We start from the raw sequence: 57,671 nt of genomic DNA on the forward strand, positions 1-57,671 counted from the left end.
GCGGGCATCCGCCGTTGCGGAGTTGCCCTGCCCCGGGGAACGCGGCCGTCTCATCCGGCCGACGGTGGACCCTGTTCGGGATCGTAGGCGGCGCAGATCACATCCGGTAGCCGTGATCGATCGAGGGGCGCGAGGGAGCCACCGCCCGGATACCGGTGGGTATATCCGAAGTAAAACGCTGCAATGGGGAGAAAACGCTCCGAGGGTTTCTCGCAAGGAGAGAAAGCCCCCGGGGATTTCTCGTGAGGCGCGGACGGGGAGCCCGCAAATGGCCGTAGGGTTGGCGCGAAATCATCGCGTTTCGGCGGGCGGTCGAACACCCTGCCTACCCTGTGCGGGCACCACACGTGAGAACCAGAGGGAGATTCGTGCGCGCGATCGTGATGCGAGAATTCGGCGGCCCGGACGTGCTGCGGCCTGAGGACGTTCCCGAGCCAGAGCCCCGCGCCGCCCACGCACTGGTCGATGTGACCCTGGCCGGTATCAACTACGCGGATGTGCACGTACGGGGGGACTCCTATCTCGCGCCCGTGGAGCTGCCGTACATACCCGGCAACGAGGTCGTCGGGACCGTGGGCGGCGGACGCCGCGTCGTCGGGCTGACCCGCGGCGGCGGCTATGCCGAGCGGGCGCTGCTGCACCGCAAGGTCACCTGGGACGTGCCCGACGGCATCAGCGACGAACAGGCCGTAGCGCTGGCGCTCCAGGGCAACAGCGCCTGGCATCTGCTGTTCACGTCGCTGCGTGTCTCCGCGGGCGAGACCGTCGTCGTCCCGGCCGCGGCCGGTGGCCTCGGCTCGCTGGCCGTCCAGCTCGCCGCGCGCGCCGGGGCGAAGGTCATCGGCCTCGCCGGCTCCGCCGAAAAGCGCAAGCTGGCCGAGGAGTTGGGTGCCCACGCGGTGGTCGACTCGACTGCGGAGGACCTCACCGAGCGCATCGTGGAGGCGGCCGGCGGCCCCGTCCAGGCGGCGCTGGAGATGACCGGCGGCGTCACCTTCGAGCGGACCCTCGCAGCCGTCGCACCGCGCGGCCGGCTGGCGGTGTACGGTTTCGCCGGCGGCGAGATGGCGAGTGTGCCGACCCGGGACCTGATGGAGCGGTCCATCACCGTCTCGGGCTTCTGGCTGCCCCAGCTCTACGCGGACCGTACGGCGCTGCCGACCTCCATGCGGGCCCTGTTCGACGCGGTCGCCGACGGCTCGCTCAAGCCGCTGACCGGCGCCGTCTACGCCCTCGGTGAGGCGGCCCGCGCGCACCACGACCTGGCCGCCCGCACCCCGACCGGGAAACTCGCCCTCGACGTCGCCCGGTGACGCAAGGGGCCGTAAGGGTACCGCGGTTCCGGGGGGCACGCTCCGGGGCCGTCCACCGGCCGGCGCCGGGGAAGCCGCGGGCGACGGGTACGTCGGTCCGCACCGGAATTGCCGTGCGCCTTCGGGCGCGGATCACTGCCAGGGGAGAGAGCACACGATGGGCAACAGCACCACAGCGTCGGGATCCTCGGCTCCGGCCGCCGCTTCGGGCACCACCGGCACGGTGCGGAGGGCCACGGGCCGTTCCAAGACGGCGCGTCAGGCACCCAGGAGCGCGTCGGCCGCGGGCTCCCGGGCGTCGGGATCCGGCCATGCCGAACGGGTCTTCCTCGTCCAGACGGCGTTCGCCGAACTCGGCGGATCTGCCCACGGACCTGGTGAGATAGCTGAATTCACCGGCCTGGACGACTCCGTCGTCTACCGGATCCTGCAGTCCGGTATCTACCAGCGCATCTTCGAACGCGTGGACCGCGGCCTCTACCGCCTGCGGACCTCGGCGGCCCAGCTCGCCTTCACCGCGCTCGACCACCGCCTCGACGGCGCGACCTCGCAGACGGTGCTCCGCGAACTGCGGATGGCCACCGACGGCGGGCTGGCCTTCCTCTACATGGTGGCGCCGTTCTCCGGCGCACAACGGCAGTGCGTCGACATGGCCGTCGGCGACTCCGACCTGGCGGAGCTGGGGATGACGCCCCGCGATGTGCTGTCCGTGACGCGCTCCCTGCGGACCGGTGCTTCCGGGCGGACGATCCTCGCCTATCTGCCCGACGTGCTCCAGCAACGGGTGCTGGCCGAGCCCGTACCCGAGCAGGCCGGACCGGGCGTCTTCCGGGACAACGACGCCCTGCTCAGATCCCTTGAGGAGGTCCGCGACCTGGGCCATGCCCTGGGCTACGAGGAGTGCATGGCCGGATGGAACTCCTGCGCGGCGCCCATCATGTGGGACGGCGCCATCATGGGCGCGGTCCTGCTCCTCAAGCTCAAGTCCGAGATGCCGGTGGTACCGGACGGCGTCATCGAGGCGGCGAAGGAGGCGGCGGCCGAATTCAGCCGCTACGGAGCGGCCCGGCCGGCCGCGGACCAGCCCTGAGCCGCGGCGGCCGGACTCCCGCCTGGTCATCCATCGGCCCGCTGGGACGAAGCGGCGATCGCAGGCGACCTGGAGGTCTCCCGCGCGATCTGGCGACGGCCCAGGAGGAGGGCGACGAGGACGGGTGACGGGGTGACCGCCGCATGGCCGCTGTGGCCGCGTCGTCTGCTCGGCCAGGACCCGGCCGCTGCGGCCGAACTGCGGGCCCTGCTGGACGAACTGGCGCCGGAGAGCGGCCGGGGACGGGTGGGCGAGGTGCACAACACCATCAGCGGTGGAGCGCAGCACGGCCCGGTGATCCAGTCTGTGTGATCTCCGGTTGCACGTACACCGCACACCGGGCGGGCCACTTCCCGGCCGACCCCCTCCGCGCCGTACGCCGCGCGGCGGGGCAGAATGGCGGGGTGCGGCTCGAAGCGATCACCTGGGAACGGCTGGCCGACGCGCTCGCCGAGCACATTGCCGCGATGACGGCGAAGGACGGGAGCCCGTGGCTGCGGGTGGCCGTCGACGGGGCTCCCGCCGCCGCCCCCGACGCCCTGGCGGAGCGGCTCGCCGAGGCGCTGCGGATGCGGGGGCGGGCGGTGCACAAGGCCCGCGCGTACGGCTTTCTGCGCCCCGCCTCCCTGCGGCTGGAATACGGCCGCCGGGATCCGGACGCCTTCCACGACGAGTGGTTCGACCGGCGGGCCCTGTGGCGCGAGGTGTTCCAGCCGCTGGATCCGGGCGGCTCCGGGCGGGTGCTCCCGGATCTGTGGGATCCGGTGGCGGACCGGGCGACGCGCAGCCCATACGTGGAACTGCCCCCCGGCGGCGTGCTGTTGCTGCACGGTCCCCTGCTGCTCGGTCATGGGTTTCCCTTCGATCTCTCCGTTCACCTGAAGCTGTCGTCGGCCGCTCTCGCCCGCCGTACCCCGGAGGACGAGCGCTGGACGCTGCCCGCCTTCGCGCGCTACGAGGACGAGACGCGGCCGGAGGAGGCCGCGGATGTCGTCGTACGGGCCGATGATCCCCGCCGCCCGGCATGGAGCGGACCGGACTGAAAGCCCGCACCGGACGGGCCCTGCGGCCCGCGACCCCCGCTGCGAGCCGCGAAGAGGCGAGCTTGCGCTGCGTTCTCACAAGCGGCGGAGGCGATAACCAAGCCGACGACGCCACGCCCCAGGACATTGGGGTGTCAGGACGTGGAGCCCTAGCCGTGGGGCAGGCTGTGAAGCGTCAACCCCCACCGTGCCGCACTCCGGCACGGATGGGACTTTGCCCCTCGCAAGGGGCAGAGGTTGTCAAGAGGAGAACGACGGCCGTGGCAAGGACCCGCCGGTGCTGGTGCCGCGCCCGGCCACGGCCGGCGCGGGCCCAGGCCCGCCGGGCCGTCAGGTGTCCGCCTGGGCCAGGAGCTTGGTGACGGTGTTCCAGTTGCGGCCGGTGGCCGTCACCCCGAGCGGGGCGCGGCTCACCGCGTCGGCGAGCTTGGAACGGCCGATGCCGTTGGGGTACCACAGATACAGCTCACGGCCGATCAGCCGAAACCGGTATCCGGTGCGAACGCGGCGGGATCGAGCGCGTCCAGCCCGGCGGTGTCGGCCGGCACCGCCGACAGGAACGTGACATGCAGGCTCCTGGGCTCCGGTGCGGCCTGCGGAAAGGGATTCGCGGCGACGGCGGCGCTCAGCTCGTCGCGGGTACGGACGATCACCGGCACCGACAGCCCCGGCTCGGCGGAGATTCGCTCCTCGATGGCTCGGGCGGTCTCCTCCGGCGCCGTACCGGGGTCGGCGAAGACGATATTGCCGCTGTGCAGCAGGACGGAGACTTCCCTGAAGCCCAGGGACTCGGCCGGCGCGAGCTGCCGCGCCTTGGGGAAGGAGTGATGGCCTCCGACGTTGATGCCGCGGAGCAGAGCGATCTGACGGGACGTGGCACTGCCATTCGTAGGTGCCGTACGCCGACGGGGACGAGGAACCGGGAAGCGTTCAGAACAGGGGCGAAGGAAGGACACCTTCGAGCGCCAGCAGCTGTCGCTTGGTCTCCAGACCGCCGTTGAAGCCGCCGATTCCGCCGTCGCTCGCCACGACGCGATGGCAGGGGACGACGACCGGGAGCGGGTTGGAGCCCATCGCCGCGCCCACTGCGCGGGCGGACCCCGGCTCCCCGACCCGGTCGGCGAGGTCCTGGTAGCCGACGACACTGCCGTACGGGACGCCGTCGGCCAGGGCACGCAGGACCCGGGCGTTGAATCCGGAGGTCAGCGACCAGTCCAGGGGGACGGCGAAGACGCGCAGCCCGCCGGCGAAATAGGCGGTGAGTTCGGCGGCCGCCGTCTCCAGATGGGGTATCTCCGGGCGCGGTGCCGAGCCGAAGAACTGCTCCAGACGGCTCAGCGCGCGCCGGGTCGTCGGGCTGTCGGCATGGAAGACGACCTCGGCCAGGCCCTCCCGGGTCGTGGCGAGCAGCAGGGGCCCGACGGGGGTCTCCAGCCGCGTCCAGCCCCAGTCGCGCGAGCGCGCGTGTCCTGCGTCCGGCTCCGCGTCCGCCGGTGGCACCGGCGCCGCGTCCCGCTCTGGATCCCGCTCTGTATTCGTCACGTGATCAGCGTAGGACCCACCACTGACAATGCGACGCCGAGCGGGCCGGACGGACCCGCCCGTACCCGCTCGGCGTCGGCCGCGACCTCAGTCGTCGCGGCCCTCCAGCGCGTCGCGTACCACGTCCGGCTTGTTGGTGATGATGCCGTCGACGCCCAGGCCGGCGACCTTCACCGCCGTCGGACCGTCGTCGACGGTCCAGGTGTAGAGCTCCATCGGGCGCCGGTGCGGACCCTTCAGCCCGTGCACGGCCTCGACGTACTCATGGGTGACCGCCTTGTGGTGAGGATTGATCTGGTCGCAGTACTCCGCGTACTTGGGGAGGTCGGCGAGCGACGGTTTGCCCAGGAAGCCCGTCTTGATGTCCCGCCGCAGGCCGTGGACGTTCTTGAGGGCGTCGGCGTTGAAGCTCTGGATGATCAGACGGCGCTTGACATGGCTCTTGCCCAGCCAGCCCGCGCGGTGCAGCTCGGAGAGAGTCTGCAGCTCGATCCCCGGGTAGAGCTCCGGCGACTTCAGCTCCATCAGCAGTTTCTGGCCGTTGTGCTCGACCCGCTCCAGGTACGCCTCAAGGGTGGGCACATGCTCACCCTTGAACTCCGGTCCGAACCAGCTGCCCGCGTCCAGCTTCTTGATCTCGTCGAGGGTGAAGTCCGCGACGTTCCAGGGCGAGCGGTCCGGGAACACCTGCTCGACATCGGTCGTCCGGGCGAGCGAGTTGTCGTGGAGGATGACCAGCTCCCCGTCCTTGGTGCGCTGGACGTCGTTCTCGACCCAGGGGAACCCCAGCTCGTGGGCCGCGTCGACAGCGGCGAGGGTGTTCTCGGGCGCGTAGGCCGAGGCGCCGCGGTGGGCGACCGTCACCGTTCTGTGCCCGCTGGTCGCGGCCTGGCTCGCGGTTGCGGAGGGGGCGAGCGCGGACAGACCCAGGAGCGCACCGACGACGACGGTGGCGACGGGGCGAATACGCATACGGACTCCTCGTGACGTCGAGAACGTGAGCTGACGTGAAGCGACGGGAACCGGGTCGGACGGGCGTCGGACAGGCAGAGGCTCGCAGCCGGGCCCGAGCGGCAGGTGGGCCTGCGATGGACAGATGTTGAACGAGAAGTGGCCGGTGATACGTGTTTGAGCGCCGTCGTTGCAGGGTGCCCGGAATGGCCGTGCGACAGACGTACGCCCCGACGTCGTCCAACTTGCCGGAGCCACGGCATCCGCGCATCTCGGCCGACGGGGCGTCACCCATCGGCCTTCTGACCGGTTTTGGTGTTGCGGATGATGTGGGAAGGCGCTATTGGCGGCGGGCGAGCACACGGTGACGTCACGGCAGTCCTGGAACGGGAGCCTGCGGAAGGGGAGGCGTGGGAAACACGAGGCACCGGAACGGAGGCACCGGAACACGGGACGAAGAGAGGAGCCCGAAGGGGCTCCCGAGGGGCCCGAGTGAGCTCCCGGGGGGACGTCCACCGGCCGTCGGCCGGGGCACCCGGGCCGAGGGGTCCGCCCGCCCGGCGAGCCCGAGCGGGCGGAGCCGGCGCCGGAACCGGTCTCCGGGCCGCGGCCGTGTCCGGCGAGTGGCGGCCGACGGCCGCCGCGCGGTGCCCGCCGCCTCCGAGCTCTCAGCGAAGCCGCTGGTCGGAGCAGCTCTGCCGCCGGTTGTCAGTGGGGGGTCGTACGGTGGATGCCATGCGGCCCGTATCGAAGATCGAACGCACGGTGGCGCCTTTCGAGGTCGTCAGCCCCTACCAGCCCAGTGGCGACCAGCCGGCGGCCATCGCCGAGCTGGAGCAGCGCATCCGCGGTGGTGAGAAGGATGTCGTTCTGCTGGGTGCGACCGGCACCGGCAAGTCGGCGACCACCGCCTGGATGATCGAGAAGCTGCAGCGGCCGACACTCGTCATGGCGCCCAACAAAACCCTCGCGGCCCAGCTCGCCAATGAATTCCGTGAGCTGCTGCCCCATAACGCCGTCGAATACTTCGTCTCCTACTACGACTACTACCAGCCCGAGGCGTACGTCCCGCAGTCCGATACGTACATCGAGAAGGACTCCTCCATCAACGAGGAGGTCGAACGGCTGCGCCACTCCGCGACGAACTCGCTGCTCACCCGGCGCGACGTCGTCGTGGTCGCGTCCGTGTCCTGCATCTACGGCCTCGGTACTCCGCAGGAGTACGTCGACCGGATGGTGCCGCTGAGGGTCGGTGACGAGTTCGACCGTGACGAGCTGCTGCGCCGCTTCGTCGACATCCAGTACACCCGTAACGACGTGGCGTTCACCCGCGGTACGTTCCGCGTCCGCGGCGACACCGTCGAGATCTTCCCGGTCTATGAGGAGCTGGCCGTCCGCATCGAGATGTTCGGCGACGAGATCGAGGCGCTGTCCACGCTCCACCCGCTCACCGGCGAGGTGATCAGCGACGACCAGGAGCTGTATGTCTTCCCGGCCAGCCACTACATCGCCGGCCCGGAGCGGATGGAGCGCGCCATCGCCGGGATCGAGGCCGAGCTGGCGGATCGTCTCGCGACGCTGGAGAAGCAGGGCAAGCAGCTGGAGGCCCAGCGGCTGCGGATGCGCACCACCTACGACATCGAGATGATGCGGCAGATCGGCTCCTGCTCGGGCATCGAGAACTACTCGATGCACATGGACGGCCGCGAGCCCGGGTCCGCGCCCCACACCCTCATCGACTACTTCCCGGAGGACTTCCTCCTGGTCGTCGACGAGTCGCATGTCACCGTCCCGCAGATCGGCGCCATGTACGAGGGCGACGCCTCGCGCAAGCGCACCCTGGTCGACCACGGCTTCCGGCTGCCGTCCGCCCTGGACAACCGACCGCTGAAGTGGGAGGAGTTCCTGGAGCGCATCGGTCAGACCGTCTATCTCTCCGCGACCCCCGGCCCGTACGAGCTCTCCCGGAGCGACGGGTTCGTGGAGCAGATCATCCGCCCGACCGGCCTGGTCGACCCTGGGGTGGTCGTCAAGCCCACGGAGGGGCAGATCGACGATCTGGTGCACGAGATCCGGACGCGTACGGAGAAGGACGAGCGGGTCCTGGTCACCACCCTCACCAAGAAGATGGCCGAGGACCTCACCGACTACTTCCTGGAGCTCGGTATCCAGGTCCGCTATCTGCACAGCGATGTGGACACCCTGCGGCGTGTGGAGCTGCTGCGCGAGCTGCGGTCGGGCGAGTACGACGTCCTGGTGGGCATCAACCTGCTGCGGGAGGGCCTCGACCTCCCCGAGGTCTCCTTGGTGGCGATTCTGGACGCCGACAAGGAGGGCTTCCTCCGGTCCGGTTCCGCCCTGATCCAGACGATCGGGCGTGCCGCGCGCAATGTCTCCGGTCAGGTCCATATGTACGCCGACAAGGTCACCCCGGCGATGGAGAAGGCCATCGAGGAGACCAACCGCCGCCGGGAGAAGCAGCTCGCGTACAACAAGGAGAACGGCATCGACCCGCAGCCGCTCCGTAAGAAGATCGGCGACATCGTCGCGACGATCGCCCGCGAGGAGGTCGATACCGAGGAGCTGCTGGGCACGGGCTTCCGGAAGGCGCCGGAGGCCAAGGGAGACAAGGGGGCCAAGGGCAAGGCGCCGGTCCCGGCGCTCGGTGCGCAGGCGGCGAAGGGCAAGGGCGCCAAGGCCGGCGCGCCCCTGACGGACCGTCCCGCCGCCGAACTGGCCGAGCTGATCGAGGAGATGACGGAGCGGATGCGGGCCGCCGCGGCCGAGCTGCAGTTCGAGGTCGCCGCCCGGCTGCGTGACGAGGTGAGTGAGCTGAAGAAGGAGCTGCGGCAGATGAAGGAGGCCGGGGTGAGATAGCGGGCGGGGAGCGGGTGTCCGGCGAAGCGTCCAGCGGACGGTGCCCATCACCCCGGCGAGGGTTCCGCCGCACGTCGGGCGGCCGGAGTGTTGCAGAAACGCCACAAACAGCGGGGCTGATGCGTCGTCGGTCCACCGTGGTGCGTAGGGTCGAGAGGGTCGCCCAAACGGCGGGCGGGGACAGTTTCAGGGCAGTGCAGAGAGGGGACGGCGCGTGTCGGTCAATTTGTCCAAGGGACAGGGCATCAGCCTGCAGAAGTCCGACGGAGGGACGCTGACCGCGGTACGGATGGGGCTGGGGTGGCGCTCGGCGCCGCGCCGTGGCCTGTTCGGGCGGCGTACCCAGGAGATCGACCTCGACGCCTCGGCGGTGCTGTTCGCCGACAAGAAGCCCATCGACGTCGTCTTCTTCCAGCATCTGATCAGCGACGACGGCTCGGTCCGGCACACCGGCGACAACCTGGTCGGCGGCGCGGGTCAGGGCGGCGACGACGAGGCGATCCTGGTCGACCTGGCGCGGGTGCCGGTGCACATCGACCAGATCGTGTTCACCGTCAACTCGTTCACCGGTCAGAGCTTCGCCGAGGTACAGGACGCCTTCTGCCGTCTGGTCGACGAGACCAACGGCCAGGAGCTGGCCCGCTACACCCTGACGGGCGGCGGCAACTACACCGCGCAGATCATGTCCAAGGTGCACCGCGTGGGCGACGGCTGGTCGATGACCGCCATCGGCCAGCCCTCCAACGGCCGCACGTTCCAGGACGTCGTGCCGGCCATGGTGCCCTACCTGTAAGCCGGCACACCGTAGCGGCAGCGCGCACCGGGCCGCGCGGCCGCCGCATTCCGGGCGGCGTGCCCGTCGCCCGGCCGGTACGTACGACAACAAGGGGGAAGTTCGATGACGGCCGAGCTCGTCCGGGGGCAGAACCATCCACTGGACCGGACCCGAGTGGAGATCAGGGTCGCGGCGGGCGGGCCCGTCATGGCCGGGGTCACCCTCGGCGACGAGCAGGGCAGGCTGTCGGGCACCGAGGCCGTCGCCCATCCGGGGGCGCCTCGGCGTACCGGTGTCGAGGTTCCCCGCCAGGCCGCCGCCGAGCACCGCATCGCGGTGGACCTCGACGCGCTGTCCGAGGCCGTGCACCGGGTGAGCGTGCTGCTGGCGCTGCCCACCGGCATCGGCGGGCTGACCCGTTTCGGCGCGGCCGCCGCGCCCTCCGTCGCGGTCACCGGCCTCGACGGCACCGGCATCGCCGGTTACACCATCACCGGGCTGGGCGCCGAGACCGCCGTCGTCGCCGTGGAGCTGTACCGCAGGCGGGGCGCCTGGAAGGTGCGCGCCGTGGGCCAGGGATACGCCGACGGCCTCGTCGCGATGCTGCGCGATCAGGGTCTGCCGCAGGCGACGGAGCTGGCCGCGGAGATCGAGGAAGCGGTCAGCCTCGGGCACGCACGCGCGGTGCCCGCCCCTGTGGCGGCGGCCCGTTCCGAGCGGCCCGGTACGGGCGCGGCGACCGGGGCCGCCCCGGGCCGCCCCGCTCAGGCGGACACCCCGGGCACCACGGACGGATCCGCCAAGGACTCCCCGGAGTCCGCCGCCCCCTCGAACGGTGGCCCCATCGACTACCGGCACCCCAAACGCCGCACCACACCCAAGCCGACCCCCGCCAGGGCGGCCGCGAACGCCCCCGCCGGAGGATCCGCGGCCGACGGCTCCCCGGCGCCGGTGGCCGGTGACGCCTCCGGGTGGAGCATGGAGGAACGGCTCTACAACCAGGTCTGGGGCATGTTCGAGGACTTGGCCCGTTCGGTCGCGGCCTACCGCAGCGCCTCCGACTTCGCCGAGTCCCGGCTGGAACAGGAGCTCGACAAGGCCCTCGGCGACCCGCGCGACCGCCTCGGCACGGCCGCCGATGTCGCCCGTGCCACCGCCCGCGACAAGCACGCCTCTCTCGTCGCGCAGGCCCGCGCCGCCCTCGACCGCGATCTCGCACAGCTCACGGCCGAGGCGGATGTCGTGGAGCCCGCGCTGCCGCCCGCCCTCGCCCGCTGGGACAACCCCGTCTGGCAGGGCTACCACGTCCCGCTGGAGCGCCCGATGGCGCTGCGCCTGGGCGATCTGCATCTCCCGGAGGTGCTGGATCTGCGCATCCCCATGCTCGTACGGCTCCCCTTGGAGCGCGGGTTGTGGATCGACAGCGGGCCTGGCTCCTATGTGTCGGGCGCCGGTCCGGAGCCCAGTCGGGAGTACGGCCGCCGGGAGTTGGGCAGCGCGCTCACGGACGGCACGTCGAACGCGGCCGAGCTCGGCCGGCTCGCCATGGAGACGGCCGTCGCCATCGCCGCCCGGATGCTCGCCGTCCACCCGCCGGGCGACTTCGCGGTCCAGGTCATCGACCCGGGCGGGACCGCGGGCCCGGCGCTCGCCCCGCTGCTGGAGACCGGCGCCCTGCGCGAGGCCCCACCGTCCGGGGCCGCGGGCGTGGCCACGGTCCTGGAGGCGCTGACCCGGCGGGTGGATCTCGTCCAGATGGCCGTGCGCAACCGCGCCGCCGACTCACTGCCACCGGACATCGACACCGCGGATCAGCTGCTGATCGTGCATGACTTCCCGCACGGCTTCGACGACCGAGCCCTCACCCAGCTTCGCTATCTGGCCGATGAAGGCCCGTCGGTCGGCGTGCATCTGATGATGGTCGCCGACCGCGCCCAGAGCCAGGAGTACGGCCCGGTCCTGGACCCGCTGTGGCGCTCCCTGCTGCGGATCACGCCGGTGCCCGACGCGCATCTCGCCGACCCCTGGGTCGGGCATGCCTGGACGTATGAGCCGCCACTCGTCCCGAAGGGCAGCCAGGTGGTGCATCAGGTCCTGGGCCGGCTCGCCGAGGCCCGCCGCTGACGTCCCGGGGCGCCCGGATCTCGCCGAGCGCCCCGGGCAACGGCCACCGGGACCGAACTTTTCCCTCACCCACTCCGACCTGCAGTTTTACCTTTTTCTTTACTATCACTTGGCGTTCCTTTACTCTTCTCTGTGCGGAGGGGAGTATTCCTACTGCGGCGTACCCGTCATCACGGATTGCTGACTTCACGAGATCCCGGGGCGCCGGCCCGCCATACACGCGGGCGGAAGAGACCTCCGGCAGCGACGACGCTGTGAGTGCCGTACGACTCTGCCGGAGGAGCAGTGGACGTTTCCCTGACCCTGTGGGTGCTGACCATTCTCGGTCTGTGTGCCCTCATAGCCGCCGATTTCTTTATCGGAGGACGTAAACCACACGAGGTCTCTCTCAAAGAAGCCGGAATCTGGACCGGTGTCTGGATCGCGCTTGCCGCGCTCTTCGGACTCGGGTTGCTGCTGTTCGGCGGCGGCGCACCGGCCGGTGAATTCTTCGCGGGCTTCATCACCGAGAAGTCGTTGAGCGTCGACAACCTCTTCGTCTTCGTCCTCATCATGAGCAAGTTCGCGGTCCCGGCGGTCTACCAGCAGCGTGTGCTGATGGTCGGTGTACTGATCGCGCTGGTGCTGCGGGCCGGCTTCATCGGTGCGGGCGCCGCGATCATCGCCAACTTCTCCTGGGTGTTCTACATCTTCGGAGCTTTTCTTGTCTGGACCGCGTGGAAGCTCATCAAGGAAGCGCGGGCCGAGGCGGAGGACGAGGAATTCGAGGAGAACCGCTTCCTGAAAATGGTCGAGAAGCGTTTTCCGTCGACCGACAAATACCACGGCACCAAGCTGTTCGTCGTCGAGAACGGCAAGCGGCTGATGACCCCGATGCTGATCGTCATGCTGGCGATCGGCACCACCGATGTCCTTTTCGCGCTGGACTCCATTCCGGCGATCTTCGGTCTCACCCAGGACCCGTACATCGTCTTCACCGCCAACGCCTTCGCCCTGATGGGACTGCGTCAGCTCTACTTCCTGATCGGCGGCCTGCTGAAGAAGCTGGTCCACCTCTCCTACGGGCTGTCGGTCATCCTGGGCTTCATCGGGGTGAAGCTGGTGCTGCACGCCCTGCACGAGTCCGGAGTCAGCGTTCCGGAGATCAGTATTCCGGTCTCGTTGGGCGTCATCTGCTCGGTCCTCGTCGTCACGACGCTCACCAGCCTGCGCGCCTCCAGAAAGCAGGCCGCGGCGGAGGCCCCGGAGCTCACGGAGCTCACCAAGGACAAGGACAGTGTCGACGCCTGATGCCCTCGGTGCGGCACCTTGCCGCACCCTGGCGTACCCCTGACGGCGGCCCGTGCGCACAGGCGGCCCGTACGCACAGCGGCGGGCCGCCGTCCCGTACGCGCTACCAGCCGCGCTCGCGCCACTCCGCGAGATGCGGGCGCTCGGCGCCGAGCGTGGTGTCGTTGCCGTGGCCCGGATAGACCCAGGTCTCGTCGGCCAGTTGGTCGAAGAGCTTGCTCTGCACGCCGTCGATCAGGCTGGCGAAGCTCGCTGCGTCGCCCCAGGTGTTGCCGACACCTCCGGGGAAGAGGCAGTCCCCGGTGAACAGATGCGGGGCGCCGTGCGGGTCGTCGTAGATCAGCGCGATGCTGCCCGGCGTGTGGCCGACCAGGTGACGTGCCGTCAGTCCGACCCGGCCGACGGTGATGGTGTCGCCGTCGCCGACCAGGACGTCCGTGGGGACGGGGATGCCCTCGGCGTCGTACCGCCCCGCGTAGGTTCGCGCGCCCGTCGCGTCGACGACCTCGCGCAACGCGCCCCAGTGGTCACCGTGCCGGTGCGTGGTGACGACGGATGCGATGCCGCTGTCGCCGATCAGGGTGAGAAGGGTGTGCGGTTCGGCGGCCGCGTCGATCAGCAGCTGCTCGTCCGTCGCGCGGCACCGCAGCAGATAGGCGTTGTTGTTCATGGGACCGACCGCGACCTTCGAGATCATCAGGTCGGTCAGCTCGTGCACGTCGGCCGGTCCGCCGACCTTCACTACTCCGCTGTAGGCCATCATGGGATCACCTTAAAGCGGCGGGACGTCGGGCAGCGCGGAGCCGGAAGTGTCGAGTTCGCCGCCGTCGCCGCGGCCGGTCAGCCAGCCGACCAGGGCCGCCGCCGGACCCGACACCACAAGGGTGGCCCCGCTGCCCGCCCCGGTACGCCACTTCCGCCCGTCGTCCGTACGCAGCTCCAGGGCGGGCAGGTCCGGGTGCCCGGCGAACTTCACCGTGGACAGGAACGTCAGCTCGCTGTCGAGGAACGCGGCCGGCAGCTCGTCGACGGTGTAGCCGACGCCGAGATCGACGTGGTGCAGCTCGACCTCGGCCAGCCGCCGCAGCGGCAGCCGGTCGGCCCGCTCGATGACACCGTTGCGCATCTCCACCTCATACGCCCGGCGCTCCTCCGGCAGCGCCTCCACCACCGCGTCGAAGCGCTCGGCGCTCTGCCGCAGGTCTGCCAGATGCTCGGCCAGCGGGCGGTCGGCGTCCCGGGCGATATCGCCGTCGCGGGCCGCGGCGCTGGCGTACATCGGCGCCGGCACATCGGTACGCGCCCAGGTGAGCAGGTTGACCAGGGCGTCCGCGTTACGCGCGAGATGGGCCAGGACATGACCGCGGGTCCAGTCCGGGAGCAGCGACGGTTCACCGATCGCCGCATCGTCCAGCTTGGCCACCGAGATGAGGAGCCGGTCGGTGGCCTCGCGGACGGCGGCCACATCGTGCGGGAAGTCTGGCGGGGTGAAGGTCATGGTCCGACGCTAGCGCCGCGACGGCGAGTTCGGGAGTCGGTGGGCGGCTATCCGGGGCGTACGCGGGTGGTGCGCAAGGGGCGGATGGCGCGCACCGGGGCCTGAGGGGCTCGCGTGCGCAGCCCGCGGCCCCCGGGCTGCCGCGTCCCCGGGCCGCTCAGCTCGCCGCGGTGGAGGGCCCTGGACGGTGGGGTCCCCCCCCGTAATGGGGGCCCCGGTCGAGCGGAGCCGGGAGTGGGGAGAAGCCGAGAGCGGGGGAGGAACCGAGACTGGGGAGAAGCCGAGAGTGGGGGATCGTCGGAGTCCTAGGGGGAGGGCGTCCCGAACCACCGGCGCAGCGAGGCGTCCAGCTCGTCCAGCGCGGTCGTCGCGTCGGCGGGGGAAGCCGCTACGGGGCCGGCGGGCGCGCCGTCCCGTATGTCCGCCGCCCAGGCCGTGTACCCGTCGGGGCGTACCAAGAGGCCGCCCAGGCCGGGCCGCTCCGGGCAGGCGGCGGTGACCAGCCGCACCCGATCGCCGTAGCCCTCGGCGCGCTTGCGCAGATCGGGATCGTCGGCAAGATCGAGCAACAGCCCCTGCTCTCCCTGCAGTTGGTCCCCGAGTCTGCTGCCGTCGGACAGGACGAGGTCGGGGGCGCTGTGCCCGGTGAGCGGATGGTCGCCGGGCAGGTCGTAGCGCTGCCAGACGCCGGAGATCTTCTTGGCGAAGAAGGTGGTGGCGGTGACCGTCTCCGTCAGTTCGGCGAGCACACCGCGGAGCGCGCGGGTATGCGACTCCGGCCGCATCAGCGCCACCTGGGCCCGGGTCCACTCCAGCACCCACGCGCCGATGGGGTGCCGCTCGGCCGTGTAGGTGTCCAGCAGCCCCTCGGGTGCCCAGCCGTGCACCGTCGCGGCCAGTTTCCAGCCCAGGTTCGTCGCGTCGCCGATGCCGAGGTTCAGCCCCTGGCCGCCGAAGGGCGAGTGCACATGCGCCGCGTCACCGGCCAGCAGTACCCGCCCCGCCCGGTAGCCGGGCACTTGGCGGGCGTTGTCCGTGAAGCGGGTCGCGGAGTGCACCTTGGTGATCGTGACGTCCGGCACGCCTGAGACCTTCCGCAGCGAGGTCTGCAACTCCTCGGCGGTGACGGGTGCTTGGCGGTCGGCGGGCGGTCCGTCGAACTCCACGGTCAGGATCCGGCCGGGCATCGGGCCGTGGACGTACGTCCCGGTGGCCGTCCAGTTCCAGCCGGCACCCAGGGCGTCGGCGCCGGTCATCTCCACGACGGCCTGGTGGCCGGTGATCTCGGGATCCGTCCCGGGGAACGGGAACCCGGCGAGCCGGCGAACCGTGCTGCGCCCGCCGTCGCAGCCCACCAGCCAGCCGGCGCGCAGCGAGCCGTCCGAGGTGTGCGCGGTCACGCCGTCCTCGTCGGCGTCGAAGCCGGTCAGGTGCGCACCGCGGCGCAGGGCGACGCCCAGTGCGGCGGCGCGGGCGGCGAGCAGCCTTTCGAGGGCTGCCTGCGGCACCAGGCCGACGTCGCCGGCCGGTCCGGCCTCGGCGAAGTCCGGGTCGGACTCGTCCAGCAGGTCGCCGCGCAGCATGATGCCCGCGAAGTGCCCGGCGAACTTGGGCGGCTGCCGCACCCCCGAGGCGCCCGCCGCGCGCCGCTGCCGCAGGAACGAGCTGAACTTCTCGATGGCGCCCCGCTGCGCCTCCGCCAGGTATGGCAGAGGAGACGCGGGACGGCAAGGGGCGGGCCGAGGGCCGGAAGGGCGGCGCCGGTCGTGTGTGGGCGGAGACCGGTTACGCGGTGGACGACAGCCGGCTGACGCTGCGCGAGCGGAAGAAGCTGCAGACCCGCCAGCGGATCTCCGGTGAGGCGACGCTGCTCTTCATCGAGCGCGGCTTCGACAACGTCACCGTCGCCGAGGTGGCGCGCGCTGCCGAGGTCTCCACGATGACGGTCTTCAACTACTTCCCGCGCAAGGAAGACCTCTTCCTCGACCGGATTCCCGAGGGTCAGGAGCTGATCACGCACGCGATCCGGGAGCGCGGGGCGGACGAGTCGCCGCTCGCCGCGCTACGCCGGCTCGCGCTGGACCTGCTGGCGCAGCGGCATCCGCTGGCGGGGGTGAGGGAGGACTTCACCTACTTCTGGCGGACGGTGCTGGAGTCGCCGGCGCTGCGCGCGAGGGGGCGCGAGGCGGTGGAGGAGATCGAGGGCGTGCTGGCCGGGCTGCTCGCGAAGGCGGCCGGGGACGATGCCGGGGCGCGCCGCGGTGACGCCGGTGATCCCGGGCTGGCCGCGGCGCTGATCGTCGCGGCGTACCGGGTCGCCTACGCGGGCGCCGCGGCCCGGCTGCTCGCGGGTGACCCGGTGGACGAGGTGGCCGTCGAGCAGGCGGCGGTGCTGGAGCGGACCTTCGACGCGCTGGAGCGGGCGCTGTCGGGCGGGGGATGACGGGGCGAGCGTTGGCGTACGGGAAGTGCGCCGGGTGGTGCGCGACGGCGCGCACTAGCCTGGTGAGGGGGGACGTGAGCAACCGCAGGTGACCTCCTCGGCAGCCTCGGCGGGTGAGCCCGGACGAGGCGGGAAGCACTGACAGAAGCGGGTGAGAAGTCAGCCGGCGCGTCGCGTCCGGTGTGGCGCGGGAGGGGCAGTGCGTCCGGACACGTCGGGAGGCGTCGGGTTGTCACGAGGCTCTGGAGGTAGCGGTGCAGAAATTCGAGGACAAGGCGGAAGTCGAGATGCGGCTGGCTTCCGAGAAGATGGCCGCGGAGCTGGCGCGCAAGCGCCGCGAGAAGGAGGCGAAGGCCGAGGACGGCGCTGACCAGGCCCCCGCTGCGGCTGACACGTCACACGGGGACGCGGCGGCGGACACCGGCGACGAGGAGCGCTAGCCTCGGCCACGTCGCCGCCGTCTTCGGTGGCGGCGTGGGTGAGTGGGCTGGGGCGGGAAGGTTGCGGGCCGACGACACGTTTGGGTGAACAGGGCTTGCCAGGCCCGTAAATCGAATACGCGTGCTATAGGCTCGTCTATGGCATCACTCAGACAGTGCCGCGGCGGTCCCCATACCCTGGGGCGGGGGCTCCGCTCGTCGCTCCGCCGCCTCTGCTCACTCACCGAGCGGCGGACGCAGAGCCGCGGCTCCCGCCCCTCTTCCCAGAAAGGTGCCGACCGGCGTGGCCGACCGTCTCATCGTCCGTGGCGCTCGCGAGCACAACCTCCGCAACGTCTCGCTCGACCTCCCCCGCGACTCCCTCATCGTCTTCACGGGGCTCTCCGGGTCGGGCAAGTCCTCGCTCGCCTTCGACACGATCTTCGCCGAGGGGCAGCGGCGCTATGTCGAGTCGCTCTCCTCCTACGCCCGGCAGTTCCTCGGGCAGATGGACAAGCCCGATGTCGATTTCATCGAGGGCCTGTCCCCGGCGGTATCGATCGACCAGAAGTCCACCTCGCGCAACCCGCGCTCGACGGTCGGCACGATCACCGAGGTCTACGACTACCTCCGGCTGCTCTTCGCCCGCATCGGCAAGCCGCACTGCCCCGAGTGCGGGCGGCCGATCGCCCGGCAGTCGCCGCAGGCGATCGTCGACAAGGTGCTGGAGCTCCCCGAGGGCAGCCGCTTCCAGGTGCTGTCCCCGCTGGTGCGCGAGCGCAAGGGCGAATTCGTCGACCTCTTCTCCGACCTCCAGGCCAAGGGCTACAGCCGGGCCCGGGTCGACGGCGAGACCGTTCAGCTCGCCGAGCCGCCCAAGCTGAAGAAGCAGGAGAAGCACACCATCGAGGTGGTCGTCGACCGCCTCACGGTCAAGGAGTCCGCCAAACGCCGGCTCACCGACTCCGTCGAGACCGCGCTCGGGCTCTCCGGCGGCATGGTCATTCTCGACTTCGTCGACCTGGACGCGGACGACCCGCAGCGCGAGCGGATGTATTCGGAGCATCTGTACTGCGCCTACGACGACCTGTCCTTCGAGGAGCTGGAGCCCCGCTCCTTCTCCTTCAACTCGCCCTTTGGCGCCTGCCCGGAGTGCACCGGCATCGGTACCCGCATGGAGGTCGACCCCGAGCTGATCGTTCCCGACGAGGAGCGCAGCCTCGACGAGGGCGCCATCCACCCCTGGTCGCACGGCCACACCAAGGACTACTTCGGCCGCCTGGTCGGCGCCCTGGCGGACGCCCTCGGCTTCCGTACGGACATCCCGTGGGCCGGGCTGCCGCAGCGCGCCAAGAAGGCACTGCTGCACGGCCACAAGACCCAGATCGAGGTCCGCTATCGCAACCGCTACGGCCGCCAGCGGGCGTACACCACTCCCTTCGAGGGCGCCGTGCCGTTCGTCAAGCGGCGGCACAGCGAGGCGGAGAGCGACAGCAGCCGGGAGCGCTTCGAGGGCTATATGCGCGAGGTGCCCTGCCCGACCTGTGACGGCACCCGGCTCAAGCCGATCGTGCTCGCCGTCACGGTCCAGGGGAAGTCCATCGCCGAGGTCGCGGCCATGTCGATCAGCGACTGCGCCGACTTCCTGCGCGAAATGACGCTCAACGCCCGCGAGAGGAAGATCGCCGAGCGGGTCCTCAAGGAGGTCAACGAACGGCTGAGGTTCCTGGTCGACGTCGGCCTGGACTACCTCTCGCTGAACCGCGCCGCAGGCACTCTCTCCGGCGGCGAGGCCCAGCGCATCCGACTCGCCACCCAGATCGGCTCCGGCCTGGTGGGCGTGCTCTACGTTTTGGACGAGCCGTCCATCGGCCTGCACCAGCGCGACAACCACCGGCTGATCGAGACCCTGGTCCGGCTGCGCGACCTCGGCAACACCCTGATCGTGGTCGAGCACGACGAGGACACGATCAAGACCTCCGACTGGGTCGTGGACATCGGCCCCGGCGCCGGCGAGCACGGCGGCAAGGTCGTCCACAGCGGCCCGCTGGCCGAGCTGCTGGCCAACAAGGATTCCGTCACCGGCCAGTATCTGTCCGGCAAGCGAGCCATCCCGATGCCCGCCATGCGCCGCCCCGCCGCCCCGGGCCGGCAGCTGACGGTGCGCGGCGCGAAGGAGAACAACCTCCAGGACATCGACGCCTCCTTCCCCCTCGGAGTGCTGACCGCCGTCACCGGCGTCTCCGGATCCGGCAAGTCGACGCTGGTCAACGACATCCTCTACACCCACTTGGCGCGCGAGCTGCAGGGCGCCAAGACGGTGCCCGGCCGGCACACCCGGGTGGACGGCGACGATCTGGTGGACAAGGTCGTCCATGTCGACCAGTCGCCGATCGGCCGGACCCCGCGCTCCAACCCGGCGACGTACACAGGAGTCTTCGACCACGTCCGCAAGCTGTTCGCGGAGACGATGGAGGCCAAGGTCCGCGGCTATCTGCCGGGCCGCTTCTCCTTCAACGTCAAGGGCGGCCGCTGCGAGAACTGCTCCGGCGACGGCACCATCAAGATCGAGATGAACTTCCTGCCGGATGTGTACGTGCCGTGCGAGGTCTGCCATGGCGCGCGCTACAACCGGGAGACGCTGGAGGTGCACTACAAGGGCAAGTCCATCGCCGAGGTGCTGGACATGCCCATCGAGGAGGCGCTGCACTTCTTCGAGGCGGTGCCGACCATCTCCCGGCATCTGAAGACGCTCGACGAGGTCGGCCTGGGGTACGTCCGCCTCGGCCAGCCCGCACCGACGCTCTCCGGCGGCGAGGCGCAGCGCGTGAAGCTGGCGAGCGAGCTCCAGAAGCGGTCGACGGGCCGTACGGTCTATGTCCTGGACGAGCCGACCACCGGTCTGCACTTCGAGGACATCAGCAAGCTGATCGCGGTGCTGTCCGGGCTGGTCGACAAGGGCAACTCGGTGATCGTCATCGAGCACAACCTCGAAGTGATCAAGACGGCCGACTGGGTCGTCGACCTGGGTCCGGAGGGCGGCAGCGGCGGCGGACTGATCGTCGCCGAGGGGACGCCCGAGGAGGTCGCGGCGGTCCCGGCCAGCCACACCGGCAAGTTCCTGCGGGAGATCCTCGGCGACCGGGTCAGCGATGCCGCGCCGTCGGGGAATCCGGGGCCCGGGAATCCAGGGCCGGGGAACCCGGTGAAGAAGATCGCGACGGCGAAGCGGCCGGCCAAGAAGACGGCGGCCAAGAACGCGTCGGCGAAGACGGTCGCGGCGAAGTCGAATGCGGTGAAGACGGCCACGGCCCGGACGGCAGCCAAGAAGACGGCAGCCAAGGAGACCGCGACCAAGGCTCTGACGAAGAAGGCCGCCGCGAAGAAGACGGCGACGCGGGCCCGTCGGGCGACCTGACGCGTCCGAGGGGCGGCCGGGGTGCGGTGCGGCCGGGGCGAACTGACTTCCCATCAGCTCGCCCCGGACGTATACCCCGGTTCGCCGCTCACTCCAACAGTTCCGACGTGAACGGGGGCTCGGCGCCCGCGCGCGAGCAGGTCACGGCGGCCGCACGGGCGGCAAAGCCGAGGATGTCGCGCCAGTCGTCGGCGCCGAGCGAGGCGACCGCGGCGCGGGAGAGGGCGTCGTGGGCGTCCAGCCGGTGCAGCAGCGCGGCATTGACCGTGTCACCCGCGCCGATGGTGTCGACGACGGCCACTCGCTCGCCCGGCACGGCCAGCGTGCCGCCGCCCGGTGTCAGCACCGTCAGGCCGTCGCCACCATGGGTGAGGACGATCGCCGCGGGCCCCGCGCCCAGCCACTCCCGCGCCGCCGCGGCGACCGCATCCGGCCCTTCCGCCTCCGCCAGCCACAGCGCGTCCTCCTCCGACAGCTTCAGGAGGGCGACATGCGGCAGCCAGGCGCGGAAACGGGCGCGGTAGGCGTCCGGGTTCGGGATCAGCCCCGGGCGGATATTGGGGTCGAGCGCCGTGAACACGCCGCGCCGGGCCTCGCGGCGCAGCAGCGCCTCGTACGCGGTCGCGCCCGGCTCCAGCACGAGCGAGCAGGTGCCCAGCGACAGTGCGCGGACCGCGTCGGGCAGCGCTGCCGGCAGGCTGAACAGACGGTCGGCGGTGCCCTCGACATAGAAGCCGTAGCCCGCGGAGCCGTCCGCGCTGACGTCCGCCACGGCGAGGGTGGTCGGCTCGCTGCCGCGCTGCACCAGCGAGATGTCCACGCCGCCGGCCCGCAGCCCGTCCAGCAGCGTCTCACCGAAGGTGTCGGTCGACACCCGCGAGCAGAACGCGGTGGGCGAGCCGAGCCGCCCCAGAGCGACCGCGGTGTTGTAGGGCCCGCCGCCGCGCCTCGGCAGCAGTGCGGGCAACTGCCCGTTCCCGGACGGGGATTGAGGGCTGGGGACGAGGTCGATCAGCGCCTCGCCGGCGACGACGATCACGGGGTGCGGTTCCTTTCCTGGGCAGCCGGGGGAGTGGTCGGAGGGCCGGCCGCGCGTGGGGCCGACGGGCCGGTATCGGGGCAGCCGCACGACGTACGGTGCACGAAGGCGCAGGGCAGACGGAGGGCGCGCGGCGGGCGGTCCGGCTGCTCCAGCCGCTCCAGGAGCAGCCGGACCGCCGCCGTCCCGATGTCCTTGCTGGGCTGCGCGATCACGGTCAGCCGGGGCTCGAACAGATCCGCCCAGGAGAAGTCGTCGAAGCAGGCCAGCGCGATATCGCGGGGCACCTGGAGGCGCATGTCGCGCAGTGCACGGAGGGCCCCGATCGTCATCGCGTTGTTGGCGGTGATGATCGCGGTGGGCGGTTCCGGCGCGGCGAGCAGACGGCGGGTGGCGTCCTGCGCGCCCACCGCCTCGGAATTGCCGCCGGCGAGCAGTTCCGGCGCGGACGGCAGACCCCGGGCGCGCAGCCCTTCGCGGTAGCCCTGGACGCGCTCGGCGGTGGTGCTCAGCCCGGGGAGCCCGGCTACCAGGCCGATCCGGGAGTGTCCCAAGTCGGCCAGATGCTCGACCAGTTGACGTACCGGGCCGGAGTTCTCCGCGCACACCTGGTCGTGGCCGTCACCGACCCGCCGGTCCAGGAAGACCGTGGGGACCCCGCGCCGCGTCAGATACCCGGCCATCTCGGCGGGCTCGGCCGACGGCGCGACGATCATGCCGTCCACCCGCCGCTCGTGCAGCAGCTGGACGACCTTGCGCTCATGTTCCGGGTCGTCGTGCGGGTCGGCGATCAGCAGACTGTAGCCGGCCGCCAGCGCACCGGCCTCGACGCCCTGGAGGATCTCGGTGAAGTACGGGTTGCCGATCGCGGAGACCGCGAGACCGATCGAGCGGGTGCGGGCGGTGACCAGCGAGCGGGCGAGGGTGTTGTGGGTGTAGCCGAGCTCGTCGATGGCGCCGAGCACCGCGGCGCGGGTGGCGGGGCGTACCGGCCGGGTCTCGTTGAGCACGTGCGAGACCGTGGCGACGGAGACGCCCGCGCGCCGTGCCACATCCACCATGGTCGTCATCCGGCTGTGCTTTCCTTCCTGGCCCCGGGCCGCGGCCACCGTTCCGGTAGCTCTCCATGCCACGCCCTTGAGCGCACCGCCCCCACCTCAGCACACTCGGGCGTAAACGTAAACGTTTGCGTAAGCGCTTTGCGTAAGCGCTTACGCAGGTGCTTGCGCGCAGGCTGCCTTCCGGGCGCCGAACCGGCACGACGTCGTCAGGACGCGCCGGTGCGCGCACGCGGCACCCGCCGGAAGCGGAACGATCTGTACCGGTATCGTCGGAGCCGAAATCGTACGCAGGCGGATCCGGAGGCGGCCCGAAGACGGATACCTGACGACGGATGCCCGACGATCGATGTCTGATGGCCGACAGGTGATGCCGACGTCCTGCGACCGGCGTCGGACGTCCGATGTCGGATGTCCGACGCTCGAAGGCCATCACCGCCCCGTGCCGACCCATCCCTGGAGCAGCCATGAGCCAGTCCCCCGCCCGTCGAACCATGCTGCGCGGGGCCGCGCTCGCGGGTGCCGCCGGCTTCGGGCTGGCGGCCTGCTCCCCGGAGAACGGCGATGCGTCGGCCGGGCCCACCGCGCCGGTCGACCTGGGGTCCGCCGCCGAGGTGCCGGTCGGCGGTGCCAGGCTCTACCGGGAGGACCGGCTCGTGGTGTCGCAGCCCGCCAAGGGCGAGTTCAAGTGCTTCAGCGCCAAGTGCACCCACGCGGGCTGTGTGCTGACCGAGATCGAGAAGAAGCAGGGCACCTGCCCCTGTCACGGCAGCCGCTTCGACGTCACCACGGGCGAGGTCATCCAGGGGCCGGCGTCCGATCCGCTGCCCGAGGTGCCGGTCAAGGCCGAGAACGGGAAGCTGATAGCGGGCTGAGGCCGCGCGGTGCCCCGGCAGCAGCCGGTCTCCGCTGGTCCCACCCGCCGCTCGCTCAACCCCAGTCCCACCCGATCCCCAGGATTCCGGGCCGTACCCCCTGCTCCACCAGATGGACGGCGCGGTGTCGGCCGCTCAGTGTCAGCTCCTGCTGGCCGCTGCGCGGGGCGCCCGCCGAGACCTGGGTGAAGCGCCGGCAGCGCACCGGCAGCGCCGCCTCGTCGAAGCGGACCTGAAGGACGTACTGCCCGCCGCCGAAGCTGAAGCCGCGGACGTACTCGGTGCTCGGGCCGCCGCTGCCGTCCTCGAAGACATAGCCGAGGACATGGGTGTCGCCGGCCCGCAGCCTGGCGTCGAAGAGCAGCTCGGCGACCACCACCCCGGTGTCCGCGTCCCCGCGCACCCGCCCCAGCCGGCAGTTCTCCACGGCGCGCACCTTCACCCGGGACGGATCGCAGCCCGTGTCGCCCCGGTGGATGGCGATATAGCGGTCCACGCCGTCCCGGTGTGCGCGGACGACCTGCAGCGATTCGCGTTCGCTCAGCTCGCGCCGCGGCCCGATGCGGACCCGCTCGTGATGTCCGACGGTGTGCAGCCCGCCGTCCGCCGGGGTCTCCAGCTCGGCGAACAGCTGCCGCAGGGCGTCGGCGGGCTCCACCAGAGAGCGGTAGGAGCGGGCGGCCGGACGCTCGGCCTCGGGACGGACGCCGCCTTCGGGCACCAGAAGACGATGCAGGGAGCGCGCGGGCAGGTCGAGCACCTCTTCCAGCGCGCGCACCGCCCGCAGGGATTCGGGGCGCTGGGGGCGCCGCGCCCCCTGTTGCCAGTAACTCAGGCTGGTCACCCCGACCTTGATACCGCGCTGTGCGAGCTTGTGCTGGACGCGGTGCAGGGCGAGGCCGCGCGCCGTGAGCGCGCTGCGCAGGGCCAGATGGAACGGGCCGGTGCGCAGCAGTTGTGCCAGCTCGGCGGATTCGGGAGTGTTTTGTGCCATTGCCTCAATCCTCCGGCGCGCGGGTGAACGTTCACAACCCGTTCGCACGCCGCGCGCTCTCCCCGCATGTTCACTGCAGTACGCCGGGCACCCGATGTTCACATCCGGGGCCCACCCGTCCACACCCACATGTCACTCCGAATTGAAGCGTGTTGACCCACGTACGACAACACCTGATGCTCCTCATCAGCATCCGGATGCGCTCCTCTCCCCCCCCACCCCCCTCGGGAGGAACGCCATGACCCGTGCACCCCACGCACGACGTCCGCGCCGCAGATGGTTGTCGGCCGCGGCCGTCGGCGCCGCGACCCTGACCGCGCTGACCGCGCTCCCCGGGGCGACCGCCTCGGCAACCGCGCCCCTCGCGCCCTCGGCGCACGCCACCGGTGCCGCGCAGAGCGCCGTCGCGCCGCGCGCGGTCAACCGCCTCGACATCACGATGCAGGCGCAGGAAAGGTCCAACTGGTGCTGGGCCGGCGCCGGCAACACCATCGCGGACTGGTACGGCAAGAACTACAGCCAGAACCAGTTCTGCAACGCCGCCTTCAACCGACAGCAGGGCACCGCCTGCCCCAACAACCAGGCCACGCTGGGCCATGTGCAGAACGCATTCGACTGGATGGGCATCAACTCCGGCTCGTATGTGACCGGCTATCTGCGCTACAGCACCGTGCAGAGCGAGATCAACGCCAAGCGGCCCATCGAGACCCGGATCCAGTGGTCGTCCGGCGGCGGCCACATGCACACCATCTACGGCTACGACACGGCCAAGAACTGGGTTTACTGGGGTGACCCCTGGGCCTCCAACAACCGGTACAACTGGGGCGACTTCGACTACTACGTGAACGGCAGCTCCTTCTCCTGGACGCACTCCCTCTACCGGATAGGAGCCTGAGGCCATGACGAAGCGCACCGCTCGCACCGCTCTTCGCGCCGCCGCCACCGGGACGCTCGCCGGCGCTCTCATCGGCCTCGCCCCGCACGCCGTCCTGGCCGCGGAGGCCCCCGCGCCGCCCCGGGCCCCGTCCCGTGCCGGCCTCGACGCCGCCCATGAGGCGGCGGCCGCGCCCGCGACACTGGACACCCTCACCCGGTTCTTCGCCCGTGAGGCGGCCCGGCACGGTGCTCAGGGCGACGCTGCCGCTACGGGCACGGCGAAGACCGCCCCGCACATCGAGGGCAGCACGGTCCCCGTCTACGTCCTGTCGCCGGACTTCGTCCGCGGCAAGACCGAGGCCCCGGTCGCCCGGCTGGAGTTCCTCGCCAGCAAGGCCGTCGCCGCCGACGGCCGGACGGTCACGGTGCGGACCGTGCGGCAGGGCACCGCCTGGAAGGTCGTCAACATCGCCAGCGGCGACGACGAGACCCGCTACCACGCCGCCGGGGCCGCCAAGCGCGGCGCCGGGACGGTCTTCCACGAACCGCAGATCGACGCCTGGTACGTCCAGCGGGGCGACCGCGTCGAGCCGCTGGACGCGGACGCGGTGAAGGCGGTCGGCGCGCACGGCACCTCCGTCGCCGCCTATCAGAAGCGGGTGGCGAAGGCGTACGGCGACAAGCTGCCCGGCTCGGCCTACGACAAGCGCGGTGAGGCCGGGGGCTACGGCCCGCAGGCCGCTTCCGGGACCGCCCCGTCCGCCGGGGAGAGTGCCCGCAAGCAGCCTGTCGAGGCCGATGCGCTGGCCGGCGACGGCGTTCCGGTGGCCGCCGCCTCGACCGTGGCGGGTGGCGCCGCCCTGGTCGCCCTCGGGCTGTTGGGGACCGCGGCGCTGCGCCGGAGGCGCGCCCGCTGACGGGTGCGGGGCCCGGCGGCCCCGGGAGGGGGCTGGCTGACGGATAAGGGGTCCGCGGTGTCCGGGGGCGCCGGCCTGGTGAGACTGCGCTCCGGCTCCCGCACCCCACCCACACACCCTCCCCCGCCCCCCACCCCTGCCCTCCCCCCGAAGGGGGGAGGGCAGCAAACGCCCCCACCCCCTCCGCCCGACGCCCCTGATTGTCAGTGGCGGTCAGTAGGGTGGTGGACATGGCAGACCCCAGCACCTACCGACCCAAGCCGGGACAGATCCCCGACTCGCCGGGGGTCTATAAGTTCCGCGACGACCACGGCCGGGTCATCTACGTGGGCAAGGCCAAGAGCCTGCGCCAGCGCCTGGCCAACTACTTCCAGGATCTGGCCGGGCTCCATCCGCGTACGCGCACGATGGTCACCACCGCCGCCTCGGTGGAATGGACCGTCGTCTCCACCGAGGTCGAGGCGCTCCAGCTCGAATACAGCTGGATCAAGGAGTTCGACCCGCGTTTCAACGTCAAGTACCGCGACGACAAGAGCTATCCGTATCTCGCGGTGACCCTCAACGAAGAGTTCCCGCGCGTCCAGGTCATGCGCGGCGCCAAGAAGAAGGGCGTGCGCTACTTCGGCCCGTACGCCCACGCCTGGGCGATCCGCGAGACCGTCGACCTGATGCTGCGTGTCTTCCCTGTGCGTACGTGCTCCGCGGGTGTCTTCAAGCGCTCCGCCCAGATCGGCCGCCCCTGCCTGCTCGGCTACATCGGCAAGTGCTCCGCCCCCTGCGTCGGACGGATTTCGGCCGAGGAACACCGCGAACTGGCCGAAGAGTTCTGCGACTTCATGGCCGGCCGCACCGGCGCGTACATCCGCCGCCTGGAGCGACGGATGCAGGACGCGGCCGAGGAGATGGAGTACGAGCGCGCCGCCCGGTTGCGCGACGACATAGGGGCGCTCAAGCGGGCGATGGAGAAGAGCGCCGTGGTGCTCGCCGACGCCACCGACGCCGATCTCATCGCCGTCGCCGAGGACGAACTCGAAGCCGCCGTCCAGATCTTCCACGTCCGCGGCGGCCGGGTGCGCGGCCAGCGCGGATGGGTCACCGACAAGGTGGAGGCCGTCACCACCGCCGGCCTCGTGGAGCACGCCCTGCAGCAGCTGTACGGCGAGGAGCAGGGCGACGCCGTCCCCAAGGAGGTCCTGGTCCCCGCGCTCCCCGAGCCCGTCGAGCCGGTCCAGCAGTGGCTCTCCGGGCGCCGTGGCTCCCAGGTCTCGCTGCGCGTCCCGCAGCGCGGCGACAAGAAGGACCTGATGGCCACGGTCGGCCGCAATGCCCAGCAGGCCCTGGCCCTGCACAAGACCAAGCGCGCCTCCGACCTGACCACCCGCTCCCGCGCGCTGGAGGAGATCGCCCAGGCCCTCGGCCTGGATTCGGTGCCGCTGCGCATCGAGTGCTTCGACATCTCCCACCTCCAGGGGGAGGACGTCGTCGCCTCGATGGTGGTCTTCGAGGACGGTCTCGCCCGTAAGAGCGAATACCGCCGCTTCCAGATCAAGACCTTCGAGGGCCAGGACGATGTCCGCTCCATGCACGAGGTCATCGGCCGCCGCTTCAAGCGCTATCTCCAGGAGAAGGAGAAGTCCGGTGAGTGGACGGAGGAGCCGCCCGCGGACGCCCCGGTGGAGGACGACGGCACCCCGGACGCGATGGCCGGCCGCGCCACCGACGAGAACGGCCGCCCCAAGCGCTTCGCCTACCCGCCCCAGCTGGTGGTCGTCGACGGCGGCGCCCCTCAGGTCGCGGCCGCCCGCCGGGCCCTGGACGAGCTCGGTATCGACGATGTCGCCGTCTGCGGTCTCGCCAAGCGCCTCGAAGAGGTCTGGCTGCCGGACGAGGACGATCCGGTCGTGCTGCCCCGCAGCAGCGAGGGCCTCTACCTCCTCCAGCGCGTCCGCGACGAAGCACATCGCTTCGCCATCACCTACCAGCGCAGCAAGCGCGCCAAGCGGCTGACGTCCTCGCCGCTCGACTCCGTCGCCGGCCTCGGGGAGAGCCGCCGCCAGGCCCTGCTGAAGCACTTCGGTTCGCTGAAGAAGCTGCGGGCCGCGACGGTCGACGAGATCTGCGAGGTCCCGGGCGTCGGGCGCAAGACCGCCGAGACGGTCGTCGCGGCGCTGGCCGGGGCGGCACCGGCCGCCCCCGCGGTGAATACCGCCACAGGAGAGATCATTGAGGATGACGGGGCCCCGCCGGCCGCGTCGTCAGCAGAACGGGGGCAGAACAGATGAGCACACCGCACGAAGAGCAGGAAACCGAGAGAGCTGAGAGAGACGGTGCACAGGTGAGTACGGGCACGACCGACCAGGGCGAAAGCGCCGCGATCCCCGAGCTGGTGATCATCTCCGGGATGTCGGGCGCCGGCCGGAGCACCGCCGCCAAGTGCCTGGAGGACCTCGGCTGGTTCGTCGTCGACAACATCCCGCCCGAGCTGATCCCGCCGATGGTCGAGCTGGGCGCCCGATCCCAGGGCAATGTCGCCAAGATCGCGGTCGTCGTCGATGTCCGCGGCCGCCGCTTCTTCGCCAATCTCAAGGAGTCACTGGCCACCCTCGACGCACAGAACGTCAAGCGCCGCATCGTCTTCCTGGAGTCCTCCGAGGAGGCCCTGGTGCGCCGCTTCGAGTCGGTGCGCCGTCCGCACCCCCTCCAGGGCGACGGCCGGATCGTCGACGGCATCGCCGCCGAGCGCGATCTGCTGCGCGAGCTGCGCGGCGACGCCGACCTGGTCATCGACACCTCCAGCCTCAACGTCCACGAACTGCGCGCCAAGCTGGACGCCCAGTTCGCCGGCGAGGAGGCCCCCGAGCTGCGCGCCACGGTCATGTCGTTCGGCTTCAAGTACGGCCTCCCGGTCGACGCCGACATGGTCATCGACTGTCGCTTCATCCCCAACCCGCACTGGGTGCCCGAGCTGCGCCCCTTCACCGGCCTCAACGAAGAGGTCTCCGACTACGTCTTCAACCAGCCCGGCTCCAAGGAGTTCCTGGACGGCTACGCCGAGCTGCTGCGCCTCGTCGCCGACGGCTACCGCCGCGAGGGCAAGCGCTATGTGACCATCGCCGTCGGCTGCACGGGCGGTAAGCACCGCAGCGTCGCGATGTCCGAGAAGCTGGCCCGCAGGCTGGTCTCCGAGGGCGTCGAAACCGTCGTCGTCCACCGGGACATGGGGCGCGAGTGACCGGCCGCGCACGACGGCTCCACCGGGTCCGCAGATTCGTTCCCGGCAGCCGTACGACCAAGGGCGCCACCCCCAAGGTGGTGGCGCTCGGCGGCGGCATGGGCCTGTCCGCCTCGCTCGCCGCGCTGCGCCGTATCACCGGCGATCTGACCGCCGTGGTCACCGTCGCCGACGACGGCGGCTCCAGTGGCCGGCTCCGCGACGAGCTGGGCGTCCTGCCGCCCGGCGATCTGCGCAAGGCGCTGGCCGCCCTGTGCGGCGACGACGACTGGGGCCAGACGTGGTCCCGGGTGATCCAGCACCGCTTCCAGAGCGAGGGCGAGCTGCATGACCACGCCGTCGGCAATCTGCTGATCGTCGCCCTGTGGGAGCAGCTCGGCGACCATGTCCAGGCGCTGGACCTGGTCGGCAAGCTGCTCGGCGCGCACGGCCGGGTGCTGCCCATGTCGGCGGTCCCCCTGGAGCTCCAGGCCCAGGTCAGGGGCCACCACCCGGACCGTCCGGACGAGATCGGCACGGTCCGCGGCCAGGCCACCGTCGCACTCACCCGCGGGGAGGTGCAGTCCGTCCATATCGTCCCCGAGGAGCCGCCGGCCGTCCCCGAGGCGGTCGCCGCGGTGCGCGACGCCGACTGGGTGGTGCTCGGCCCCGGGTCCTGGTTCTCCTCCGTCATCCCGCATCTCCTGGTGCCGGAACTGCGCGAGGCGCTGGAGGAGACCAAGGCCCGTAAGGTCCTCTCGCTCAACCTCGCGCCCCAACCGGGCGAAACCGATGGCTTCTCACCGCAGCGTCATTTGGAGGTTTTGGCCCGACACGCCCCTAAACTCGCCTTCGACGTGGTGCTGGCCGACAAGGCCGCCGTGCCCGACACCGAAGGTCTGACGGCTGCCGCCAAGCAGCTCGTGGGCAGCGAGGTCGAGCTGGCGGCGGTCGCCGCACAAGGAGACGGCAGGGCGGCGGCCGGGGTAGCCCCCGACCGGCACGACCCGGAGCTGCTGGCAGCCGCGTACGACCGTATTTTTCGGATGCATGGAAGGATCGGCCCATGGCGATGACGGCTGCGGTGAAGGATGAGATCTCCCGGCTCCCCGTCACCCGGACCTGCTGCCGGAAGTCGGAGGTCTCGTCGATCCTGCGGTTCGCGGGAGGTCTGCACCTGGTCAGCGGGCGCATTGTGATCGAGGCGGAGCTGGACACCGGCATCGCCGCCCGCCGGCTCCGCAAGGACATCCTGGAGATCTTCGGGCACTCCTCCGACCTGGTGGTGATGGCCCCCGGCGGGTTGCGCCGCGGCAGCCGCTATGTCGTCCGTGTGGTCGCCGGCGGCGACCAGCTGGCGCGGCAGACGGGCCTGGTGGACGGCCGCGGCCGCCCCATCCGGGGGCTGCCCCCGCAGGTGGTCTCCGGTGCGACCTGCGACGCCGAGGCCGCCTGGCGCGGCGCCTTCCTCGCGCACGGCTCGCTCACCGAGCCCGGCCGCTCCTCCTCCCTGGAGGTCACCTGCCCCGGGCCCGAGGCCGCCCTTGCGCTGGTCGGCGCGGCCCGCCGGCTCGGCATCGGCGCCAAGGCCCGCGAGGTGCGCGGGGTGGACCGTGTCGTTGTCCGGGACGGCGATGCGATCGGCGCGCTGCTGACCCGCCTCGGCGCCCATGAGTCGGTGCTCGCCTGGGAGGAGCGGCGGATGCGCCGCGAGGTCCGCGCCACCGCCAACCGCCTCGCCAACTTCGACGACGCCAACCTCCGCCGCTCGGCGCGGGCCGCGGTCGCGGCGGGCGCGCGGGTCGCCCGCGCCCTGGAGATCCTCGGCGAGGAGGTCCCCGAGCACCTCGCGGCGGCCGGCCGGCTGCGCATGGAGCACAAGCAGGCGTCCCTGGAGGAGCTGGGCGCCCTCGCCGACCCGCCGCTGACCAAGGACGCCGTGGCCGGCCGGATCCGCCGACTGCTGGCGATGGCCGACAAGCGCGCCCAGGACCTCGGCATCCCCGGCACCGAGTCCAACCTCACCGAGGAGCTCGCCGAAGGCATGGTCGGCTGAACCGGAGCTGAGTCTTCTCCACGCGCGCCCTCGGCGCCCGTCCATGGGTGCCCGGGGCGTATGTGTGCAGCCGTCACGAGAGGGCGCGTACGGGCGGACGTTCAGAGGGGCCGAAGGCCGCTCACCTGAGCACCTTTGGTCGCCGATGTCAATGTCACGTACGTCTCGTCTAGGGGGTAGGGTCGGAGGCGGTCGGGGACATCCCATACAGCTCGGCGGTGTATATACCGTCGTACCAACGAGGAGATCGGTTTCGTGACGATCCGCGTAGGCATCAACGGCTTTGGCCGCATCGGTCGCAACTACTTCCGCGCGCTGCTGGAGCAGGGTGCGGACATCGAGATCGTGGCTGTCAACGACCTGGGTGACACCGCGACCACTGCGCACCTGCTGAAGTACGACACCATCCTGGGCCGTCTCGAGGAGACGGTGTCGCACACCGAGGACACCATCACCGTCGGGGACCGCACCATCAAGGTGCTCTCCGAGCGCAACCCGGCCGACATCCCCTGGGGCCAGCTGGGCGTCGACATCGTCATCGAGTCGACCGGTATCTTCACCAAGCGCGACGACGCCGCCAAGCACCTTGCCGGCGGCGCGAAGAAGGTCCTCATCTCGGCTCCGGCCAAGGACGAGGACATCACCATCGTCATGGGTGTCAACCAGGACAAGTACGACGCGGCCAACCACCACGTCATCTCGAACGCCTCCTGCACCACCAACTGTGTGGCGCCGATGGCCAAGGTTCTCGACGAGAACTTCGGCATCGTCAAGGGCCTGATGACCACGGTCCACGCGTACACCAACGACCAGCGCATCCTGGACTTCCCGCACAAGGACCTGCGCCGCGCCCGCGCCGCCGCGGAGAACATCATCCCGACCTCGACGGGTGCCGCCAAGGCCACCGCCCTGGTCCTCCCGCAGCTCAAGGGCAAGCTGGACGGCATCGCCATGCGCGTCCCGGTCCCCACCGGCTCGGTCACCGACCTGGTGCTGGAACTCGACCGCGAGGTCACCAAGGACGAGATCAACAACGCCTTCCAGAAGGCCGCCGAGGGCCAGCTCAAGGGCGTGCTGGAGTACACCGAGGACCCGATCGTCTCCTCGGACATCGTCAACTGGCCGGCCTCCTGCACCTTCGACTCCGCGCTGACCATGGCGCAGGGCAAGCAGGTCAAGGTCGTCGGCTGGTACGACAACGAGTGGGGCTACTCCAACCGTCTGGTGGACCTGACCGTCTTCGTCGGCGGCCAGCTCTGACCGGTGTGACCACCAAGTCACCGCAGATGTAAGGACGGGGCTCGTACGACGCGATGAAGCGTCGTACGGGCCCCGTGCTATGACTGACTTTCCGAACAGAGCCACGGAGTCACCATGAAGACGATCGACGACCTCCAGGTAGCGGGCCAGCGGGTCTTCGTCCGCGCCGACCTGAACGTGCCGCTGGACGGCACGACCATCACCGACGACGGCCGCATCCGCGCCGTCGCCCCGACGATCGCCAAGCTAGCCGAGCGCGGCGCCAAGGTGATCGTCGCCTCCCACCTGGGCCGTCCCAAGGGCGCCCCGGACCCGGCCTTCTCCCTCGCCCCCGCCGCCGCGCGCCTCGGCGAACTCCTCGGCCGGGACGTCGCGTTCGCGACCGACACCGTCGGCGAGTCCGCCCGGTCCGTGGTCGCCGCCCTGGCCGACGGACAGATCGCCGTCCTGGAGAACCTCCGCTTCAACGCGGGCGAGACCAGCAAGGACGACGCCGAGCGCGGCGCCTTCGCCGACCGGCTCGCCGCCCTGGCGGACCTGTACGTGAGCGACGGCTTCGGCGCGGTGCACCGCAAGCACGCCTCCGTCTACGACCTCCCGGCGCGCCTCCCGCACGCCGCCGGCGATCTGATCGCCACCGAGGTCGGCGTGCTCAAGAAGCTCACCGAGGACGTCAAGCGCCCGTACGTCGTCGCGCTCGGCGGCGCCAAGGTCTCCGACAAGCTCGCCGTCATCGACCAGCTGCTGGAGAAGGCCGACCGCATCCTCGTCGGCGGCGGCATGGCGTACACCTTCCTCAAGGCCAAGGGCCACGAGGTGGGCATCTCGCTGCTCCAGGAGGACCAGGTCCCGGCGTGCCTGGGGTACCTGGCGCGGGCCGAGAAGCGCGGCGTGGAGTTCGTTCTCCCCGTCGACGTGCTGGTCTCGGCCGAATTCCCGGACCTGAAGACCAAGGCCCCCGCGGACTTCGGCACGGTCGACGCCGACAAGATCCCCGCCGACCAGGAGGGCCTGGACATCGGTCCGAAGACCCGCGAGCTGTTCGCCTCGAAGATCGCCGACGCCGAGACCGTCTTCTGGAACGGCCCGATGGGCGTCTTCGAGCACCCCGACTACGCCGACGGCACCAAGGCCGTCGCGCAGGCGCTGCTGGACAGCGCCGGTTTCACCGTCGTCGGCGGCGGCGACTCGGCCGCGGCCGTGCGCCTGCTCGGCTTCGACGAGAATGCTTTCGGCCACATCTCGACCGGCGGCGGCGCCAGCCTCGAATACCTCGAAGGCAAGACGCTCCCCGGCCTTGCCGCTCTGGAGGACTGAAGAACCGTGAGTGACCGTACCCCGCTGATGGCGGGCAACTGGAAGATGAACCTCAACCACCTTGAGGCCATCGCGCACGTCCAGAAGCTCGCCTTCGCGCTCACCGACAAGGACTACGAGGCCGTAGAGGTCGCGGTGCTGCCGCCCTTCACCGACCTGCGGTCGGTGCAGACGCTGGTCGACGGCGACAACCTCAAGATCAAGTACGGCGCCCAGGACGTCTCGGCGCACGACTCCGGTGCCTACACCGGTGAGGTCTCGGGATCGATGCTCGCCAAGCTCAAGTGCACCTATGTGGCCATCGGGCACAGCGAGCGCCGCCAGTACCACGGCGAGAACGAAGAGATCTGCAACGCCAAGGTCAAGGCCGCCTTCAAGCACGGTCTGACCCCGATCCTGTGCGTCGGGGAGGGCCTGGACGTCCGCAAGGCGGGCAACCAGGTCGCGCACACCCTCGCCCAGGTCGACGGCGCCCTGAAGGACGTCCCGGCCGGGCAGGCCGAGACCATCGTGATCGCGTACGAGCCGGTGTGGGCCATCGGCACCGGCGAGGTCGCCACGCCCGAGGACGCGCAGGAGGTCTGCGGTGCGATCCGCGGCCGCCTCGCCGAGCTCTACAGCCAGGAGCTGGCCGACAAGGTCCGCATCCAGTACGGCGGCTCGGTCAAGTCCGGGAACGTCGCGGCGATCATGGCGCAGCCGGATGTCGACGGCGCCCTGATCGGCGGCGCGGCGCTGGACGCGGACGAATTTGTGAAGATCGTCCGCTTCCGCGACCAGTAGCGGCTATGACGACGGGCCCGGCCCGTCGTACCCTGTCGGGGCCGGGGCCGGTGTACAGCGCCGTCCGGCCCCGCGTTGTTCGATCTTCAACCGAACATCGGTACGTTCCGTCCGTCAGTCCTAGAGAGTTGGTCCAGCCGTGGTCATCGGGTTCTCGATCGCCCTCATCGTCTTCAGCCTGCTGCTGATGATGCTGGTGCTCATGCACAAGGGGAAGGGCGGCGGACTGTCCGACATGTTCGGTGGCGGTATGCAGTCCTCGGTCGGCGGCTCCTCGGTCGCCGAGCGGAACCTCGACCGCATCACCATCGTGGTCGGTCTGCTGTGGTTCGCCTGCATCGTCGTCCTGGGCATTTTCATGAAGCTCGGGAAGTGACTCGGCGTCGGAGGTGCGACCTATCATGAGGGCGACGTCCTGGAACGGGTAACTCCTGTCACTGGACGCGCGTTGGGCCTTACGTAGACTGGGGCGCCCGCAGCGCAGTCGCTGTGAGAGCCCGCAGCGCAGCTGATGTCAGAGGCTGAGCGGCACCATTACGCAGGGAGTAACGACCGTGGCAAGTGGCAACGCGATCCGAGGAAGTCGGGTCGGGGCGGGGCCGATGGGGGAGGCCGAGCGCGGTGAGTCCGCGCCCCGCATCCGCATCTCCTTCTGGTGCTCCAACGGGCACGAGACACAGCCCAGCTTCGCCGGCGACGCGCAGGTTCCGGACACCTGGGACTGCCCGCGCTGTGGTTTCCCGGCCGGCAAGGACCGGGACAGCCCGCCGGACCCGCCGCGCACCGAGCCGTACAAGACTCACCTCGCCTATGTCCGGGAGCGCCGCAGCGACGCCGACGGCGAGGCGATCCTCGCGGAGGCGCTCGCCAAGCTCCGCGGCGAGATCTGACGGACCAGCAGACGCAGCGAACGGCCCGGCCGGGGGACACACCCTCCGGCCGGGCCGTTGGCATGGGGAGTTACGTCGGCCGACAGCGGACAGACAGCTCGGCCCCACTCTCGGCTTCTCCCCCCTCTCGGCTCCGCTTGAGCGGGGGCACCCATGCGCGGGAGGTGCCCCCCATCGTGCTCTGATCAATTAGGTTGGGGGCGGCGGGGCCGGTACGAGACAGAGAAGGCTGATGTCCGAGATGAACGCAGAAGGCCGCAGCAGGCTCGACCAGCGGGCCGAGTGGACCGCGCTGAGCAAGCACCGGGAGCAGCTGGGGGAGGTGCGGCTGCGCGAGCTGTTCGAGGGGGATCCGGCGCGTGCCGACCGCTACACCCTGCGGGTCGGTGATCTGCACCTGGACTACTCCAAGCACCTGGTCACCGACGAGACGCTGGGGCTGCTGCGGGAGCTGGCCGCGGCCGCGGGGGTGAGCGAACTGCGGGACGCGATGTTCCGCGGCGACAAGATCAACATCACCGAGAACCGCGCCGTCCTGCACACCGCGCTGCGCGCGCCCGGCTCCGCGGTCGTCCACGTGGACCGCGAGAACGTCGTCCCGGGCGTGCACGCCGTGCTCACCAAGATGGCGACCTTCTCCGAGCGGGTACGCTCCGGCGACTGGAAGGGCCATACCGGCCGCCGCATCAAGACGGTCGTCAACATCGGCATCGGCGGCTCCGATCTGGGTCCGGCGATGGCCTACGAGGCGCTGCGCGCCTACACCCACCGGGACATGCAGTTCCGTTTCGTCTCCAACGTGGACGGCGCCGATCTGCACGAGGCCGTACGCGACCTGGACCCGGCCGAGACGCTGTTCGTCATCGCGTCGAAGACCTTCACCACCATCGAGACGATCACCAACGCGACCTCGGCCCGCGACTGGCTGCTGACGGGCCTGCATGCCGGAGAGGAGGCGGTCGCCAAGCACTTCGTGGCGCTGTCGACCAACGCCCGGAAGGTGGCGGAGTTCGGCATCGACCCGACCAATATGTTCGAGTTCTGGGACTGGGTCGGCGGGCGCTACTCGTTCGACTCCGCGATCGGCCTGTCGCTGATGATCGCGATCGGCCAGGAGCGGTTCCGCGAGATGCTGGCCGGCTTCCATCTCGTCGACGAGCACTTCCGCACCGCCCCGCCGGAGGAGAACGCACCGCTCCTGCTGGGCCTGCTCGGCATCTGGTACGGCAACTTCTGGGACGCCCAGTCGCACGCGGTGCTGCCGTACAGCCACTACCTCTCCCGGTTCACCGCCTATCTGCAGCAGCTGGACATGGAGTCCAACGGCAAGTCCGTGGACCGCGACGGCCGGCCGGTCGGCTGGCAGACCGGCCCGGTCGTGTGGGGCACGCCCGGCACGAACGGCCAGCACGCCTACTACCAGCTGCTCCACCAGGGCACGAAGATGATCCCCGTCGACTTCATCGGCTTCGCCCGGCCGGTCGCCGATCTGCGGCCCGGTCTGGTCGCTCAGCACGACCTGCTGATGGCCAATCTCTTCGCGCAGGGGCAGGCGCTGGCGTTCGGCAAGACGCCCGATGAGGTGCGCGCCGAGGGCGTGGCGGAGGAACTGGTGCCGCACAAGACGTTCCAGGGCAACCACCCCAGCACCACGATCCTGGCCACCGAGCTCAGCCCGTCCGTGCTGGGCCAGTTGATCGCGCTGTACGAGCACAAGGTGTTCGTCCAGGGCGCCGTCTGGAACATCGACTCCTTCGACCAGTGGGGCGTGGAGCTGGGCAAGCTGCTCGCCAAGCGGGTCGAGCCGGCGCTGACCGAGGGCGCGGAGGTGGCGGGGCTGGATGCCTCCACGGCGGGTCTGGTCGCCACGTACCGTGAGATGCGCGGGCGTTGAGCCGCGAAGACAGCTAGAGCCCGCAAGGAGCCGGGGAGAGCGTCTCCCCGGCCCCTTGCGGCCTTCGTCGGCGACCCGGAATCGAGCAACCCTACGGCGAGTTACCGCCTCCGCGAGAGCGGCGCCGGTTCAGGCGCAAGAAGGGGCGTACAGATCGCGCGGCAGCTGGGAGGCCGCCGCCTCGTCCAGCAGCCACAGCGTCCGGCTGCGGCCCCGGGCGCCCGCTGCCGGGGCCTGGACCTCTCCGGCGCCGGAGAGCGCCATGGCCACGGCGTTCGCCTTGTCCTCGCCGGCCGCCAGCAGCCAGACCTCCCGTGCCGCGCGGATCGCGGGCAGGGTCAGCGAGACGCGGGTGGGCGGCGGCTTGGGCGCGCCGTGCACACCGACCACCGTCCGCTCGGTCTCCCGTACGCCGGGCAGCTCGGGGAAGAGCGAGGCGACATGGGTGTCCGGGCCGACGCCCAGCAGCAGGACGTCGAAGGACGGCACCGGGCCGTGGTCCTCGGGTCCCGCCGCGGCGGCCAGTTCGATCGCGTACGCCTCGGCGGCGAGGTCCGCGTTGCCGTACGGGCCGCCTGCGGGGGCCATGGGATGCACCCGGGCCGGGTTCAGCGGGACGTCGTCCAGCAGCGCCTCGCGGGCCTGGGTGTGGTTGCGGTCCGGGTGGCCGTCGGGCAGGAACCTTTCGTCGCCCCACCACAGATCGAGGCGTGACCAGTCGATCGCGTCCCGGGCGGGTGCCTGGGCGAGGGCCGCGAGCAGCCCGTTGCCGTTGCGCCCGCCGGTCAGGACCACGGACGCGGAGCCGCGGGCGGCCTGGGCGTCCACGATCTTGGTGATCAGCCGGGCGGCCGCGGCCTGGGCCATCAGCTCCTTGTCGCGGTGGACGACGACCTGCGGAGCGGTCACTTGGCGCCCTTCTTCGCGGCCGCCTTCTTTGCCGCCGGCTTGGCCGGGGCGCTCCCGGCGGCCGCCGGCTCCTCGGACGGCGCCGTCTGCTGCCCGGACGGCGCACCGCCGAGCCGCTCCACACCGAACTTCAGCGCGGAGGCGTAGATGTCGTCCGGGTCGAGCCGGCGCAGCTCCTCGGCGAGCAGCTCGGAGGTCTCCCGGCGCTTGAGCGCCACCGCGCGGTCCGGCTGGCCGGGCATGGAGAGCGTGGCGACCGAGCCGTCCACGCGGTCCAGCACGATCGGGCCGCCATCGGACTCCATCCGTACGGACGTCAGACCGGGGCCGGCCGACACCGTGCGCTTGACCGGGACGTTCAGCCGGCTGGCGAGCCACATCGCGAGAAGCTCGCAGCTGGGGTTGAACTCCTCGCCCTCGACCTCGGCCGAGGTGACCGTGCACGGTGCCTGGTCCAGCGCCGCCGCGAGCATCGAGCGCCACGGGGTGATGCGGGCCCAGGACAGGTCGGTGTCGCCGGGGGTGTAGGACTCGGCGCGTCCGGTCAGCTCCTGCACCGGACACTCGGCGGCGTAGGCGTCGGTGACGCGGCGCTGTGCCAGTGCGCCGAGCGGGTCGTGCGCCGGGTCCAGGGGGGCGTCCGCGGCCCACCAGACCACGACCGGGGCGTCCGGCAGCAGCAGCGGCAGCACCACGGACTGGGCGTGATCTATCGCCTCGCCGTAGAGCCGCAGGATGACCGTTTCGCCGGTGCCGGCGTCCGCGCCGACCCGTACATCGGCGTCCAGGCGGGCCTTGGCGCGGTCGCGCGGCGACCGGCTGACCCGCTTGATGACGACGAGGGTGCGCGAGGGGTGCTCACGGGACGCCTCGTCGGCCGCCCGCAGCGCGTCGTAGGCGTTCTCCTCGTCGGTGACGATGACGAGGGTCAGGACCATGCCGACGGCGGGGGTGCCGATGGCGCGACGGCCCTGGACCAGCGCCTTGTTGATCTTGCTGGCTGTGGTTTCCGTCAGATCGATCTTCATGGCCGACGCCAGCTCCGTCCGTCTCGTGCGAGCATTTCGTCCGCCTCGATGGGGCCCCAGGTGCCCGCCGGGTACTGCGCGGGCTTGCCGTGCCGGTCCCAGTACTCCTCGATCGGGTCGAGGATCCGCCAGGACTGCTCGACCTCCTCCAGTCGCGGGAAGAGGTTGGCGTCGCCGAGCAGCACATCGAGGATCAGCCGCTCGTACGCCTCCGGGCTGGACTCCGTGAACGACTCGCCGTACGCGAAGTCCATCGACACGTCCCGCACCTCCATCGAGGTGCCGGGCACCTTGGAGCCGAAGCGGACCGTGACGCCCTCGTCGGGCTGGACGCGGATGACCAGGGCGTTCTGGCCGAGCTCCTCCGTCGCCGTGTGGTCGAAGGGGGAGTGCGGGGCGCGCTTGAAGACCACCGCGATCTCGGTGACGCGACGGCCCAGGCGCTTGCCCGTGCGCAGGTAGAAGGGGACGCCCGCCCAGCGGCGGTTGTCGATGGTCAGCTTGAGCGCGGCATAGGTGTCGGTCTTCGACTTCGGGTCGATGCCGTCTTCCTGGAGATAGCCGACGGCCTTCTCGCCGCCCTGCCAGCCGGCCGCGTACTGCGCGCGTACCGTTTCCTTGCCCGGATCGGCGGGGAGCCGGACGGCGCCCAGCACCTTGGTCTTCTCCGCGACCAGCGCGTCCGCGTCGAAGGAGGCCGGCTCCTCCATCGCGGTCAGCGCGAGCAGCTGCAGGAGGTGGTTCTGGATGACGTCCCGCGCGGCGCCGATGCCGTCGTAGTAGCCGGCCCGGCCGCCGATGCCGATGTCCTCGGCCATCGTGATCTGTACGTGGTCGACATAGCCGCGGTTCCAGAGCGGCTCGAACATCGTGTTGGCGAACCGCAGCGCCATGATGTTCTGGACCGTCTCCTTGCCCAGGTAGTGGTCGATCCGGAAGACCTCGTTGGGCGGGAAGACCTCATGGACGATCCGGTTGAGCTCCTGCGCGCTCTCCAGGTTGTGGCCGAAGGGCTTCTCGATGACCGCGCGGCGCCAGGAGTCCGCCTTCTGGTCGGCCAGCCCGTGCTTCTTCAGCTGCTGGACGACCTTGGGGAAGAACTTCGGCGGCACGGACAGGTAGAAGGCGAAGTTGCCGCCGGTGCCCTGGGCCTTGTCCAGCTCCTCGATGGTGGCCTTGAGTGTCTCGAAGGCGTCGTCGTCGTCGAAGTTGCCCTGGACGAAGCGGCAGCCCTGGACCAGCTGCTGCCAGACCTCCTCACGGAAGGGCGTCCGCGCGTGCTCCTTGACGGCGTCGTGCACTTCCTTGGCGAAGTCCTCGTCCTGCCACTCCCGGCGCGCGAACCCGATGAGGGAGAAGCCCGGCGGGAGCAGGCCGCGGTTGGCCAGGTCGTAGACGGCAGGCATCAGCTTTTTACGTGACAAATCGCCCGTGACGCCGAAAATGACCAGGCCCGACGGCCCCGCGATACGCGGGAGCCGTCGGTCGGCGGCGTCACGAAGCGGGTTGGCTCCGTGTGAACCGGACAAGGTGGGTCAGCCCTCCGAAGGGGTGAGGCGCTTCAGTTCCGCCTCGGTGGACTTGAGCAGGTCGTTCCACGACGCCTCGAACTTGTCGACACCCTCGTCCTCCAGGAGCTGCACGACCTCGTCGTACGAGATCCCCTGCGCGGCGAGGGCGTCGAGGTCCGCCTGGGCCGCCGCGTACGTACCGCGCACGGTGTCGCCCGTGATCCGGCCGTGGTCGGCGGTGGCCTCCAGGGTGGCCTCCGGCATGGTGTTGACGGTGCCGGCGGTCACCAGCTCGTCGACGTACAGCGTGTCCTTGTAGTCCGGGTCCTTGACGCCGGTCGAGGCCCACAGCGGACGCTGCCTGTTGGCGCCCGCGCGGTCCAGGGCGGCCCAGCGCTCGGAGGCGAAGACCTCCTCGAACGCCTGGAAGGCCAGCCGGGCGTTGGCCAGCGCGGCCTTGCCCTTGAGGGCCTTGGCCTCGTCCGTGCCCAGCTTCTCCAGGCGCTTGTCGACCTCGGTGTCCACGCGGGACACGAAGAACGACGCCACCGAGTGGATCTGGGACAGGTCCAGGCCGGCGGCCTTGGCCTTCTCCAGGCCCGCGAGGTAGGCGTCCATGACCTCCCGGTAGCGCTCCAGCGAGAAGATCAGCGTGACATTGACGCTGATGCCCTTGCCGATGACCTCGGTGATCGCCGGCAGACCGGCCTTGGTCGCCGGGATCTTGATCAGGGTGTTGGGCCGGTCCACCAGCCACGCCAACTGCTTGGCCTCCGCGATGGTCGGCGCGGTGTGGTGCGCGAGCCGCGGGTCGACCTCGATGGACACCCGGCCGTCCTGGCCGCCGGTCGCGTCGAAGACCGGCCGCAGGATGTCGGCGGCGTCCCGGACGTCCGCCGTCGTGATCATGCGGACGGCTTCCTCGACGGTGACCTTGCGGGCGGCGAGGTCGGCGAGCTGCTGGTCGTAGCCGTGCCCCTCCGAGACGGCCTTCTGGAAGATCGACGGGTTGGTGGTGACGCCGACGACGTGCTGCTGGTCGATCAGCTCGGCGAGGTTGCCGGACGTGATGCGCTGGCGTGAAAGGTCGTCCAGCCAGATCGCGACGCCTTCGTCGGAGAGGCGCCTGAGTGCGTCTGTCATGGGTTCAGCATCTCCTACTTGTCGTGTACGGGCGTCAGCGCTGGGCGGCTTCGAGTGATTCCCGGGCGGCGGCCGCGACCGCGTCGGCGGTGAAGCCGAACTCGCGGAACAGGACCTTGCCATCGGCCGAGGCACCGAAGTGCTCCAGGGACACGATGCGCCCGGCGTCACCGACGAAGCGGTGCCAGGTCAGACCGATGCCGGCTTCGACGGCGACACGGGCCTTGACGGACGGGGGAAGAACGCTGTCGCGGTATGCCTGTTCCTGCTCATCGAACCACTCGACCGACGGCATGGACACCACCCGCGTCGGGATACCCGCGGCCTGCAGCTGCTCGCGCGCCTCGACGGCGAGCTGCACCTCGGACCCGGTGCCGATCAGGACGACCTGCGGCCGGCCGCCCTCGGCCTCGAAGAGCACGTAACCGCCCTTGGCCGCGGCCTCGTTGCGCTCGTACGTCGGCACGCCCTGACGGGTCAGCGCGAGGCCGTGCGGGGCGCTCGTGCCGAAGTTCTTCCTGCCGCGCTTGAGGATCTCGCGCCAGGCGATGGCGGTCTCGTTGGCGTCGGCCGGGCGCACGATGTTCAGGCCCGGGATGGCGCGCAGCGAGGCGAGGTGCTCGACCGGCTGGTGGGTCGGGCCGTCCTCACCCAGACCGATGGAGTCGTGCGTCCACACGTACGTCACCGGCAGGTGCATCAGCGCGGACAGCCGGACGGCGTTGCGCATGTAGTCGGAGAACACCAGGAAGGTGCCGCCGTAGATGCGGGTGTTGCCGTGCAGCGCGATGCCGTTCATCTCCGCGGCCATGGAGTGCTCGCGGATGCCGAAGTGGATCGTGCGGCCGTACGGGTCGGCCTCCGGCAGCGGGTTGCCCTTCGGCAGGAACGAGGAGTTCTTGTCGATGGTGGTGTTGTTCGAGCCGGCGAGGTCGGCGGAGCCGCCCCACAGCTCGGGGATCACACCGCCGAGCGCCTGCAGCACCTTGCCGGACGCGGCGCGGGTGGCCACGGCCTTGCCGGTCTCGAACGACGGGAGGTGGTCCTCCCAGCCCTCGGGCAGCTGGCCCGCGGCGATCCGGTCGAACGCGGCGGCGCGCTCCGGGTTGGCGGTCCGCCAGGCGGCGCACGACTTCTCCCACTCCTTCTTGGCGTCCCGGCCGCGGTCCAGGGCGGCGCGGGTGTGCGCCAGGACCTCGTCGGAAACCTCGAAGGTCTGCTCCGGGTCGAAGCCCAGCACCCGCTTGGTGGCGGCGACTTCCTCGTCCCCGAGCGCCGACCCGTGCGCGGCCTCGGTGTTCTGGGCGTGCGGCGCCGGCCAGGCGATGATCGAGCGGACCGCGATGAACGACGGGCGCTCGGTCTCGGCCTTGGCGGCCTCCAGGGCCCTGGCCAGACCGGCCGGGTCCAGGTCGCCGTTGGGCAGCTGCTCGACCCGCTGGACGTGCCAGCCGTACGCCTCGTAGCGCTTGAGGGTGTCCTCGGAGACCGCGGCCTCGGTGTCGCCCTCGATGGAGATGTGGTTGTCGTCCCACAGCAGGACGAGGTTGCCCAGCTTCTGGTGGCCGGCGAGCGAGGACGCCTCGGCGGCGATGCCTTCCTGGAGGCAGCCGTCACCGGCGATGGCCCAGATGGTGTGGTCGAACGGCGAGGTGCCCGGAGCGGCCTCGGGGTCGAACAGACCACGCTCGTAGCGGGCGGCCATGGCCATGCCCACGGCGTTGGCGACACCCTGGCCCAGCGGCCCGGTGGTGGTCTCCACGCCGGTGGTGTGGCCGTACTCCGGGTGGCCCGGGGTCTTCGAGCCCCAGGTGCGGAATGCCTTGAGGTCGTCCAGCTCCAGGCCGTAGCCGGCCAGGTAGAGCTGGATGTAGAGGGTCAGGCTGGAGTGGCCGGCGGAGAGCACGAACCGGTCGCGGCCGGTCCAGTCGGCGTCCGCGGGGTCGTGCCGCATCAGCTTCTGGAACAGCACGTACGCGGCGGGAGCCAGGCTCATGGCCGTACCGGGATGGCCGTTGCCGACCTTCTGCACGGAATCCATGGCCAGGACACGGACGGTATCTACGGCCCGCTGGTCCAGTTCGGTCCAGTCGAAATCTGTGGTGGTCGGCTTGGTGCTCACCCTGAGTCAGGGCTCCTCTCCACATGTCGAATGCCGGGGACGGTATGCCGCCAGGCGGTGTCGAGCCTACCCCCGTATGTGCGTGCGTCTTTTCGACGCTCAGTCGATGCTTTTGGCGCTCAGCCTGTTCACGGTGGCGCCCCTTCGCGCTCCTCTGAGCATCATGTCGCAGCGGCGGGAATTCCCGGCCCGGTGGCGGCGACGGCCATGACACCAGACTGCCGGGCGGGGATCGCGTTCGCCTCTTGAACCGGCGGCGAACGACCGGGGAACGGAGCCCCTGCCCGGCCCTGGCCAGGCTCTCAACACGAGCCGACCCCCGCGAAGACCACTCTATGGCCAACGTCTAAAGTGGCGTGGTACGCGCAAGCCATAACCGGACCTTCAGGGCCGCGGGGGCTTGCTGGCCTTATCACTGCGGCAGAAGTCGCTGATGTTACTTCCAGGGGTGTGCGTGACGGCCGTTGAATCCCGTCCTGCGGGTGGGGGCACATCCCCAGCCACCGCTGGGGGGACCCCCACCCATGCCTCCTCCACGTCTGAACGGCGCGGGGGAGCCCGCATGGCCGGGGGGGAGCTCTCTCAGGTCCCCGGGAGCCCCGGTGACCGGCCGCTCAAGGACCGCGTCATGGGATTCGTGGCGCTGACCAAGCCGCGGGTCATCGAATTGCTGCTGATGACCACGGTGCCGGTGATGTTCCTGGCGGCCCAGGGCGTGCCCGATCTGTGGCTGGTGCTCGCGACCTGCATCGGCGGATATCTCTCCGCCGGCGGCGCGGGGGCCTTCAACATGTACATCGACCGCGACATCGACGCCCTGATGGCCCGCACCGCCCAGCGTCCGCTGGTCACCGGCATGGTCTCGCCGCGCGAATGCCTGGTCTTCGCGACCACGCTCGCGGTGGGTTCCACGGCCTGGTTCTGGTTCCTCGTCAACCCGCTGTCCGCGATGCTGTCGCTCGGGGCGCTCCTTTTCTATGTCGTCGTTTACACGATGATCCTGAAACGGCGTACCGCGCAGAACATTGTCTGGGGCGGAATCGCCGGCTGTATGCCGGTCTTCATCGGCTGGTCCTCGGTGACGAATTCGGTCTCCTGGGCCGCGCTGGTACTTTTCCTCGTCATCTTCTTCTGGACGCCGCCGCATTACTGGCCGCTGTCGATGAAGGTCAAGGACGACTATGAGCGCGTCGGCGTGCCGATGCTGCCGGTCATCGCGGGAAACAAGGCCGTCGCGCGGCAGATCGTCGCCTACAGCTGGGTGATGGTCGGCGTCTCGCTGCTGCTGCAGCCGCTGGGCTACACCGGCTGGTTCTACACCGTGGTCGCCCTCGCCTGCGGCGCCTTCTGGCTCAAGGAGGCGCACGGCCTGCAGGCCCGCGCCAAGGCGGGGATCACCGGCAGCAAGCTCAAGGAGATGCGGCTGTTCCACTGGTCCATCACCTATGTGTCGCTGCTGTTCGTCGCCGTCGCCGTGGACCCCTTCCTGCGCTGAGACCGCCTCGTCCTCCGCTGAGCCCCCTCCGCTGGGAACGCGCCTCTTCCCCGGTTGATTACCGGCGGGTAGCATGCTGTGTATGGCAGACACCCAGCAGGCGGACGAGCAGGTGGTGACGGTGCCCGGCAGCGCGGCGGACAAGCGGGCCGGCCGGCGCACGGCCAGGCTCGCCAAGGAGATCCGCGCCTTCGCCGCGTCGCACGGCGGCAGCGCCGAGGGCCAGCTCGCGCACATCGGCCGCGGCCGTACCCGTATCGCCCTCGTCGGTGCCAACGGCGAGTGGGGCACCCTCGTCGCGGACAGCTACGGCTCCGCCAAGGACGCCGCCGCACAGGCCGGCATCACGCTCCAGGACGACTTCGACGGCGACCTCGCCGCGAAGGTCCGCACCGGGCCCTACGAGTGGTCCCGGATGGCGGGCATGCAGCTCGGCGGCCCGAGCAATTCCTGAGGGCGGGACGGGGTGGCGACCTTGGGGGACAAACCCTTGAGGGCTGCGATATCGCCTCCGCTCCTCCCGTCGCCCACCGTGTGATCGACACGACGCCGTCCGGCCCGTCTGCGCCCAATACCTGACCGCGTCCTCGTCCGTTAAGCCCACCAGGGGCGGCGTTCGGGCTGCGCCCGGTGGGCCTTCGGCGAGGAGAAGCGGATGGACGGACTTCCACCGCTCATCGATCAGTACAGCCACGGCGCGGTGCACGGCGAGCTCGGCCTCGGTTCCTTCGAGACCCACCTCGCCACCGCCACCGGCGCACACGGCCCGGCCCCCGGGGGCACCAGCTATTTCGACAGCTGGACCGGCCTTGCGATACGCCGCTGGTGCCCCCCGCTGCTCGGCCTGGAGCCGCACTGCCCGCCCGCCCGCTATCTGGCCCGCAGGCGTGAGGTCGGTGCTTATCAGGCCGCCCGCCTGCTCCTCCGGGGCGCCGGTATCGGCACCTTCCTGCTGGAGGCCGGCACCCCCAGCGATCTGACCTCGGCCGCCGAACTCGCCCTCGCCGCCGACGCCCGCGCCCACGAGGTGGTACGGCTCGAACCGCTCGCCGAGCAGGTCGCCGACACCTCCGGCAGCGTCGACTCCTTCGTCGGCTACACCGCCGAGGCCGTCTACGCCGCGGCCCAGAACGCCACCGCCTTCGCCTCCGGCGCCACCTACTGCGACGGGCAAGCCCCCGAAGCCGGCGAGGTGCGCCGCGCCGCGGACCGCTGGCTGCGCCGTCGCCGCACGGGAGAACGGCTCACGGAGCCCGCGCTGGTACGGCATCTGCTGTGGAGCGCGGTGGCCACGGGACTTCCGGTACAGCTGCACTGCCCCGACCCGCAGCCGCTCGCCGGTTTCCTGCGGGCCACCACCGGCATCGGATCGGATCTGGTGTTGCTCCCCGGCGTGCCGCACCACCGCCGGGCCGCACAGCTCGCCGCAGCGCACGCCCACGTCTACGCGGACGCCGGCCCGTGCCCCGAGGAGACGCTCGGCCAGGCTCCGTTCGGCAAGCTGCTGTTCTCCTCGGGCGCGCGCGGGCTGCCCGAGCTCTATGTGACCGGCGCGCGCTTCTTCCTGCGCGCCATGCGGCGGATCCTGCGCGAATGGACCGACGAGGGCCTGTGCGCCGCCGTCGACGGGCAGCGCATCGCCGAGATGATCGGGTCGGGTACCGCGCGCCGGGTCTACCGGCTGGAGGCGGAGGTGGCGGCCGCCGGCTGAGACGCCAGGGACTCGTGGTCCTCGGCAGGGGCCGGCACGGCCGGGACGGGGCCGCGCTCGCGCAGCGACAGGAAGACCCGCAGCACGGCGATCCACAGCAGCGCCGAGCCCAGCATGTGGAGTCCGATGACGAACTCCGGCAGGCCGTTGAAGTACTGGACGTAGCCGATGACGCCCTGGAAGGCGATGCAGCCGACCAGCTCCAGAACCCGGCGGCGCGCGGCGGCCGGTGCCTTGACGGCGCGCAGCGTGAACCACAGCGCGACGGTCAGGCCGACGACGATGTAGGCGAAGTCGACGTGGAGTTGGGTGATCTCCTGCCAGTCCAGCGGGATGCGGTGGTCGAGCTTGGTGGCGTCGCCCGCGTGCGGTCCCGTGCCGGTGACGACCGTGCCGATGACGGTCAGCGCGCCGGCTGCCAGGACCAGCAGCCCGGCGAGTTGGCGGACCGGGCGGGCGACCAGGTCGCGCGGATCCTCGTCGCCCTCGCCCGCCCGCTTCCAGCTCAGTACGGCCACCGTGAGCAGGGCCGTGGAGGCCAGGAAGTGCGCACTGACGATGTACGGGTTCAGACCGGTCAGGACCGTGATGCCGCCGACGACGGCGTTGCTCATGACGATCCAGAACTGTGTCCAGCCGAGGCGGGTGAGGGAGCGGCGCCGGGGGGCGTGGGAGCGGGCCGCGATGATGAACAGGCCGACGACGGCGCACAGCACATACGTCAGCATGCGGTTGCCGAACTCGATCAGGCCGTTGATGCCCATGGCGGCGGTCGGCGTCAGGCTGTCCGGCGTGCACTTGGGCCAGGTCGAGCAGCCCAGCCCGGACTGGGTCAGCCGCACCGCGCCGCCGGTGACGACGATGACCACGGCCATGACGACGGTGGCGAGCGCGGCCTGTCGCACAAAGGCCGCGGACGGTTGCCAGCGGCGGGCGATCAGCTCAAGGGGATTCAGCGTGTTCGGCACGGGTGCCATCGTAGGCGGCGGCTTGTGCAAAGTTTCACGAGGGGTGGGGGACGTGGTTCCGGCTACTCCCAGCGGAACAGCTTGGCCGCCGCGCCCAGCCCCAGAACCGCCCACGCGGCGAGGATGCCGAGGTCGGCCCACGGCATTCCCGCGCCGTGCTGAAGGACGTCCCGCAGGCCGTCCGACAGGGCCGAGATGGGCAGGAGGTGGAGCACCTGCTGCGCCGCGTCCGGGAATTTGTCGAGCGGGACGATGACGCCGCCGCCGACGAGCAGGAGCAGGAAGACCAGGTTGGCGGCGGCCAGGGTCGCCTCGGCCTTCAGCGTCCCGGCCATCAGCAGCCCGAGCCCGGAGAACGCGGCCGTGCCCAAGGCCAGCAGCAGGACGACGGCGAAGGGGTTGCCGTGCGGCGACCAGCCGAGCGCGAAGGCGATGACGGTCAGCAGGACGATCTGCAGGATCTCGGTCACCAGTACCGAGCAGGTCTTGGCGGTCATCAGCGCCCAGCGGGGGAGCGGTGAGGCACCGAGTCGTTTGAGGACTCCGTACCGCCGCTCGAATCCGGTCGCGATGGCCTGTCCCGTGAAGGCCGTGGACATGACGGCCAGGGCCAGGACGCCCGGCGTGAGGAAGTCCACCGCCTTCCCCGCGCCCCCTGCTGTCTCAGTGGGCACGGCGACGATGTCGACGGCGGAGAACAGCACCAGCAGGAGCGTCGGAATGACGACGGTCAGCAGCAGCTGTTCGCCGTTGCGCAGCAGCATCCTGGTCTCCAGGGCCGCCTGGGCGCGGATCATCCGGGCCGGCGGGGCCGCACCGGGCCGCGGTGTGAAGGTGCCGGTCGTGGTGCCGGCCTCGGTCGCGGTCATGCGCGCAGCTCCTTCCCGGTCAGCTCCAAGAAGACGTCCTCCAGGGTGTGCCGCTCCACGGCTATCGCATGGGGCAGCACGCCGTTCTGTGCGCACCAGGAGGCGACGGTGGCGAGGAGTTGCGGGTCGACCTTGCCCTGGACGCGGTAGGCGCCGGGGGTGAGTTCGGCGGCGACGCTGTCCGCGGGCAGCGCCTTGAGGAGCGAGGCGAGGTCGAGGCCGGGCCGGCCGGTGAAGCGCAGGGTGTTCTCCGCGCCGCCCCGGCACAGCTCCTCCGGGCTGCCCTGGGCGATCACCCGGCCGCCCTCGATGATCGCGACATCGTCGGCGAGCTGCTCGGCCTCGTCCATGAAGTGGGTGGTCAGCACGATGCTGACGCCGTCCTGCCGCAGTTCCCGTACGAGATCCCAGGTGGCGTGCCGGGCCTGCGGGTCGAGGCCGGCGGTCGGCTCGTCGAGGAAGACCAGCTCGGGGCGGCCGACGACGGCCATCGCCAGCGCGAGCCGCTGCTGCTGGCCGCCGGACAGCCGCCGGTAGGGCGTCCGGCCGCAGCTCCCCAGCCCCAGGCGGTCGATGAGGGCGTCCACATCCACGGGGTGGGAGTGCAGGGTGGCGGTGTGCCGGAGCATCTCCTCCGCCCTGGCGCCGGCGTAGACGCCACCGGACTGGAGCATCACACCGATCCGGGGCCGCAGCGCCGCGGCGTCGGCGACCGGGTCCAGACCCAGGACGCGGACCGTGCCGTCATCCGGACGGCGGTAGCCCTCGCAGATTTCGACGGTGGTGGTCTTGCCGGCTCCGTTGGGGCCGAGCACGGCGGTCACGGAGCCACGTGCGACGGTGAGGTCGAGACGGTCCACGGCGGTCTTCGTCCCGTACCGTTTGACCAGGCCGACGACTTCGACGGCAGGCTCTCGTCCGGGGCTCCGGGGGGCGGCCCCCGGGGAGATGCTGCACATGGCGGGCAGTCTACGGAGAGCGGCCACCGGCCCGTGCCGGGGCCCCGAATCCGCCCGGGATACAGCTGAATTAGGTAACCCTAAGTGATCGAGGCCACCAGTCCGTGATGCGGACGAGGGTTGAATCGTCCTGAGGAATTACGCAACAATGACGTTGTGAAAAACGTGAGCGAGGCCCGGAAGGAGCCCGCGGCCCAGTCGGCCGCCGGGCCTGTTTCCGCCATGCGCGAGCGGTCCGGGCACGCCGACCGGTCCGCCCGGCCGATGCCGCACGCCCCGTCGGCACACGACGAGCAGCACGGCACCCGCAATCGCGTCGCCCGCTCCATCCTCGACCACGGTCCGTCCACCGCGGCCGAGCTCGCCCTCCGTCTGGAACTGACCCAGGCAGCCGTCCGCCGTCATCTGGACGCACTGGCCGCGGAAGGCGTCGTCGAGCCCCGCGAGAAGCGGGTCTACGGAGCGCGCGGCCGGGGCCGTCCCGCCAAGGCGTTCGCCCTCACCGACTGCGGCCGGGACGCCTTCGACCAGGCATACGACCAGCTGGCCGTCGACGCGCTGCGCTGGATCGCGCAGACCGCGGGCGGCGGCGAGATGGGCGAGGCGGCGGTCGCCGCGTTCGCCCGCGCGCGGCTCGCCACCCAGGCGGAGAGCTACCGCGCGGCGGTCGAGGCCGCCGAGCCGGAGGCCCGTACCCGGGCCCTCGCCGAGGCGTTGACCGCGGACGGGTACGCTGCTACGGCGCGCAGCGCGCCCAATTCCCAGCTCGGTGAACAGCTCTGCCAGCACCACTGCCCGGTCGCCCATGTCGCCGAGCGGTATCCGCAGCTGTGCGAGGCGGAGACCGAGGTCTTCTCCCGTCTGCTGGGGACCCACGTACAGCGTCTCGCCACCATCGCCCATGGGGACGGGGTGTGCACGACCTTCATCCCGAAGGCCGGCGAAACCACGCTCGGCATCACCGGGCGCAAGACCGAGACCACCACAGAATCTGCAAGCACGGCCGGGAGGAACCCCGCATGACGCTCCCCACGGAGACTGCTCACCCTGAGCTTGAGGGCCTGGGCAAGTACGAATACGGCTGGGCCGACTCCGACGTGGCCGGCGCCTCCGCCAAGCGCGGTCTGTCCGAAGACGTCGTCCGCGACATCTCGGCGAAGAAGAACGAGCCGGAGTGGATGCTCAAGCTCCGCCTCAAGGGCCTGCGGCTCTTCGACAAGAAGCCCATGCCGCAGTGGGGCTCCGACCTGTCGGGCATCGACTTCGACAACATCAAGTACTTCGTCCGGTCCACCGAGGAGCAGGCCCAGTCCTGGGAGGACCTGCCCGAGGACATCAAGAACACCTACGACAAGCTCGGCATCCCGGAGGCGGAGAAGCAGCGCCTGGTCGCCGGTGTCGCCGCGCAGTACGAGTCCGAGGTCGTCTACCACCAGATCCGTGAGGACCTGGAGGCGCAGGGCGTCGTCTTCCTGGACACCGACACCGCGCTCAGGGAGCACCCGGAGATCTTCCAGGAGTACTTCGGCACGGTCATCCCGGTCGGCGACAACAAGTTCGCGTCGCTGAACACCGCCGTGTGGTCCGGCGGCTCGTTCATCTACGTCCCCAAGGGTGTCCATGTCGACATCCCGCTCCAGGCCTACTTCCGGATCAACACCGAGAACATGGGCCAGTTCGAGCGGACGCTGATCATCGTCGACGAGGACGCCTACGTCCACTACGTCGAGGGCTGCACCGCGCCGATCTACAAGTCGGACTCGCTGCACTCCGCCGTCGTCGAGATCATCGTGAAGAAGGGCGGCCGCTGCCGCTACACGACCATCCAGAACTGGTCGAACAACGTCTACAACCTGGTCACCAAGCGCGCCGTCGCCTACGAGGGCGCGACCATGGAGTGGGTCGACGGAAACCTCGGCTCCAAGGTGACCATGAAGTACCCGGCGGTCTACCTGATGGGCGAGCACGCCAAGGGCGAGACCCTGTCCATCGCCTTCGCCGGCGAGGGCCAGCACCAGGACGCCGGCTCCAAGATGGTCCACATGGCACCGAACACCTCCTCCAACATCGTCTCCAAGTCGGTGGCGCGAGGCGGCGGCCGCACCTCCTACCGCGGTCTGGTCGAGATCGGCGAGGGTGCCGCGGGCTCCAAGTCCAACGTGCTCTGCGACGCCCTGCTGGTGGACACCATCTCCCGGTCGGACACCTACCCGTACGTCGACGTCCGCGAGGACGACGTCTCCATGGGCCACGAGGCCACCGTCTCCAAGGTCTCCGAGGACCAGCTCTTCTACCTGATGAGCCGCGGCCTCAGCGAGCAGGAGGCCATGGCGATGATCGTGCGCGGCTTCGTCGAGCCGATCGCCCGTGAGCTGCCGATGGAGTACGCGCTGGAGCTGAACCGGCTGATCGAGCTGCAGATGGAAGGCGCGGTCGGCTGACCGCCCGGATATCGAGCAGCGACAGACTTCCTGAAGCAGAAAGCGAGCACGACGACAGCCATGGCTGAGGCTCAGAACATCCCGCTGGGATCCACGACCACCGGCACCATCGCGGTGGCCGCGGAGTCCACCGTCGCCACCCGGATGAGCGCCCCGCCGTCCTACGACGTGGCGGACTTCCCGGTGCCGCACGGCCGTGAGGAGGAGTGGCGCTTCACGCCCCTCGCCCGGCTGCGGGGCCTGCACGACGGCACCGCCGTCGCGGGCGGCGCCGACCTGAAGATCGACATCTCCGCGCCCGAGGGCGTCACCCACGAGCTCGTGGGCCGCGAGGACGCGCGGGTCGGCAAGGCCGGCAAGCCCGTGGACCGGGTCGCCGCGCAGGCGTACAGCTCCTTCGAGAAGGCATCGGTGATCACGGTCCCCAAGGAGACCGTGCTCCCCGAGCCGATCCGGATCACCGTGCACGGCGAGGGCGGCACCGCCTTCGGCCACCAGGTGATCGAGCTGGGCGCGTTCGCCGAGGCCGTCGTCGTCATCGACCACACCGGTGATGCGCTGCTCGCCGCCAACGTCGACTACCTCCTCGGCGACGGCGCCAAGCTGACCGTCGTGTCCGTCCAGGACTGGGACGACAACGCCGTCCACGTCGGCCAGCACAACGCCCTGGTCGGCCGGGACGCCACGTTCAAGTCCGTCGTCGTCACCTTCGGCGGCGACCTGGTCCGGCTCCACCCGCGCGTCGGTTACGCGGGCCCCGGCGGTGAGGCCGAGCTCTACGGCCTGTACTTCACCGAGGAGGGCCAGCACCAGGAGCACCGCCTCTTCGTCGACCACGAGGCGTCCAACTGCCGCTCCAACGTCGTCTACAAGGGCGCGCTGCAGGGCCAGGACGCACACGCGGTCTGGATCGGCGACGTCCTCATCCGGGCGTCCGCCACCGGCACGGACACCTACGAGCTCAACCGCAACCTCGTCCTCACCGACGGCGCGAGGGTCGACTCGGTCCCCAACCTGGAGATCGAGACCGGCGAGATCGTCGGCGCCGGACACGCCTCGGCGACCGGCCGCTTCGACGACGAGCAGCTGTTCTACCTGATGGCCCGCGGCATCCCGGCCGATGAGGCCCGGCGGCTGGTCGTCCGCGGCTTCTTCGCCGAGCTGGTCCAGCAGATCGGTCTCCCGGACGTCGAAGAGCGTCTGATGAGCAAGATCGAGGCCGAGCTGGAAGCGTCCTCGGCATGACGTACGTACGCGCAGCGGCGCTCAGCGAGCTGGTCGACGACACCCCCAAGCGGGTGGAGATCGACGGCACGCCGGTGTCCCTCGTCCGCACCGAGGGCGAGGTGTTCGCGATCTACGACATCTGCTCCCACGCGAACGTCTCGCTGTCCGAGGGGGAGGTGGAGGACTGCCAGATCGAGTGCTGGCTGCACGGCTCCAGCTTCGACCTCCGCACCGGCAAGCCGTCCGGCCTTCCCGCGACGCGCCCCGTCCCCGTTTACCCCGTAAAGATCGAAGGGGACGACGTGCTCGTCTCCGTCACCCAGGAGTCCTGAGTTCCCCATGGCAACGCTTGAGATCCACGACCTGCACGTCTCCGTCGAGGCCGAGAACGGCCCGCGCGAGATCCTGAAGGGCGTCGACCTGACCGTGAAGCAGGGCGAGACGCACGCCATCATGGGCCCCAACGGCTCCGGCAAGTCGACCCTCGCCTACTCCCTGGCCGGTCACCCCAAGTACACCGTCACCGGCGGCACCGTCACCCTCGACGGCGAGGACGTCCTGGAGATGTCCGTCGACGAGCGTGCGCGGGCCGGTGTCTTCCTCGCCATGCAGTACCCGGTCGAGGTGCCCGGTGTCTCCGTCTCCAACTTCCTGCGCACCTCCGCCACCGCGATGCGCGGCGAGGCCCCCAAGCTGCGGCTGTGGGTCAAGGAGGTCAAGGAGGCCATGGAGCGGCTGAACATGGACCCCGCCTTCGCCGAGCGCAACGTCAACGAGGGCTTCTCCGGCGGTGAGAAGAAGCGCCACGAGATCCTGCAGCTGGAGCTGCTCAAGCCGGCCATCGCGATCCTCGACGAGACCGACTCCGGCCTCGACGTCGACGCGCTGCGCACCGTCTCCGAGGGCGTCAACCGCGTCCGCGAGACCGGCCAGGTCGGCACCCTCCTGATCACCCACTACACGCGCATCCTGCGCTACATCAAGCCCGACCACGTCCATGTGTTCGCGAACGGCCGAATCGCCGAGTCCGGCGGTGCCGAGCTCGCCGACAAGCTGGAGGCCGAGGGCTACGAGGCGTACACGAAGGGCGGCGCTACCGCGTGACAACACTGCCGGGCCTCCTGGACACCGAGGCGATCCGCAAGGACTTCCCCCTTCTGGACCGTGTGGTCCACGACGGGAAGAAGATCGTGTATCTGGACAACGCGGCGACCTCGCAGAAGCCGCGTCAGGTCCTGGATGCGCTGAACGCCTACTACGAGCGCTACAACGCCAACGTCCACCGCGGCGTGCATGTCCTCGCCGAGGAGGCCACGGCGCTGTACGAGGGTGCCCGCGACAAGGTCGCCGCCTTCATCAACGCGCCGAGCCGCGACGAGGTGATCTTCACCAAGAACGCCTCCGAGTCGCTCAACCTCGTGGCGAACATGCTCGGCTGGGCCGACGAGCCCTACCGGGTGGACCGCGAGACCGAGATCGTCATCTCGGAGATGGAGCACCACTCCAACATCGTTCCGTGGCAGCTGCTGTCGCAGCGCACCGGCGCGAAGCTGAAGTGGTTCGGCCTGACCGACGACGGCCGTCTCGACCTCTCGAACATCGACGAGATCATCACGGACAACACTAAGATCGTCTCGTTCACCCTGGTCTCCAACCTCATGGGCACCATCAACCCGGTCGAGACGATCGTCCGGCGTGCCCAGGAGGTCGGCGCCCTGGTCTGCATCGACGCCTCGCAGGCCGCCCCGCACATGGTGCTGGACGTCCAGGCGCTGCAGGCCGACTTCGTGGCCTTCACCGGCCACAAGATGTGCGGCCCGACCGGCATCGGCGTCCTGTGGGGCCGCCAGGAGCTGCTGGAGGACCTGCCTCCGTTCCTCGGCGGCGGCGAGATGATCGAGACGGTGTCCATGCACTCCTCGACGTACGCGCCCGCCCCGCACAAGTTCGAGGCCGGTACCCCCCCGATCGCCCAGGCCGTCGGCCTCGGCGCGGCCGTGGACTACCTGTCGTCGATCGGCATGGAGCGCATCGCCGAGCACGAGCACGTCCTCACCGAGTACGCCGTCAAACGGCTGCTGGAGGTCCCCGACCTGCGCATCATCGGCCCGAGCACGGCCGAGGACCGCGGTGCGGCGATCTCCTTCACGCTCGGCGACATCCACCCGCACGACGTCGGCCAGGTGCTGGACGAGCAGGGCATCGCGGTCCGGGTCGGCCACCACTGCGCGCGGCCGGTCTGCCTGCGGTACGGAATTCCTGCGACCACGCGAGCGTCGTTCTATCTGTACTCCACGCCCGCCGAGGTCGACGCCCTGGTCGAGGGTCTGGAGCACGTACGCAACTTCTTCGGATGAGCCTGCGACGGATGAGGACTGACTGAGCCGTGAAGCTGGATTCCATGTACCAGGACGTCATCCTGGACCACTACAAGCACCCGCACGGGCGCGGTCTTCGGGACGGCGACGCCGAAGTGCACCACGTCAACCCCACCTGCGGCGACGAGATCACGCTGCGCGTGCGGCTCGACGGCGCGACGATCGAGGATGTCTCCTACGAGGGCCAGGGCTGCTCCATCAGCCAGGCCAGCGCGTCGGTGCTCAACGACCTCCTGGTCGGCAAGCCGCTCGGCGAGGCGCAGAAGATCCAGGAGACGTTTCTGGAGCTGATGCAGTCCAAGGGACAGATGGAACCGGATGACGCGATGGAGGAGGTGCTGGAGGACGCGGTGGCGTTCGCCGGCGTCTCGAAGTACCCGGCGCGTGTGAAGTGCGCCCTGCTGAGCTGGATGGCCTGGAAGGACGCCACGGCCAAGGCCCTCTCCGAGGAGGCGAAGACCGCATGACCGACACCCCGACCACCACCAAGCCGGCGACCGAGGAAGAGGTCCGCGAGGCGCTGTACGACGTCGTCGACCCCGAACTGGGCATCGACGTCGTCAATCTGGGCCTGATCTACGGCATCCACATCGACGACGCCAATATCGCCACCATCGACATGACGCTGACCTCCGCGGCCTGCCCGCTGACCGACGTCATCGAGGACCAGGCCAAGTCCGCGACGGACGGCATCGTCAGTGAACTGAAGATCAACTGGGTCTGGATGCCCCCGTGGGGCCCGGACAAGATCACCGACGACGGCCGCGAGCAGCTGCGCGCGCTGGGCTTCAACGTCTGAGCTGTACCGATGCGGCCATGCCCGCCAGTCACACTGGCGGGCATGGCCGCATCGCTGTATCGGATCGGTGTCGACGCGGGGAACGCACGGACGGGGCTGACTCACGGACGGGGCTGACTCAGAAGTGGCCGGGGATGGAACCGATCTCCTGGCACGCC

The 57,671-nt window shown here is 70.5% G+C and carries 50 protein-coding genes and 2 pseudogenes; 35 read left to right on the forward strand and 17 right to left on the reverse strand.

Translation table 11 applies throughout. The features are described 5' to 3' along the window. Positions 1-368 precede the first annotated feature (368 nt). The 4 genes from K9S39_RS33050 to K9S39_RS33065 all read left to right on the forward strand — a co-directional run bounded on the left by K9S39_RS33050 (position 369) and on the right by K9S39_RS33065 (position 3,446). Entirely contained in the window at positions 369-1,313 is a 945-nt protein-coding gene (locus K9S39_RS33050) for a quinone oxidoreductase family protein (RefSeq protein WP_248866990.1), read from the forward strand. A 157-nt stretch (positions 1,314-1,470) separates the two neighbouring features. Next, entirely contained in the window at positions 1,471-2,403 is a 933-nt protein-coding gene (locus K9S39_RS33055) for an IclR family transcriptional regulator domain-containing protein (protein WP_248866991.1), read from the forward strand. Positions 2,404-2,535: 132 nt separating this feature from the next. After that, complete coding sequence (locus tag K9S39_RS33060; RefSeq protein WP_248869248.1) at positions 2,536-2,715, forward strand: hypothetical protein; 180 nt, start codon at positions 2,536-2,538, stop codon at positions 2,713-2,715. A 92-nt stretch (positions 2,716-2,807) separates the two neighbouring features. Continuing rightward, positions 2,808-3,446 carry a nucleoside/nucleotide kinase family protein gene (locus K9S39_RS33065; RefSeq protein ID WP_248869071.1) on the forward strand — a complete coding sequence of 213 codons (639 nt, stop codon included), beginning with the start codon at positions 2,808-2,810 and terminating at the stop codon, positions 3,444-3,446. Positions 3,447-3,776: 330 nt separating this feature from the next. On the opposite strand, the pseudogene K9S39_RS33070 reads toward K9S39_RS33065, so the two are convergent. The 3 genes and pseudogenes from K9S39_RS33070 to K9S39_RS33080 form a co-directional block, all read right to left on the reverse strand. Further along, positions 3,777-4,309: pseudogene (locus K9S39_RS33070) on the reverse strand (DUF1697 domain-containing protein). Positions 4,310-4,376: 67 nt separating this feature from the next. Next, on the reverse strand, positions 4,377-4,988 hold the full coding sequence (locus K9S39_RS33075) for a methylated-DNA--[protein]-cysteine S-methyltransferase (protein WP_248866992.1): 612 nt from the start codon (positions 4,986-4,988) through the stop codon (positions 4,377-4,379). A gap of 87 nt (positions 4,989-5,075) precedes the next feature. Beyond that, positions 5,076-5,960 (reverse strand): glycerophosphodiester phosphodiesterase, encoded by an 885-nt coding sequence (locus K9S39_RS33080; RefSeq protein ID WP_248866993.1) that lies wholly within the window; start codon positions 5,958-5,960, stop codon positions 5,076-5,078. Positions 5,961-6,674: 714 nt separating this feature from the next. Here K9S39_RS33080 and uvrB point away from each other — a divergent pair. The 4 genes from uvrB to K9S39_RS33100 all read left to right on the forward strand — a co-directional run bounded on the left by uvrB (position 6,675) and on the right by K9S39_RS33100 (position 13,005). After that, the gene (gene uvrB / locus K9S39_RS33085; RefSeq protein ID WP_248866994.1) at positions 6,675-8,816 is read left to right on the forward strand and encodes an excinuclease ABC subunit UvrB; all 2,142 of its coding nucleotides are present in this window, start codon (positions 6,675-6,677) and stop codon (positions 8,814-8,816) included. Between the two features lie 214 nt (positions 8,817-9,030). Then, entirely contained in the window at positions 9,031-9,609 is a 579-nt protein-coding gene (locus tag K9S39_RS33090) for a TerD family protein (RefSeq protein ID WP_248866995.1), read from the forward strand. A 105-nt stretch (positions 9,610-9,714) separates the two neighbouring features. Continuing rightward, positions 9,715-11,715, forward strand: coding sequence for a TerD family protein (locus K9S39_RS33095; protein ID WP_248866996.1), 2,001 nt, complete (start codon positions 9,715-9,717; stop codon positions 11,713-11,715). Between the two features lie 285 nt (positions 11,716-12,000). Next, positions 12,001-13,005, forward strand: a complete 1,005-nt coding sequence (locus K9S39_RS33100; protein ID WP_248866997.1) for a TerC family protein — start codon at positions 12,001-12,003, stop codon at positions 13,003-13,005. Between the two features lie 103 nt (positions 13,006-13,108). Here K9S39_RS33100 and K9S39_RS33105 read toward each other — a convergent pair whose 3' ends face one another. From K9S39_RS33105 to K9S39_RS33115, 3 genes and pseudogenes are all read right to left on the reverse strand, one after another. Next, positions 13,109-13,765, reverse strand: coding sequence for an MBL fold metallo-hydrolase (locus tag K9S39_RS33105; protein WP_248869072.1), 657 nt, complete (start codon positions 13,763-13,765; stop codon positions 13,109-13,111). A gap of 12 nt (positions 13,766-13,777) precedes the next feature. Further along, positions 13,778-14,503: a maleylpyruvate isomerase family mycothiol-dependent enzyme gene (locus K9S39_RS33110; RefSeq protein WP_248866998.1), complete on the reverse strand. Its 726-nt coding sequence runs from the start codon at positions 14,501-14,503 to the stop codon at positions 13,778-13,780. Positions 14,504-14,808: 305 nt separating this feature from the next. Further along, a pseudogene (locus K9S39_RS33115) lies at positions 14,809-16,215 on the reverse strand (FAD-dependent monooxygenase); the annotation flags it as partial. Between K9S39_RS33115 and K9S39_RS33120 the strand changes: the two are divergent. The 3 genes from K9S39_RS33120 to uvrA all read left to right on the forward strand — a co-directional run bounded on the left by K9S39_RS33120 (position 16,209) and on the right by uvrA (position 20,783). Continuing rightward, positions 16,209-16,946, forward strand: a complete 738-nt coding sequence (locus K9S39_RS33120; protein ID WP_248866999.1) for a TetR/AcrR family transcriptional regulator — start codon at positions 16,209-16,211, stop codon at positions 16,944-16,946. The pseudogene K9S39_RS33115 and the gene K9S39_RS33120 overlap by 7 nt on opposite strands. Positions 16,947-17,200: 254 nt before the next feature. Then, a complete protein-coding gene (locus tag K9S39_RS33125; protein ID WP_248867000.1) occupies positions 17,201-17,386 on the forward strand; it encodes a hypothetical protein in 186 nt (61 codons plus the stop codon). A gap of 283 nt (positions 17,387-17,669) precedes the next feature. After that, on the forward strand, positions 17,670-20,783 hold the full coding sequence (gene uvrA, locus K9S39_RS33130) for an excinuclease ABC subunit UvrA (RefSeq protein ID WP_248867001.1): 3,114 nt from the start codon (positions 17,670-17,672) through the stop codon (positions 20,781-20,783). Positions 20,784-20,871: 88 nt separating this feature from the next. On the opposite strand, the gene K9S39_RS33135 is transcribed toward uvrA, so the two are convergent. Then, the gene (locus K9S39_RS33135) at positions 20,872-21,822 is read right to left on the reverse strand and encodes a carbohydrate kinase family protein (RefSeq protein WP_248867002.1); all 951 of its coding nucleotides are present in this window, start codon (positions 21,820-21,822) and stop codon (positions 20,872-20,874) included. After that, positions 21,819-22,892, reverse strand: a complete 1,074-nt coding sequence (locus K9S39_RS33140) for a LacI family DNA-binding transcriptional regulator (RefSeq protein ID WP_248867003.1) — start codon at positions 22,890-22,892, stop codon at positions 21,819-21,821. Before K9S39_RS33140 ends, K9S39_RS33135 begins: the two co-directional genes overlap by 4 nt. Before the next feature lie 455 nt (positions 22,893-23,347). Here K9S39_RS33140 and K9S39_RS33145 point away from each other — a divergent pair, with 455 nt between their 5' ends. Next, positions 23,348-23,755: a Rieske (2Fe-2S) protein gene (locus tag K9S39_RS33145; RefSeq protein ID WP_248867004.1), complete on the forward strand. Its 408-nt coding sequence runs from the start codon at positions 23,348-23,350 to the stop codon at positions 23,753-23,755. 55 nt (positions 23,756-23,810) lie between these two features. Here K9S39_RS33145 and K9S39_RS33150 read toward each other — a convergent pair whose 3' ends face one another. Further along, positions 23,811-24,749, reverse strand: coding sequence for a hypothetical protein (locus K9S39_RS33150; RefSeq protein WP_248867005.1), 939 nt, complete (start codon positions 24,747-24,749; stop codon positions 23,811-23,813). A gap of 238 nt (positions 24,750-24,987) precedes the next feature. On the opposite strand from K9S39_RS33150, the gene K9S39_RS33155 reads away from it, so the two are divergent. From K9S39_RS33155 to pgi, 12 genes are all read left to right on the forward strand, one after another. Further along, positions 24,988-25,644 carry a papain-like cysteine protease family protein gene (locus K9S39_RS33155; protein ID WP_248867006.1) on the forward strand — a complete coding sequence of 219 codons (657 nt, stop codon included), beginning with the start codon at positions 24,988-24,990 and terminating at the stop codon, positions 25,642-25,644. 4 nt (positions 25,645-25,648) lie between these two features. Further along, positions 25,649-26,542 (forward strand): hypothetical protein, encoded by an 894-nt coding sequence (locus tag K9S39_RS33160; RefSeq protein WP_248867007.1) that lies wholly within the window; start codon positions 25,649-25,651, stop codon positions 26,540-26,542. A gap of 230 nt (positions 26,543-26,772) precedes the next feature. After that, complete coding sequence (gene uvrC, locus K9S39_RS33165; protein ID WP_248867008.1) at positions 26,773-28,824, forward strand: excinuclease ABC subunit UvrC; 2,052 nt, start codon at positions 26,773-26,775, stop codon at positions 28,822-28,824. Continuing rightward, complete coding sequence (gene rapZ, locus K9S39_RS33170; protein WP_248867009.1) at positions 28,821-29,774, forward strand: RNase adapter RapZ; 954 nt, start codon at positions 28,821-28,823, stop codon at positions 29,772-29,774. The genes uvrC and rapZ overlap by 4 nt, the downstream gene beginning before the upstream one ends. Next, a complete protein-coding gene (locus tag K9S39_RS33175) occupies positions 29,771-30,829 on the forward strand; it encodes a gluconeogenesis factor YvcK family protein (protein WP_248867010.1) in 1,059 nt (352 codons plus the stop codon). Before rapZ ends, K9S39_RS33175 begins: the two co-directional genes overlap by 4 nt. After that, on the forward strand, positions 30,820-31,809 hold the full coding sequence (gene whiA, locus K9S39_RS33180; RefSeq protein ID WP_248867011.1) for a DNA-binding protein WhiA: 990 nt from the start codon (positions 30,820-30,822) through the stop codon (positions 31,807-31,809). Before K9S39_RS33175 ends, whiA begins: the two co-directional genes overlap by 10 nt. A 255-nt stretch (positions 31,810-32,064) precedes the next feature. Further along, positions 32,065-33,069, forward strand: coding sequence for a type I glyceraldehyde-3-phosphate dehydrogenase (gene gap / locus K9S39_RS33185; RefSeq protein WP_248867012.1), 1,005 nt, complete (start codon positions 32,065-32,067; stop codon positions 33,067-33,069). A gap of 114 nt (positions 33,070-33,183) precedes the next feature. Continuing rightward, positions 33,184-34,386, forward strand: coding sequence for a phosphoglycerate kinase (locus K9S39_RS33190; protein ID WP_248867013.1), 1,203 nt, complete (start codon positions 33,184-33,186; stop codon positions 34,384-34,386). 6 nt (positions 34,387-34,392) lie between these two features. Then, positions 34,393-35,169 (forward strand): triose-phosphate isomerase, encoded by a 777-nt coding sequence (tpiA, locus tag K9S39_RS33195; RefSeq protein WP_248867014.1) that lies wholly within the window; start codon positions 34,393-34,395, stop codon positions 35,167-35,169. A 139-nt stretch (positions 35,170-35,308) separates the two neighbouring features. Next, positions 35,309-35,545 carry a preprotein translocase subunit SecG gene (gene secG / locus K9S39_RS33200; protein WP_248867015.1) on the forward strand — a complete coding sequence of 79 codons (237 nt, stop codon included), beginning with the start codon at positions 35,309-35,311 and terminating at the stop codon, positions 35,543-35,545. A gap of 178 nt (positions 35,546-35,723) precedes the next feature. Then, positions 35,724-36,059: an RNA polymerase-binding protein RbpA gene (locus K9S39_RS33205; protein WP_016578660.1), complete on the forward strand. Its 336-nt coding sequence runs from the start codon at positions 35,724-35,726 to the stop codon at positions 36,057-36,059. Positions 36,060-36,300: 241 nt separating this feature from the next. Further along, positions 36,301-37,953 carry a glucose-6-phosphate isomerase gene (gene pgi, locus K9S39_RS33210; RefSeq protein ID WP_248869073.1) on the forward strand — a complete coding sequence of 551 codons (1,653 nt, stop codon included), beginning with the start codon at positions 36,301-36,303 and terminating at the stop codon, positions 37,951-37,953. Between the two features lie 129 nt (positions 37,954-38,082). Here the strand turns inward: pgi and pgl are convergent, their stop codons facing one another. From pgl to tkt, 5 genes are read right to left on the reverse strand one after another with little or no spacing between them, the layout of a single operon-like run. After that, the gene (pgl, locus tag K9S39_RS33215; RefSeq protein ID WP_248867016.1) at positions 38,083-38,862 is read right to left on the reverse strand and encodes a 6-phosphogluconolactonase; all 780 of its coding nucleotides are present in this window, start codon (positions 38,860-38,862) and stop codon (positions 38,083-38,085) included. After that, a complete protein-coding gene (opcA, locus tag K9S39_RS33220) occupies positions 38,859-39,890 on the reverse strand; it encodes a glucose-6-phosphate dehydrogenase assembly protein OpcA (RefSeq protein ID WP_248867017.1) in 1,032 nt (343 codons plus the stop codon). The genes pgl and opcA overlap by 4 nt, the downstream gene beginning before the upstream one ends. Continuing rightward, on the reverse strand, positions 39,887-41,419 hold the full coding sequence (zwf, locus tag K9S39_RS33225; protein ID WP_248867018.1) for a glucose-6-phosphate dehydrogenase: 1,533 nt from the start codon (positions 41,417-41,419) through the stop codon (positions 39,887-39,889). The genes opcA and zwf overlap by 4 nt, the downstream gene beginning before the upstream one ends. A gap of 6 nt (positions 41,420-41,425) precedes the next feature. Beyond that, a complete protein-coding gene (gene tal, locus K9S39_RS33230; protein WP_248867019.1) occupies positions 41,426-42,544 on the reverse strand; it encodes a transaldolase in 1,119 nt (372 codons plus the stop codon). A gap of 34 nt (positions 42,545-42,578) precedes the next feature. Then, positions 42,579-44,666, reverse strand: coding sequence for a transketolase (gene tkt / locus K9S39_RS33235; RefSeq protein WP_248867020.1), 2,088 nt, complete (start codon positions 44,664-44,666; stop codon positions 42,579-42,581). A gap of 448 nt (positions 44,667-45,114) precedes the next feature. Between tkt and K9S39_RS33240 the strand changes: the two genes are divergently transcribed. The 3 genes from K9S39_RS33240 to K9S39_RS33250 all read left to right on the forward strand — a co-directional run bounded on the left by K9S39_RS33240 (position 45,115) and on the right by K9S39_RS33250 (position 47,872). Beyond that, a complete protein-coding gene (locus K9S39_RS33240; RefSeq protein WP_406708179.1) occupies positions 45,115-46,161 on the forward strand; it encodes a heme o synthase in 1,047 nt (348 codons plus the stop codon). A gap of 73 nt (positions 46,162-46,234) precedes the next feature. Next, positions 46,235-46,615, forward strand: a complete 381-nt coding sequence (locus tag K9S39_RS33245; protein WP_248867022.1) for a type 1 periplasmic-binding domain-containing protein — start codon at positions 46,235-46,237, stop codon at positions 46,613-46,615. A 201-nt stretch (positions 46,616-46,816) separates the two neighbouring features. Further along, positions 46,817-47,872, forward strand: a complete 1,056-nt coding sequence (locus K9S39_RS33250; RefSeq protein WP_248867023.1) for an amidohydrolase — start codon at positions 46,817-46,819, stop codon at positions 47,870-47,872. Here K9S39_RS33250 and K9S39_RS33255 read toward each other — a convergent pair. From K9S39_RS33255 to K9S39_RS33265, 3 genes are all read right to left on the reverse strand, one after another. Further along, entirely contained in the window at positions 47,836-48,840 is a 1,005-nt protein-coding gene (locus K9S39_RS33255) for a COX15/CtaA family protein (protein ID WP_248867024.1), read from the reverse strand. The genes K9S39_RS33250 and K9S39_RS33255 overlap by 37 nt on opposite strands. Before the next feature lie 62 nt (positions 48,841-48,902). Further along, on the reverse strand, positions 48,903-49,709 hold the full coding sequence (locus K9S39_RS33260; RefSeq protein ID WP_248867025.1) for an ABC transporter permease: 807 nt from the start codon (positions 49,707-49,709) through the stop codon (positions 48,903-48,905). Next, positions 49,706-50,668: an ABC transporter ATP-binding protein gene (locus tag K9S39_RS33265; RefSeq protein ID WP_248867026.1), complete on the reverse strand. Its 963-nt coding sequence runs from the start codon at positions 50,666-50,668 to the stop codon at positions 49,706-49,708. Before K9S39_RS33265 ends, K9S39_RS33260 begins: the two co-directional genes overlap by 4 nt. 156 nt (positions 50,669-50,824) lie before the next feature. On the opposite strand from K9S39_RS33265, the gene K9S39_RS33270 reads away from it, so the two are divergent. The 8 genes from K9S39_RS33270 to K9S39_RS33305 are packed head-to-tail and all read left to right on the forward strand — an operon-like array spanning position 50,825 to position 57,513. Next, positions 50,825-51,691 carry a helix-turn-helix transcriptional regulator gene (locus K9S39_RS33270; protein WP_248867027.1) on the forward strand — a complete coding sequence of 289 codons (867 nt, stop codon included), beginning with the start codon at positions 50,825-50,827 and terminating at the stop codon, positions 51,689-51,691. Then, a complete protein-coding gene (gene sufB / locus K9S39_RS33275; protein WP_248867028.1) occupies positions 51,688-53,109 on the forward strand; it encodes a Fe-S cluster assembly protein SufB in 1,422 nt (473 codons plus the stop codon). The genes K9S39_RS33270 and sufB overlap by 4 nt, the downstream gene beginning before the upstream one ends. A gap of 60 nt (positions 53,110-53,169) precedes the next feature. Continuing rightward, positions 53,170-54,354, forward strand: a complete 1,185-nt coding sequence (sufD, locus tag K9S39_RS33280; protein ID WP_248867029.1) for a Fe-S cluster assembly protein SufD — start codon at positions 53,170-53,172, stop codon at positions 54,352-54,354. Beyond that, positions 54,351-54,668 (forward strand): non-heme iron oxygenase ferredoxin subunit, encoded by a 318-nt coding sequence (locus tag K9S39_RS33285; RefSeq protein ID WP_248867030.1) that lies wholly within the window; start codon positions 54,351-54,353, stop codon positions 54,666-54,668. The genes sufD and K9S39_RS33285 overlap by 4 nt, the downstream gene beginning before the upstream one ends. A gap of 7 nt (positions 54,669-54,675) precedes the next feature. Further along, positions 54,676-55,440 (forward strand): Fe-S cluster assembly ATPase SufC, encoded by a 765-nt coding sequence (sufC, locus tag K9S39_RS33290; protein WP_248867031.1) that lies wholly within the window; start codon positions 54,676-54,678, stop codon positions 55,438-55,440. Continuing rightward, positions 55,437-56,693 carry a cysteine desulfurase gene (locus K9S39_RS33295; RefSeq protein WP_248867032.1) on the forward strand — a complete coding sequence of 419 codons (1,257 nt, stop codon included), beginning with the start codon at positions 55,437-55,439 and terminating at the stop codon, positions 56,691-56,693. Before sufC ends, K9S39_RS33295 begins: the two co-directional genes overlap by 4 nt. Positions 56,694-56,722: 29 nt before the next feature. After that, a complete protein-coding gene (gene sufU, locus K9S39_RS33300) occupies positions 56,723-57,181 on the forward strand; it encodes a Fe-S cluster assembly sulfur transfer protein SufU (RefSeq protein WP_248867033.1) in 459 nt (152 codons plus the stop codon). Continuing rightward, positions 57,178-57,513, forward strand: a complete 336-nt coding sequence (locus K9S39_RS33305; protein ID WP_248867034.1) for a metal-sulfur cluster assembly factor — start codon at positions 57,178-57,180, stop codon at positions 57,511-57,513. Before sufU ends, K9S39_RS33305 begins: the two co-directional genes overlap by 4 nt. Positions 57,514-57,671 lie beyond the last annotated feature (158 nt).

This window comes from Streptomyces halobius (assembly GCF_023277745.1).
In the GTDB taxonomy this organism is placed as follows: domain Bacteria; phylum Actinomycetota; class Actinomycetes; order Streptomycetales; family Streptomycetaceae; genus Streptomyces; species Streptomyces halobius.

What these genes read in the sequence shown, in the direction of transcription:
- K9S39_RS33055 (WP_248866991.1), top strand. Translation starts at nt 1,471, where the DNA reads ATGGGCAACAGCACCACAGCGTCGGGATCCTCGGCTCCGGCCGCCGCT.
- K9S39_RS33080 (WP_248866993.1), bottom strand. Translation starts at nt 5,960, where the DNA reads ATGCGTATTCGCCCCGTCGCCACCGTCGTCGTCGGTGCGCTCCTGGGT.
- uvrB (WP_248866994.1), top strand. Translation starts at nt 6,675, where the DNA reads ATGCGGCCCGTATCGAAGATCGAACGCACGGTGGCGCCTTTCGAGGTC.
- K9S39_RS33095 (WP_248866996.1), top strand. Translation starts at nt 9,715, where the DNA reads ATGACGGCCGAGCTCGTCCGGGGGCAGAACCATCCACTGGACCGGACC.
- K9S39_RS33105 (WP_248869072.1), bottom strand. Translation starts at nt 13,765, where the DNA reads ATGGCCTACAGCGGAGTAGTGAAGGTCGGCGGACCGGCCGACGTGCAC.
- K9S39_RS33110 (WP_248866998.1), bottom strand. Translation starts at nt 14,503, where the DNA reads ATGACCTTCACCCCGCCAGACTTCCCGCACGATGTGGCCGCCGTCCGC.
- K9S39_RS33120 (WP_248866999.1), top strand. Translation starts at nt 16,209, where the DNA reads ATGGCAGAGGAGACGCGGGACGGCAAGGGGCGGGCCGAGGGCCGGAAG.
- K9S39_RS33140 (WP_248867003.1), bottom strand. Translation starts at nt 22,892, where the DNA reads ATGACGACCATGGTGGATGTGGCACGGCGCGCGGGCGTCTCCGTCGCC.
- K9S39_RS33145 (WP_248867004.1), top strand. Translation starts at nt 23,348, where the DNA reads ATGAGCCAGTCCCCCGCCCGTCGAACCATGCTGCGCGGGGCCGCGCTC.
- K9S39_RS33150 (WP_248867005.1), bottom strand. Translation starts at nt 24,749, where the DNA reads ATGGCACAAAACACTCCCGAATCCGCCGAGCTGGCACAACTGCTGCGC.
- K9S39_RS33155 (WP_248867006.1), top strand. Translation starts at nt 24,988, where the DNA reads ATGACCCGTGCACCCCACGCACGACGTCCGCGCCGCAGATGGTTGTCG.
- K9S39_RS33160 (WP_248867007.1), top strand. Translation starts at nt 25,649, where the DNA reads ATGACGAAGCGCACCGCTCGCACCGCTCTTCGCGCCGCCGCCACCGGG.
- uvrC (WP_248867008.1), top strand. Translation starts at nt 26,773, where the DNA reads ATGGCAGACCCCAGCACCTACCGACCCAAGCCGGGACAGATCCCCGAC.
- rapZ (WP_248867009.1), top strand. Translation starts at nt 28,821, where the DNA reads ATGAGCACACCGCACGAAGAGCAGGAAACCGAGAGAGCTGAGAGAGAC.
- whiA (WP_248867011.1), top strand. Translation starts at nt 30,820, where the DNA reads ATGGCGATGACGGCTGCGGTGAAGGATGAGATCTCCCGGCTCCCCGTC.
- K9S39_RS33190 (WP_248867013.1), top strand. Translation starts at nt 33,184, where the DNA reads ATGAAGACGATCGACGACCTCCAGGTAGCGGGCCAGCGGGTCTTCGTC.
- pgi (WP_248869073.1), top strand. Translation starts at nt 36,301, where the DNA reads ATGAACGCAGAAGGCCGCAGCAGGCTCGACCAGCGGGCCGAGTGGACC.
- opcA (WP_248867017.1), bottom strand. Translation starts at nt 39,890, where the DNA reads ATGAAGATCGATCTGACGGAAACCACAGCCAGCAAGATCAACAAGGCG.
- tal (WP_248867019.1), bottom strand. Translation starts at nt 42,544, where the DNA reads ATGACAGACGCACTCAGGCGCCTCTCCGACGAAGGCGTCGCGATCTGG.
- K9S39_RS33245 (WP_248867022.1), top strand. Translation starts at nt 46,235, where the DNA reads ATGCTGTGTATGGCAGACACCCAGCAGGCGGACGAGCAGGTGGTGACG.
- K9S39_RS33250 (WP_248867023.1), top strand. Translation starts at nt 46,817, where the DNA reads ATGGACGGACTTCCACCGCTCATCGATCAGTACAGCCACGGCGCGGTG.
- K9S39_RS33260 (WP_248867025.1), bottom strand. Translation starts at nt 49,709, where the DNA reads ATGACCGCGACCGAGGCCGGCACCACGACCGGCACCTTCACACCGCGG.
- K9S39_RS33265 (WP_248867026.1), bottom strand. Translation starts at nt 50,668, where the DNA reads ATGTGCAGCATCTCCCCGGGGGCCGCCCCCCGGAGCCCCGGACGAGAG.
- sufB (WP_248867028.1), top strand. Translation starts at nt 51,688, where the DNA reads ATGACGCTCCCCACGGAGACTGCTCACCCTGAGCTTGAGGGCCTGGGC.
- sufD (WP_248867029.1), top strand. Translation starts at nt 53,170, where the DNA reads ATGGCTGAGGCTCAGAACATCCCGCTGGGATCCACGACCACCGGCACC.
- K9S39_RS33285 (WP_248867030.1), top strand. Translation starts at nt 54,351, where the DNA reads ATGACGTACGTACGCGCAGCGGCGCTCAGCGAGCTGGTCGACGACACC.
- sufC (WP_248867031.1), top strand. Translation starts at nt 54,676, where the DNA reads ATGGCAACGCTTGAGATCCACGACCTGCACGTCTCCGTCGAGGCCGAG.
- K9S39_RS33305 (WP_248867034.1), top strand. Translation starts at nt 57,178, where the DNA reads ATGACCGACACCCCGACCACCACCAAGCCGGCGACCGAGGAAGAGGTC.